Origin of the sequence: Streptomyces sp. NPDC014676, assembly GCF_043084105.1 — a bacterium.
In the GTDB taxonomy this organism is placed as follows: Bacteria; Actinomycetota; Actinomycetes; order Streptomycetales; family Streptomycetaceae; genus Streptomyces.
This window is the reverse complement of the sequence record NZ_JBIBZI010000009.1, coordinates 168,742-217,351: the sequence shown is the minus strand read 5'-3', so window position 1 is coordinate 217,351 and position 48,610 is coordinate 168,742. Positions and strand designations below refer to the sequence as shown.

Below are 48,610 nucleotides of genomic sequence, written 5' to 3'. Positions count from 1 at the left end.
ACCGTCCCGTCCGGACCCACCACCACCGAACTCCCGTCCGGGAACTGCGCCGTCAGACCACCATCCGCACCCGGCACGACCGTGCTCCCGTCGGAGCCGGTCAGCTGCACCTGCCCGTCCGGACCCACCACCTCCGTCACACCGTTGGGGAACTGCGTCACCGACGAACCGTCCGGCTGCGTCGTCGTCACACTCCCGTCCGGATTCGACGTGAACGACGAACCGTCCGGCAGATGCGACGTCACACCACCGACCCCGTCCAACCCGATCGTCGAACCGTCCGGATTCGTCACCACCTCCCCCGGACCCAGCACACCCGTCGTCGTCTGCCCGTCCGGCGACGTCGTCGTCACCGTCCCGTCCGGACCCACCACCACCGAACTCCCGTCCGGGAACTGCGCCGTCAGACCACCATCCGCACCCGGCACGACCGTGCTCCCGTCGGAGTTCGTCTTGCCGGGTCCGCCGGTGGTGAGCCCCTGGGCGGAGGCGGACGTGTAGGGCAGCAGCGGCACCGCGCCCAGACCCGTGGCCGTGGTGGTCGCGTCCGCTCCGGTCACCGTTGCGGTGTCGGTCGCGAACGGGTTCGAGGCGCTCAGGGCGGTGCCGGTGGGCAGGGTGGTCGCGTCGAAGGTGGTGTCACCGGCAAGAGGGGTGCCGGCCAGGGTGGTGGGCGTCTGGACCGTGCTCGCGTCCAGGGTGCTGGGGGTGGGGACGGCCGAGGTCAGCGAGTCGCCGCTGGTGAGGCCGGAGAGACCGCCGGGCAGCCCCCCTGTGACCCCGTCCGCGCCGATGCCGGTCGTGCCGACGCCGGTCGTGCCGATGCCGTTCTCGGTGAGTGCGGACGGCGTACTGACCGTGGTCAAGCCGCTTCCGTCCGGGCCGGCGACCATGGGCACACCGCCGGCCGCGGCCGGGTCGGTCACCGCGAGCGATTCCGGGGCGCTGCTCACGAGAGTGGACGGGTCGGGTGCGGCAACGTCCGTGATGCCCTGGCCGATGTTCTGGCCGAGACCGTCGACACTGTCGCCGAAGCCGTCGAGCCCGTTGCCCAGGTCCTGGATGTTGTTTCCCAGGGAGTTCACGCCCTGCTGGAAATCGGTGGACTGCTGGGCGAACTCCTTCTGCGCCTCCTGCTGCTGCTGGAGCGCCTCCTCCTGCTGGTGCAGGGCCTCCTGCTGCTGTTGCTCCGCGATGTCCTGCTGAAGCGTTTCGGCGAGGCTGATCGAGGGGATGTCCTCGAAGGCGAAACGGGTGTTCCACGTCGGGTCGAGGACGCGGCTCCAGCCCTGGCTCAGCTCGGTGACGATGGGGAGCGCCGGCTCGTCGAGGTTGGCCCTGAGGTTGTTCGTCCACCGGTCGACCGCCTCCTGCGCGATGCCCGACCAGGTGCTGGTGTCCCTCAGATCGCCCCAGTGCGGCTGCGTGGAGAACCCCGCCATCGCCCGCCAGGTGATGACGTCCGGGTCGTCGACCCGCTGCACCGTCCGCTTGATCGCCTGGATGCGCGAGGTGTTGTACTGCCTGATGAACCAGTCCACATCCCACATCAGTTCGTTCAGGATGCTCTTCGGATCCGCGGGCGGGACGCGGGAGATCGACTGCCCGTCCGCCTCGTTGACGGTGATGGGCCGGCCGCGGCGCCAGTAGAAGTCGCTGAACTGCTGCAACAGCTTGGTATGGGCCTGATGCAGCATGTTCTCCGCGCCGATGATCTGGTCACCGTGGAGCGTGGTCGACGCGAAGCCCGGGGTGGCGGCCGACTGGTACTGCGGCTGGAAGCCGGGCGGACGCAGCTGGGCCAGGAAGTGGTCGTACTTGTCGTGCAGGTCCTTGACCAGGTTGTAGAAGACACCCGCCGCGGTGCCCTTCCAGGCGGCGTTCTCGTCGCCGAGGTGATCGAGCCAGTGCTTGAGGACGGCCTCGTGGTGGTAGAAGAACTGGCCGGCCACGTCGAAGGACCGGGCCGCCTTGGCGAACGAGTGCAGGTCCACGCCGTCCGCGCCCGTGGGTTCACCACCGGAGGAGGACTGGACACCGGTCGTCTGGAACTGGTTGACCAGACGCGACAGGGCCTCCTGGCTGCGCTGTGCGTAGGTGTCGCCCAAGGAGAGGTCCGCGTAGTTGATGTTCGCCTGGTACATGTCCACGTCCTTGCCCTTGAGGACGTAGAACTGGAACGAGGCCCCCGTGTCCCGCAGTTCGGTGCGGGGCTGCAGGGTCTTGGCCACCTTCTTGACGTCGACGTTGATCCAGGGAATGCCGCTGTCACCCTTGACGCCGGTCACTTCGGAGCGCTCGGGCAGCGACCAGCCCGTGAGCAGCTTGACGATGTGTTCCCAGTTGTCGACAGCCATGCGAGGACTCCAGCGGACGGGGGGTGGGCGGCGGCGCGAGTCGCGTCCGGGGCACCGCCGCGGCGGCGCCCCGGGGACGGGGGGGATGGCGCCCCGAAGGCGGGCGACGCGGCGGCGCCAGGTTGATCGACGTCAGGCCGTCGTCGTGGGCGAGGAGGACACTCCGGCGCTCTGCTCCCCGGTCATGGCTCCGTCGTACTCGCGGATGGCCGTGAGGAACTTCTGCCCCTCCACCTGCTGGAGGGTCTCGCCCTGCGTCTTGAGCATGCTGTCGATCACTTCCAGGAGGTTGCCCTTCAGCTGATCGAAAGCGGTCGAGTGCCGGTTGAGCACCGTGTCGATCGCCGACGCGGCCTGGGTGGTGTGGGCGACCAGGTTCTTTCCCGCGGTGTCGGAGTCGCTCCCCATCGGTCCGATGGCGAAGGGACCCGCCGACGCGTTGGACATGTCGTACAGGGACTGGCCCTGCTCCGGGCTGGAGCCGCGCAGCCTGACAATGTCGTCCTTGAACGGCTGGACTTCCTCGTCGATGAACGAACGGAGGGCGGGAGCGTCCAGTTTGGTCAGATCAGCCATTGCATCCCCTTGTGACGGTGCCGGAGCGACGGTGTGCGACGGGCCGTCAGAACTTGATCTCCTCGAATCCCTGGGCATTGTGGTTGACCGTCTTGCGGTACATGTCGCGGACGTTGTCCAGCGTCTGCGCGTGCGTCTGCAGAATGGTCGACAGGGCCGTGACCTCGGCCTCCCAGGTGGGCTGGACCTTGTTGATGTACACGTCGCGGTCGGGGCCGAGCCACTGGCCGACGATGGGGGCGATCTCTCCCTCCAGCGTGGTCACCACCGTCCTGATCGCCTGGGTCTGGTGGAACATCTCCTCGGCGAAGGTCATGGCCTGGCCGTGGTCGATGTAGATGCCGTCTTCTGCGGCGCCCATGAGGGTCTCCTTCGTTGGTGGGGCGGGGTGCGGGGGGGGCGGGTCAGACGCCGCTCATGGCGTTGTAGGCGTCGTTCTGGACGTCATTGCCGAACGCCGTGAGCTTGCCGCCGGCGACCACCTCTTCCATCGCGCCGGCCTGCGCGTTGTTCGACGCCTGCATGCTGAAACCGAGCTGGTTCTCCATGGCTTCGCAGGTCCGCTTGATGCGGTCCACCTCGCTCAGCCAGGTCTCCATGACCCGTGCGTACGCGTGACCGTCCGGGCCCTGGTAGTTGGTCTGCAGGGTGGCCTTCGCCGTCTCCACCTGACCCTGGATTTTGGTCATGTTCGACCTGGCGGTTTCCAGACTCCTGATGGCCATGTCATATGTGGCACTGGATGACTGCTGCTGCGTTCCGCTGGGAGTGCTCATCGTGCCGTTGCCTTCCGCTGGGGGGCGAATCATGTGGGAGCACGCCACGTTCTGTCGTGGGGCCCACCGGGGTGCCTGCAACATACGTGTGCGTTGCCGGAACGTGCCGGGCGCCAAGAGCTGAGCAGGCATCAGTTGATCGAGGTATCCAGATGCTAATCATGTTTGCACCTCAATCACAAGCTTGGCCGGGACATGTGTGCAATGCATCGGGCAATGCGTTGCACACATGTGTGTGGACCTCAACTGGTGACGTGTGACTGGGTGTACGGCGTTCGAGAAACCGTCGGCCCGCCGGTGCCGGATGTTTCACTACCGGTCATCGCATCGCGAGGTACCGGTGACCTCCTCGCGCCCGGACTGCGCCGATCCGGGGGACAGGTCGGGGCCCGTCGGCAGCATGTCGAGCAGGGGTGAGGGCAGTTTCTGGGCCCGGGTCAGGTCGTAGCCGAGCGCCTCGGCGGCCGTCCCGGACGGCACCCGGTACTTCCGTCCGGTGTCGGTGACCAGGTACGTGCTATCACCCAAGTCGGAGCCCGAGCTGCCCAGCGCCCGGACCAGGCTGCCGCCCGACGGCGGCACCGACACCGCGTCCACCGCCAGACAGGCCGCGGCGAGGGCCCTGCCGGGCGGCGCGGACCGGGCGTCGACGGCCGAGGAGAGCGCGGTCACCAGGCCGACGTCGGTGCCCGTGTCGTCGCGCGGCGCCAGGCGCACGCACAGATCCTGGTCACCGCCGGTGCGCAGGGTGCCGGGTGGCGCGGGAGGCAGGGCCGCGCCGACCTGCTCGACCCGTCCCGGCTCGCCGGAGGAACTCTTCGGCGCCAAGGCGCCGTCGAGGGCGTTGGAGGACAGGGGGATCGCCTGGGGGGCTTTCCCTCCGTAGGCCCGCTCACGTGTCGCGGTCGCGCCGAGGACCAAGGCCGCCTGCGTGATGGTGACGGGGGTCAGACCCGAGCGCAACAGCAGGTAGTACTGCTGGTCGGAGCCGGGTGTCACCACGGTGAAGACCTGGCCGACTCGGGTGTCGGCACCGTCCAGACCGGGGCCGGCCGCACCCTGTCCCACGACCTTCGGCGGCGCCAGGTCCGGGCCGGCCGGCAGGGCGTCCAGGAAGGCCGCGGAGACCCGCAGGGGGTCCACGGCGCCGTAGCCGAGGGCGGTGGCGGTGGCCTGGCCGCCCGGCAGGCGGAAGCGGTTGCCGCGCCAGAGCAGGAACAGTCCCGCGTCCTCGTCGCGCACCAGCGCACCGTCGCCGTCCGCCACGGTGGCGCCGGCCAGGTCGGAGTCGACCAGGAGTGTGGTGGTGGTCCTGCTGCCGCCGGAGTCGTCGGACCGGATACCCGCGCACACCTGCCAGGGGCCGGCGTCGAGGGCCTTGCCGGACGGAAGGTAGTCGGGGGCGCCCGCGATCCCCACGGGGTCGCCGTGCGGGGTGCCGCGCAGCGAGGCGGTGGAGACCGTGTCGGTCTTCAGGTCCGCCCCGACCAGCAGGCGCGCGGAAGCGTAGTTGCGCACCGGCCGCAGCCGCTCGCCGTCGAACAGGTAGCGCGTGCCGGTGTCCTTCTCCACCACCAGGGTGTGGCCGTCGCGCCAGCCGGTGGCGCCCCCGGGGCTGATGAGCCCGAACACCAGGGCGCCCACGCACAGGACGGCCGCGAAGGCGGCGCCGACCGCGACCGCCTTGTAGGTGCGGCGGGTGGGTGGCTCGGGGGTGTCGGGGTCCTCCCGCAGCAGTCCGGTGGTCAGCCGGGAGACGACGAAGCGATGGGCCTGGACCTGGTCCCGCCGGTTCTGCATGAGGTGCTCTCTCCTAAGCGGTTCAGCCGTTGGCCGAGCGCAGTATCTGGTAGACGCCGAAGGTCCACAGCACGACGGGCAGCAGGGCGAAGGCCGTCACGGACTGCAGCAGGTCCCCGGCCCTCCCCCAGTGGGGCAGCAGGCGGCGGCCGGGGGCCGTCCAGGAGATGACCGCCAGCGCGGCGGCGGACAGCAGCAGAGCGGCCGCCACCACCAGCCGGCCGGTCCCGTCCCAGCGGGCGGCGAGTCCCGTGGCCGCCAGCAGCGGGCCCAGCAGGGCGGGGACCGCCAGGGCCAGCCGCTGCCAGGCGGTGCCCAGGCTGCGCCCGTGCAGGAAGAGCAGCAGCGCCAGCAGGGCGCAGGTGGCCAGCTCCGGTGGCTCCGGGTGCCGGGCCAGGCCGGCCAGGCAGCCCGCGCACACGGCGCCCACGCCCAGGTACAGGGCGCTCATCCAGTGGTCGGTGGCCGCGGCGCGGGCGGCGACGTCCTGCCCGGCGTGCGGTTCGATGCCCTCCTGGAGCTGATCGGGAGTGGTGGGCAGCGGTGGCAGGCGCAGTCCCGCCAGCGAGAAGGAGAGCCGGGGGACGAAGGCGCCGAAGACGACCGCGGCCACCGCGACGCCTCCGGCCGCGCTCGAGAAGGGCACCTCCACGGTGACCATCAGCACCCCGCCGACGACGCCGGCCACGCACACCACGGCCGCGGCGGCGAAGGCGACGGCGAAGACGGACACCACCGTCAGCGCCAGGGCCGTGCCCGCGCCGGCGGCCATGGAACCGGCCAGCAGCTGCGCTCCGGTGCGGACGTGAGAGTGCGGCGCGGACCACGGGTCGCCGACGGCCAGGACCCCGGCCAGCCCCAGAAAGGCGCAGGACACCAGCCCGAGCAGCACGCCGCCGGGCGGGTCGTCCAGCAGCCTGGCCGCCGCACCGGCGCCGGCCATGGCCAGCAGGGCGGCGCCGGCCGTCAGCGCGGCCCGTGACGCGGTGTCACCGGGCAGGGCCAGTACCGCCAGGCAGCCCAGCAGCGTCACGGTCGTCATCAGGCGGAGGGTCCAGCGGCTGACCGCGGGGCTCCAGGCGTGCGGCAGGTCACGCACCGTGCCGGAGACGGCGTCCACCAGACTGTCGAAGCGCACCGGCGGGAGTGCCTCCGCCTCGGGACGCAGCAGCAGCACCTCCCCATCGCGCAGGTCGAGGGAGTCGGGCGTGCCCTCGGGGTCCAGTGGTTCGCCACCGATGCGCTGGAGGACCCAGCCGCCGTGCTCGAGTCCGGCTTCCTCCAGTTGTTCACCCGCGTGGCCGACGACGACCGGCAGCAGGTCGGCGAGCGGGATGTCGGACGGGACGGCCAGGTCGATGGTCTTCTCGGGGGCCCGTATCGTCACGCGACACAGACCTGCGACAGAGCCTTCGCTCATATGTGTCTCACACCTCTCGGGCGGCTCGCGCCATGGGTCGGCAGGGGGCGGACGTGGTCCCCGCCCTCCGGGCCGGCACTGCCACCGACCGGTCACTCGGCTGGTGACGGTGGTTCCCGGGGGCCCACGCCTCGTGGGGAGGGCCGTCGCGCCGCACCGTCGCGGCCGGGACGGCCGGGTTCGGCGCACATCCTGGTCCGGACGCGGACACGTGTGCGGCGAACCGCTGTTGGACACCTCGGTGGTGCCCGATAGTCTCACAGGTACCGCCTCGCGGCGCCAGGGCCTCATGCAGCCCCGGATCGCCGGTCCGCGCGCCCCGGCACACCGCCTCTTCTCGTGGACCGTCACTCACACGTGTGCGGACACCGGACACACCCGGTCGGTCCGGTGTCCGGCCTCAGAAGCTTCCGACCTCAAGACCCGCCAAGGCGCCGACAGCCGGCCGACCGCAGTCCGCAGTCCCGCCGCAGGCGGCCGCCAGCAGCCCAAGGAGACGTTTCAGTGAGCGTGGTGTTCTTCCGCAGGCCCGCCCGGCGCCGGGGGCCCGACATGCCCGAGGGCGACCTGCTGCTCCAGGAACCCCCGGTGCTGTCGGAGCAGGTGCCCGACAGCGGGTCCGGGATGATGACGTATCTGCCGATGGCCATGATGTCGGGTGCCATGGTGCTGCTCTACGTGCGGCCCGGCCAGGCGTCGAACCCGATGACCTTCGTGGTGGTCGGGGTGATGGCAGTGGCCATGGTCCTCATGCTGGCCGGCCAGATGATGCGCGGTGGCGCGGAGCGCAGACAGAAGCTGCGGGACGCCCGCCGTGACTACCTGCGCTACCTCGGCGGAATGCGGCGCAGGGTCAGAGCGGCGGCGGCCGAACAGCAGCATGCCCTCGCCTGGCGCCATCCCCGGCCCGCCAATCTGTGGTCCCAGGCCCGCACCTCCCGGCTGTGGGAACGCCGCCCCGCCGACCCGGACTTCGGCGAGGTCCGGGTGGCCGTCGGCGAGCAGCGCCTCGGCCTGCGTCTGACCACCAGGGCGACCAAACCCGTGGAGGACCTGGATCCGCTGACCGCGCACGCCCTGCGTGCCTTCGTCAACGCCTACTCCACCGTCCCCGACCAGCCCATCGCCCTCTTCCTGCCGGCGTGGTCGAGGGTGCTGCTGCGGGGTGAGCGCGAGGAGATCACGGACGTCGCACGGGCCGTGCTCGCGCAGTTGGCCGTGGCGCACTCCCCGCAGGAACTGATGATCGCCTTCTGTGTGTCCGCCGAGCAGGCGGCCGGGTGGGACTGGGCGAAGTGGCTGCCGCACACCCACCACCCCTCCGAGACCGACGGGGCGGGCCCGGTGCGGCTGTTCGCCACCTCCGCCGCCGAGCTGGAGGCCCTGCTGGGCGAGGAGTTCGCCGACCGGCCGGCCTTCGAGACGGACGCCACCGCCGGCACGGACGAGCCGTACACGGTGATCGTCGTCGACGGCGGGCAGGTGCCCTCCGGCCACCGGCTGGGCCGGCACGGGTTCCGCAACGCCGTGGTGCTGGACCTCTCGGGTGAGTTGCCCTGGCGGCCCGGTCGTACGACGCTGCGGCTCCAGGCCGAGTCCGGCGAGGTGCGGCTGGCCCGTACCGACCGCAACCGCAAGGAGTCGTTCACCTCGCTGGGCCGGGCCGACCGGCTCGGCCCAGCGGCCGCGCGGGCGCTGGCGGCGGTGCTGGCCCCGATGCGCACCGGGGCCGCCGTCGAGACGGCCCAGCCGCTCTCCACCGACGTGCAGCTCACCACGCTGCTGGGCATCACCGACCTGTACCGGTACGACCCGACGGCCTACTGGGAGGCGCGGGGAACCTCGGCGGCGCGCCGGCTGCGCGTCCCCCTGGCGGTAGGCGCCGACGGACGCCCGGTGGAGCTGGACATCAAGGAGTCGGCGGAGGGCGGCATGGGGCCGCACGGCATGCTCATCGGCGCCACCGGCTCCGGCAAGAGCGAACTGCTGCGCACCCTGGTGCTGGCCCTGGCGCTCAGCCACTCCTCCGAGTCCCTCAACTTCGTGCTGGTGGACTTCAAGGGCGGTGCCACCTTCCTCGGGCTGGACCAGCTGCCGCACACCTCGGCGGTGATCACCAACCTGGCGGAGGAGGCCGCGATGGTCTCCCGCATGCAGGACGCCCTGCACGGAGAGCTGATCCGGCGCCAGGAACTGCTGCGCGCCGCGGGCAACTACACGTCCGCGCTGGACTACGAGAAGGCACGCGCCGCGGGTACGCCGCTGGCACCGCTGCCGAGCCTGTTCGTGGTGGTCGACGAGTTCAGCGAGCTGCTCTCGGCGCACCGCGAGTTCATGGAGTTGTTCGTGATGATCGGCCGGCTGGGCCGTTCGCTGGGCGTGCACCTGCTGCTGGCCTCGCAGCGCCTGGACGAGGGCCGCATGCACCAACTGGAGAGCCACCTGTCGTACCGGATCGGGCTGCGCACCTTCTCCGCGATGGAGAGCCGGGGCGTGCTCGGCGTGCCGGACGCCTACGAACTGCCCTCCCAGCCCGGCGCGGGCTTCCTCAAGAGCGGCGTCGAGCCGCTGACCCGGTTCCGCGGCGCCTACGTGTCGGGGGCCTACCGCCAGCGTTCCGGAGCCCTGGCCCAGGCCCAGGTCGCCAGCCAGGTGGTGTCCTGGAGCGGGGAACGGGTGGCCGAGCGAAGCGCTCCGCCGACCGCCGGGGAACTCGCCGCGGCGGCCGGCGGCGAGGAGGAAGAGGAGGAGGTCCCCTCGCTGCTGTCCATCGCGATCGAACGGCTGCAGGAGTCGGGCCCGCCGGCCCACCAGGTGTGGCTGCCTCCGCTGTCCCAGTCACCCACGCTGGACCGGCTGCTGCCGCCGCTCTCCCCCGACCCCGTCCTCGGGCTGACCACGGCGGACTGGGCGGGACGCGGTGGTCTGACGGTCCCCGTCGGCATCGTCGACCGGCCCTTCGAACAGAGGCGTGACCTGCTCACGGTCGATCTGTCCGCCGCGGGTGGTCACGTCGGCATCGCGGGCGGCCCGCAGAGCGGCAAGTCCACGCTGGTGCGCAACCTCATCGCCGCCCTGGCCCTCACCCACACGCCGCGCGAGGTGCAGTTCTACTGCCTCGACTTCGGCGGCGGCACCCTGACGGCCCTGGCCGGGCTGCCGCATGTCGGCTCGGTCGCGGCCCGGCTGGACAATGAACGGGTGGCCCGCACCCTCGCCGAGGTCGCCTCGCTGCTCGCCCGGCGTGAGCGGATGTTCCTGGAGCACGGCATCGACTCGATGGCCACGCTGCGCCGCCGCAGGGCGGCCGGTGAGTTCCCCGACGAGGCACACGGCGACGTGTTCCTGGTGATCGACGGGTGGTCGACGGTTCGGCAGGACTTCCAGGACGACGTCCCGGCGCTGAGTCAGCTCGCGACGCGGGGCCTCAACTACGGCATCCACCTGATCACCACCGTCTCGCGCTGGGTGGAACTGCCCGCCGCTGTGCGCGACCAGGCCGGCACCAAACTGGAGCTGCGCATGGGGGACGCCATGGACTCCGTGGTCGACATCCGGCGTGCCGCCGCCGTGCCCCGGTCACCGGGACGCGGCCTGACCGTGGAGACGAAGCTGCACTATCTGACGGCGCTGCCCCGGATCGACGGGGTGGAGGCCGCCGACGACCTCGCCGACGGCGTGACCGACATGGTCTCCGCGGTCGCCGAGAGCTGGCCGGGGCCGAGCGCCCCAGCGGTGCGCATGCTGCCGACCCGGCTGCCCGCCCACGAGCTGCCCCCCGTCGCGGCGGACCGCCGGTTCAGGTTCCCGCTGGGTGTGGAGGAGACCGAACTGGGCACCGCGTGGCAGGACTTCTCCGAGACGCCGCACCTGGTGCTGTTCGGGGACAGCGAGACCGGAAAGACCAACCTGCTGCGCCTGATGGCGAAGTCCATCGTGCAGGCGTTCACGCCGGCCGAGGCGCGGATCCTGGTCGTGGACTACCGGCGCCAGCTGGTGGAGGCCGTGCCGGAGGAGTACCGGCTCGGCCACGCGGTCTCGGTGGACCAGCTGCGCAACCAGCTCGCCGGTGTGGGCAAGGCTCTGCGGGAGCGGGTGCCGGGGCCCGACATCTCCCCGAGCCGGATGCGTCTGGCGGACTGGTGGAAGGGGCCGCGGCTGTTCGTCCTGGTGGACGACTACGACCTGGTCGCGCAGCCGATGCAGACCCCGTTCGACGTGTTGCTGGAACATCTGCCGCTGGGTTACGAGGTGGGTGTGCACATGATCGTCGCCAGATCGGCCGCGGGCTCCATGCGGGGCCTCAACGACCCGCTGGTGCGCCGTCTGCTGGAGGTCAACACCCCGGGGCTGCTGTTGTCCTGCCCGCCGTCCGAGGGCGCTGTCTTCGGCGTCAAGCCCCGCCAGCTGCCGCCGGGACGCGGTCAGTACGTGACGCGCAGGTCGACGACGAAGATCCAGACGGCGCTGATGGACACCGACGACGAGCCCGCCCCGACGACGACCTGACCCGTGCCCGTCCCGCCGTCCCGGCTGGAGGACGCTCCCGAGGGGGCGCCGCGACGGCCGGGACGTCGGGGACCGCCAGGACCGCCGGTGGTCTCACGCGTGCCCGGCAGGTGCGTGTGACACGTGGTCCGTCACCGCCACGCCGGGCCGCGACCCTTCACTGCCGGGTCGGCGGGTGTCGCGGAGTATCACGGGGTGCCGCGGCCCGCACAGGGTCTCAGCCCTGTGCCCCGCGACCCGCACGTGGTCTCAACCCCTGTGCCCCGCGGTTCGATGGGACCTGTCCGCCGGGCCGCGCCGGGCACCCGCCCGGCGCCGCAGCGCCGACGTCGCCCACAGCCCCATGCCCAACGCACCGCAGGCGCCGGCCAGTACGCCGGCCCTGAGCACCGCGCCGTCGTCGTCCGGGACGTCGAGCACCCGGATGCCCTGGGCGGGCGCGGGCTGTGCGGCGGCATGAGCGGGCAGCACACCGGTGAGTGCTCCGTTCACGTCGAGGCGCGGCACGTCGGCCGGGTATCCGGTGCTCGCCATGCGTGCGGCGGTCTGCCGGGCGGTCAGTTCCGGGTGGTAGGCCCGGACCAGGGCGGCGGCGCCGGCCACGTACGCGGCGGCGAAGGAGGAACCGCTGCCCACGAAGTGACCGCTGCCCGCGACCCCGATGCCGGTCACCTGGTCGCCGGGCGCCGCCAGATCCACCGCGGCCGGCTCGAGCGAGCCGTCGGGGCGTGTCCCGTCCACCCCGAAGTCCACCACTGACAGCACGTCCGGCGCGGCGGCCGGCCAGAACGACGCGGTGGACGCCTGCTCGTCCCGCGCGGTGTCCGCGTCGTCGGGGACGGCGGGGGCGACCAGCAGCACGTCGCGTGCCGTGGCGTGGCGTACGGCGGCGGCGAGCCCGGCGGTGTCCTCGGGCAGCGCGGCGGAGACCGCCACCACCTCGCACCCCGCGTCCACCGCCGCGCGGATCCCGAGGGCCACCAGCGAGGCGGACGGCGTCCCGGTGGCATCGGTGCCCCGGGCCGAGAAGATCCGCGCGCCCGGTGCCACACCGGCCAGACCGACGCCCGTACGGGGAGCGGCACCGATGATCCCGGCGACGAAGGTGCCGTGCCCCACGCAGTCCGAGTCCGCGCCGGAACGGCCCGTGAGCCGTCCGGACAGCGCGCCCGCCTTGGCCGAGACACCCGTGTCGACGACCCCGACCGTGACCCCTGTGCCGTCGCTGAACAGACCGGCCCTGCCGAGCCCGAGCAGGCGCTGCGCCCACGGCACCTGTCGCATCACGGTGGCGGACGCCTTCGCACACCCCTCGGACGAGGAGTCGATCCGGTCCGCGACGACCGGCAGCCGAAGCCGGCTCGGCGACGGGGACGGCTCCGGACCGGCCGCGGCGGCCGGTCCGGCGGCGGCGCACAGCAGCACCGTCAGAGCGAGGGCGTGTACGCCCCGGCCGCGGCCCGCCCGTGGGGGCCGGAGAGGGGTGGGGGGCACTGTTCCTCCGTCGCCTGTCGCCGTCGTTCCGGAGTGGAAGTCCCGGGCGGCGGGAGGCCCGGCCGGCTCCGCGCGGGCACCGGCCGTCGGCACGGATGCCGCCGCGGGTGCGCACATCGTATCCGTTCACCGCCCCCTCCTCACCAGGCACCGTCCTCAGGTGTCCTCCCCACATGTGTTGGACTGGGTATGTGCCCTGCCGCTATGCGCGTGTGATGCGCGTGACACACCGACACATGGCACACCGACACACCTGAGCGAGAAGACATACTTCGGGTTTCGGTTCGGCAAATCCGCTGTCGGGCCGCGCACTTCGGTTCGAACGCCTGTTACGTTTCTCCATGTACACATGTCACGAGAGCGCCGTCCGCGTGCCCCGTGTCGGCACGTTCTTCGGACCTCCGGCACGGAGAACGCGGGACGCGTCTCGTGGATCGGTTCGGACCAGGACGCGGCGTCATGTGCCCCTTCCCGCTCCAGCGGAGCCGGGAGTTCGGGGTGAGCGTTGCGTCGCAGGACGACGCATGACCCGCGTACCGGGCGTACCCCAGATGAAGGCGAGTGGAGCCGACCATGATCGTTTCACCGGACCCCGTCCCCCGGACGGGGCCACGAAGCACGCGGCCGCGCGTCACGCCCGTCACCGACCGCTCGCCCCGGACCCTCCGATGAACCGCAGGGCCAACAGGAACACCCGCCGGCCCCAGCAGCCCGCCGACCACGGAACAGCCACCCCTTCCCCGTTCACCGTGACCCCGGTAGAGGGCGCCTACGTCGTCCACCGCGAGGCACGGTTTCCCGAGCATCTCGCCGATGTCGCCACCGCTCTGCGGGACGACTCCGAGGGACGGGCGACCCTGCTGGTGGGGACCGTGCCGGCCGACGACGAACTCGACGAGTTCGCACGGCGGCTCGCCCCCGTGGTGGGGGAGCTGAGCCTGCGGGACGTACGGCTGCTGGTGCTGGTGATGTCGCAGGGTGCCGTGGACCGCGCGGCGGCGCCCTCACCCGCCCGCCGGCTGTGCGAGGACTGGGGGCTGGAGGTGGTCGCCCCGAGCGGCCGCGCCGTCGTCGTACCGGGTGGCACCCTCTTCTCCCCCGACGGCGCCACCACTCCGGGGGGCTGGTGGCAGTTCTCCCCGGGACTGGTGCCGCGGCGGCTGGGGGCCCGGTTCCCCGTCCCCGACTGGGAGGCGCAGCTCGCCCGGGTGGACGCCGAGGTCGCCGACGGCCACCTGGTCACGCCGGTGCCCGCCGGACTGCTCGTGCGGCCCGCCGGCGTCCCGGCCGGGGGTACGGACGGGATCGAGTACGCGGTTCCGGTCGACCTGAGGCGGCCGCAACTGCTGGTGGGCGTCGCCGACGCGCCCCCGGTGAGCGCCGACGCCCTGGCCGGCGTCCTGGCCGCGCTGCCGGGCCGCATCCGCGGTGCCGTACGGCTGTTGCCGGCCGACGGGCGGGACCTGCTGGCGGTGGGTCAGGAGACCGCGGACGCCCTGGGGCTGGAGGTGGAGGTCGCCAGCGGGCTCCCGGTGCTGCTGGAGGACGACTCCGTGCACGCGGCCGCACGGACCGTGCTCATCGGCCCCGACGGCGACCCGGCCTGGGAACCGTACGTGGAGAGCGTCCTGTGCGCGCCGACGGAGAGCGACGGCACTCCGGAGCCGCGCGTCGGCTCCTGGCGGGCGCCGGCCACAGGGCTGGAGGAGGGCCCGGAGCCGGGCGTTTTCCTGCTGGACGACCGGTGGCGGACCTCACTGACCCGGGCCGGGTTGTGGGTGGGCCGGCACGGCGACCGGCCACCGCTCACCGCCCGCCCGGCCGACAGCGACGTGATGGCGATCGACCTCGGGGTGCCGGGCCGGGCCCTGGACGACACCCTGTGGCCCGCCCTGGACCTTCTGTTCGCCGCCCTGGAGGGCGAGGCGCGCGAGCGTGCCATGATCCAGGTGCACGGCCACACCAGCGCGGACGGGATGCGTGCGCTGCGCCGGCTCGCGGTGCGGCACGGCATGGTGCTCGCGCCCAAGGGCTGGCGATCCGGTGCGGCGCAGGAGGAGAGCGCCCATGTCCTGGCGACCCCCCTGCCCGGCGTCGCCGCCCCGCGGACCGAGCCGCCGGCCGCGCGGGCGCCGTCGACGCAGGTGCCGGCCGCCCCACCGGTGCAGTACGTCACCACCACGGGCGGAACCGCCCCGACCGACCACTCCCTGGGCACCGTTCCCGTACCCGCCGCGGACCCCGGCCGTGGTCCGGACACCGGTCACCTCCCGTACACAACCGCCGCGGCCGAACTCCCCCGCTCTCCCGCCCCGGCTGCCGGGGCGGGAGCGAGCGCGGGGGCGCACCCGGCGCCCGGGACGGCCGAGGCCGTCGCGGCACAGGCAGCTGTGCCGCTTCCGGCCGTCACCCCCGCCCCCGTGGCACCCGTTCCGCCCGAGCTCACGGCACCACCAGCACCTCCCCGGCCCCCCACCGCCGTACCGCCGGCCCAGGAACCGGGTCAGGAACCGGACCAGGACCAGGCCGACGCCGACGCCGACGAATCCTACGTACCGGACTGGCCGCCGCCCGTCGCCGCACGGCCCGCGACGACGGAGCCCGTCGCCGAACCCGAGCCGTTCACCCCGCTGTTCACCTCCTCGGACGCCGGCCTCAGCGGCCCGGGCGCCACCGCTTCGTGGAGCGCGTGGACCGAGAGCCGGGGCACCGGGCAGGCAGGGCATGAAGAGGGCGTTGAGCACGCGGACGGCGGACGGCACGAAGAAGGCCGAGAGGGCGGAGACTTCACCTACGAGGAGCACCGCGGCGGCACGTCGGCGGAGCCCGAGGCGGGCACGTCCGACGACGGCGAGATCGGCGAGGACGGCGAGGTAGGCGTCCACCAGGGCCTCGTACAGGGCACGCCCGAGGAAGACGGGCAGAGTGCCGCGCGGACCGTCCCGCCGGAGCCCGCCGGGGCCGTTCTGCGCGAACTCTTTTACGTGCCCGTCGCCCCCTCCCATCGCAGCAGCCCCTCGGAGCGGCAGGCGCTCCGCTCCCACCTGGGCGCGGACTGGGAGCGGCACGCCGGTGCCGTCCAGCGCGCCCTGACCCGGCTGCCCGGCCTCCGCTCGGCCGGCCGGGAGGACGACGAACTCACCGCCGACCTCACCGCTCTGTACGCCTACCTCAGCGCCGGGGAGGGCAGGCTGGACGAGCGGGGCCTGTCGGCCGGTCTCGACCGCCGGGACCCCGGCGCACTGGCTTACCTCGGCTGTCTGGCCTCCGCGCTGCGCAGGCTGCCGTCTTTCCGCGGGCCGGCCGCCAGGACCGCGGGCGTCTTCGACGAGGCGACGCGACTGCTGCTGCCCGGTGAGGAACTGGGCGCCGCGGTCCCGGTCAGTGCGAGCGGCCTGGACGACGGGTACCCGTCGCTGCCCGACGATCACTACCTGATCTGGTCGGCGACCGGACGCAGGATCGGGTCCCTGGGCGACAGCGACAGCCCGTTCGGCCAGGAGGAAGTGGTGTTCGGTCCGGGCACCCGGTTCCGGGTGCTGGGCGTGCGCGAACGGGCCGGTGCCCGCGTGGTGCTGCTGCGCGAGCTGGCCGGCGCCGTGCCCCCGGCCGTCCCCGGCCACCTCGACGCCTCCGACGCCCCGGTCCTCGACCGGCTGGTCGCCCTGGCCGACCGGCCGGCCGTCCCGCGAGGCGAACGGGAGTGGCCCGCCCGGTGCGACGGCCTGCTCGGCCTGCTGCCCGAAGTCCCGCACACCGGCGCCCCGCCCGGGTGACCCGGACCCCACGAGCCCCGTCCGCCCGCGCCGGTGGCGCGGGCGGACGGTTCCCCCTGATCAGTCCTGATCAGCCCTCATCTGACCAGCCCCGTTCGATCAGGCCCCGTCTGATCGACCCACAGCTGATCAGCTCACGTTAAGGAGCACCGATGTCATCGACGTACTCGGCGTCCTCCGGTGGACCACCGACCGCGGCGGCCGAGCCGCGCAGGATCCGTCGTGCCGTGGCTCTGCCCTCCGCGGATGATCCCGTGGCCGGCCCGACGACCGCGCGGTCCTCGCGCGACACCATCACCGGTCTGGCCGCCCCGGCCGCCGCCGGGGTCGCCCCCGCCGCCCAGCGGACCGGACACGGTCCCTCCGCCCGCCGTCGTCCGCACCTGGCCCACCCCGAGCGGTCTTCCGCCTCCGAGCCGGAGGTCACCGCGGCCGACGGCATCCCGGGCGTGGTGGCGGCCGGGCGCCGCGCCGGTGCGCCGCCCGCGAGCCGGGCGGCGGGCGGACGTCGCACCGGCGGCAAGCCGCTACTGGTCGCCGCCGCCGTGGCCGGAGCCGTACTGGCCACGGTCCCGTTCGTGTCCCACTCCGGCGGCCGGACCAACTACGAGGGGCTCGGCCAGCAGGTCCCCGTCGCCTCCGAGTCCCCGGGGGCGGACGGCGACAACGCCTCCAGCCCCGACCAGCAGGCGGGCCTGCCCTTGCAGGACCCCGTCGACGGCGGCGCGGCACCCGTCGTCCCTCAGCCGCGGGCGACCGAGGGCAAGGAGCACGGCTCCGAGGGGACGGCCCCGGCCTCCCCCTCGGGAACCGGTGAAGAAGCGGGACCGCGGCGGAGCGACGGTCCGCTGTACGGCCCGCCCGTGCCCTCCGCTTCCGGCAAGAACGGTCCGAACCGGGGCAGCGTCCTCGGCATCGGGGTGGCCGGCCCGTCGGCCGGGGACCGGTCGCGCCCTGCGGACCCCGCCGTGAAGCACGACAGCGCCTCCGGGGCGTCGTCGCACACCACGGCGGGGCCGGTGGCGCGGGCCACGAAGCCCGGAACGGTCGTCAAGGCGTCGGCCCTGTCCGCCCCGACGAAGACGTCCACGTCCACCTCCCAGAGGGTCCGCTCCTCCGGGACGGCGTCCGGCGACTCGACCAAGGCCGCGACGGCCACGACCGCCGCCCCTGTGAAGGCCACCGCCACCCCCGTGAAGGCCACAGCCGACCCCGTGCAGGCCACAGCCGACCCCGTGCAGGCCACAGCCCCCACCGAGACGGTTGCCGCCAAGCAGGACTGGAGCACCCGTGTCATCACCGCCACCACGGTGATCGGCCCGGGTGAGAGCGTGGCGTCCGACCGCATGAGCATCACCATGCGCACGGACGGCAACCTCGTCATCACCGACGAGAACGGCACGGTCCGCTGGTCCTCGAACACGCAGGGCACCGGATACAAGGCGGTCTTCCAGGACGACGGGCACTTCGTCGTCTACACCAATGACGACCGGACGGTGTGGTCCTCCGGGACCGCCGGCAACCCCGGCGCCCGGCTGGTCATCCAGGCCGACGGCAACGTCACCGTCTTGTCGGCCGGCGGAGCCGTTCTCTGGACGGCGAACACCCAGCACTGACCGTACGATCGCCGCGGCGGCCACCGCAGGCGGCGCGGCCCTCGCGGACGCCCGGCCGGAACTCCCGGCCGGGCGTCCGTCGTCTCGGGAGCCCCTCATGCCGGGCGGCGCCACTCACCCCGCTCAAGAAGAACACCACAAAGATTCCACTCCCTGCGGCGAGTCTGGTCCGGTGGACGCGCGGTCCGCCGCGTGGGTCGCCGACGCGGTGCCGAGCGACGCCCCCGGCGCCGCTTTGGGCACGCCGGCAACGGCCCGGGCGCCGGCGGCCTGCCTTCGAGAGGGAAGAGGACGAGCGATGAGTGACACGACGATGCGTGCCGTCGCCTACCGCAAGAGCCTGCCGGCGAGCGACGAGGAGAGCCCGATCGATGTGGAACTGCCCGTCCCCGTGCCCGGCCCGCGTGATCTGCTGGTACGCGTGGAGGCCATCGCCCTGAACCCGGTGGACCACAACGCCCGCCAGACCACCGCCCCGGGCGCGCCGGGCCGAAGGTGCTGGGCTGGGACGCCGCGGGCACGGTCTTCGCGGTCGGCGAGGAGGTGTGGCTGTTCCAGGTCGGCGACGATGTCTGCTACGCCGACGCGATCGACCGCCCCGCCACCAACGCCCAGTTCCGCGCGGTCGACGAACGCATCGCCGCCACCATCGGCTTCGCCCGCGGCCATGGGCGCCGACCACGTCATCGACCACCACAAGCCCCTGGGTCCGCAGCTCGCCGAGGTCGCCCCGCGGGGCCTCGACTTCGTCCTCAGCACCACCGGCACGCACCGCAACCTCGCGGCCTACGCCGAGGCGCTCAGTCCCTTCGGGTGGATCGTCGCCATCGACGACTTCGACTCCCTGCCGATCGGTTCCGGGCCCCCGACCAGGGCGGCCGGCACCACATCCTCGGCCAGATAGCTCGCCTGGTCGGCGCCGGTCTCCTCGACACCACCGCCAACCGGGATCTGGGCCCGTCAACGCCGCCAACCTCCGCGAGGCCCACCGCCTCCTCGAGTCCGGCACCACCACCGTCGGCAAGAACACCCTCACCGGGTTCTGAGTCCCCGCCACGACCCCGCCACAGCCTCCGCGCACGGCGGTGCCACGGGATACTCCCCCATGACTGGCGGGGCCACCCGACCGGTCACACGTGTTCGGGGCTCCGCGGATCACCCCATGACACATCATCACAGGCATCCGACTCGTTGGGACATGTGTTCCTTGAGTACTCTCAGAAACACATCGCCCGCGCGACGGCACGTTTCCCCGTGGTTGCCTCGCACGCACGGCTCACCGTGGGTGCTTCGCACATCCCGGCCGCGCGGGCGGCCGTCGGCGGTGCGGAGGGTTCCGGGCCGGACGGCACCCGGTGAGCGGCGGGGCGGGCGGACCGCCCCGCCACGACGCGGGTGCCGTCCCGCCCGGACTCCGAACCGGGGCGGACCGGGCAGCACACTGAGGAGGATCGGCCGTGGCACGCACGACACTGACCGTTGACCGGGACGGCAGCGGTGAGTACCCGACGATCGCGTCGGCCCTGGCGCGGGCCCGCGCGGGATCGGTGATCAGGGTGCGGCCGGGTGTGTATCCCGAGAACCTGTCCATCCGCGCCCAGGTCACCATCGTCGCTGACGGGCCGCGTGGCTCGGTGGAGATAGCCCCGCGCACGGGCACCGCCATCACGCTCGCCGCGGATGCCGTGCTCCTGACCGACCTGGTGCTGACCGGCGGTGAGGACGACCTCCCGGTGGTCGACGCGGTACGCGGGCAGGTGGCCCTGGACGGCTGCCGGATCGTCGGCACCGGGTGGACGGCGCTGCTCAGCCGGAACACGGGATCACTGGCCATGAGGGGCTGCCAGGTGACCAACCCGGCCGGTGCGGGGGTGGTGGAGACCGGCTCGGCCGGCAGTGTGCTGGAAGACTGCGTCATCGAGCACCTGGCCACCTCCGCCGTCGTCATCAGCGAGGACGGCCGTGCCGACGTCCGCTCGAGCGTCCTGCGCGACGCCCGCGGCAACGGCGTACTGGCCAACGGCCGGTCCGCCGGATCGGTCGAGGACTGCGAGATCTCGGACACCGACAAGCCCGCCGTGGCGCTGGAGGGCTCCACCACCGTCGCCGTGCGGCGCACCACTGTGCACAGCTGTGCCCTCGGCGTCTACGTGGCCAGCTCCGCCGCCACGTCATTGACGGACGTGCGGGTGCGCGACACCACCGGGCACGGCTTCGCGGTCACGGACCGCTCCGACCCCCAGCTGACGGGTTGCGCCACGGAACGCACCGGCGGCAGCGGCCTGTTGGTCACCGACCGGGCCCGGGGGCGCTACGCGGACTGTGTCTTCACCGACGCCGCCCTGCCGGCCGTACAGGTCGGGCAGTCCTGCGCCCCGGCACTGACCGGGGTCCGGATCTCCGGCGGCCGGGACATCGGCGTCCTGCTGACCGAGGAGTCGACCGCCGAGATCGACGGGCTGGACGTCTCGGGCACCGGCGGTCCGGGCATCGCGGTGCGGTCGGGCGCGCACCCGGTGCTGCGCCGCGGGCGCGTCCGGGACGTCCGCGGCACCGGCATCCTGGTCAGGGAGAAGGGCAAGGGGCGGTTCGAGGACTGCGAGGTCCGCGGCACCACCGGCCCCGCACTGCGCGTGGAGCACGCCGGCCGTCCGCAGTTCGCGGCCTGCGCCTTCCACTCCGCCGGCAAGGCGGGGGTGTCCGTGGCCGACGGTGGCGCCGTCGCGCTGCGCGACTGCGAGGTGAGCGCGAGCGCGGGCTCGGGTGTCGCGGTGGACAGCGGAGGCGAGGCCTCCCTGGTCCGGGTGCGGGTCACCGGTTCGAAGGCGCACGGGATCCTCGTCTCGGCAGGCGGCCGGGGCACCCTGGACGGCTGCGTGTGCACCGGCAACACCGGCGACGGCATCCGCCTGGACGGCACCGGCCCCATCAGCGTCAGCGGCTGCGCGGTCCACTCCAACCAGGGCGCCGGACTGCGCCACACCCGGCCCGGCCCCGCCCTGAAGGTCGACCGGCTGGACAGCTCGGACAACGGGCTCCCCGACTCCTGGCAGCCCGCCGCCCCCGCCACCGGGCCGTCGCGGCCGGGCGGCGCCGCCACCGAAGGCGGCACCGCGGAGCAGGCCCCGGCACTCGAGGGCCCGTTCGCGGACCTGGACGCGCTGGTCGGCCTGGGCGGTGTCAAACGGCAGGTCAGTACGCTCGTCAGCCTCGGGCGTCTGGCCCAGCGGCGCGTCCAGCTGGGCATACCGGCACCACCGATGAGCCGTCACCTCGTCTTCGCCGGCCCTCCCGGTACGGGCAAGACCACCGTGGCCCGGCTGTACGGCTCCATCCTCGCCAGTCTCGACATGCTGCCCTCCGGGCATCTCGTCGAGGTCTCCCGCTCGGACCTGGTCGCCCAGGTCATCGGCGGTACCGCGATCAAGACGACGGAGGCGTTCCGCAAGGCGCTCGGCGGGGTGCTGTTCATCGACGAGGCCTACACCCTGCTCTCCGACAGCAAGGGCTCGGGCGCCGACTTCGGCCAGGAGGCCATCGACACCCTCGTCAAGCTGATCGAGGACCACCGCGACGAGGCCGTGGTCATCGTCGCCGGCTACTCCAAGGAGATGGACGACTTCCTCTCCGCCAACCCGGGCCTGGCCTCCCGCTTCACCCGCACCATCGAGTTCGACAACTACTCGGTGGACGAACTCGTCACCATCACCGAGAACATGTGCGCCGACCACAGCTACGTACTCGCCCCCCTGACCCGCGAGGCGCTGCGCGTGCACTTCTCCCGGATGCGCCGGGACGCGACCTTCGGCAACGGACGTGCCGCGCGGCGGGTGTTCGAGGAGATGGTCGACCGGCAGTCGTTCCGGCTGGCGTCCCTGCCCGACGCGGGCGAGACCGACCTGACCCTGATGCTGCCGGAGGACGTCGGCGAGGACGAGGCCGCCCAGGCCCGGTCCGGGACCGAGGAGGCCGCCGAGAACTCCGACGCGCTCGCCCGGATCCGCGCCATGACCGGACTCGAGTCCGTCAAGCGGGAGGTCGGGGGCATCGTGGACCTGTTGTCCACCTACCGGCAGCGGGCCGCCGTCGGGCTGCCCACCCCGAGGGTCAGCCACCATCTGGTCTTCTCCGGACCGCCCGGCACCGGCAAGACCACGGTGGCCCGGCTCTACGCCGACCTCCTGCGCTCCTTCGGCATCCTGCCGCGCGGGCAGCTCGTCGAGGTGGCCCGCGCCGACCTGGTCGGACGCTACATAGGGCACACCGCGCAACTCACCACCGAGGCCTTCCAGAAGGCCATGGGCGGGGTTCTCTTCATCGACGAGGCGTACACCCTGACACCGGAGAACTCGCCGCAGGACTTCGGCCGCGAGGCCGTGGACACGCTGCTGAAGCTCATGGAGGACCACCGTGACGAGGCGGTCGTGATCGTCGCCGGCTACCCGGACGAGATGGGCCGCTTCCTCGACTCCAATCCGGGCCTGGCATCCCGCTTCACCCGCCGCATCGAATTCGAGAACTACTCGACGGACGAGCTGCTGACCATCATCGCGCAGCAGACGAGCACCGCGGGCTACGAATGCGCCCCGGAGACACTCGACGCGCTGCGCGTCCATCTCGACTCGCTGCCGCGCTCCCGCACGTTCGGCAACGCGCGGCTGGCCAGACAGCTGGTGGAGCTGATGATGACCCGCCAGGCCGGCCGACTGAGCGGGCTCACCAGCCCGGACCTCAAGACCCTGACGATGCTGCTGCCGGAGGACCTGCCGATCGGCGCCGCGCCGGTCACCGGGAGAGGCTGACCGGCCGGCCCGCCGGGGATGCCGGTTCGGCATCGGGTCATGACGAACGGGTCTTGGACACCAGGTGCCGACGGCTGATCGAATCACCCACACGTTGTTCGGAAATGAGGAAACCCGTGACTTCTCCCTCTGGTGCCATCACCACGCCCGTCCTGACAGACGCTGACACGCAGGACGCGGTCCTCTTCCTCGGGGGTCTGGTCCGCATGCGCGCGCGGGCCGGCGACACCGGCGGTACGTTCGCCCTGCTGGAACACTCCGGTGAGCGCGGCTACATGTCGCCGCTGCACCTGCACGAGTCCGACGAGGAAACCTTCCTCGTCCTCGACGGCACCCTGCGCGTCGAAGTGGGCGACGAGACCCGCAGCGTCGGTTCCGGCGGTCTGGCGCTCCTGCCCAGGGGGCTCGCCCACGGCTTCGTCGTCACCTCCCCCACCGCGCGGTTCCTCACCCTGCACACTCCCGGCGGCGGCTTCGACGCGTTCGTCGCCGACATCGGGACCCCCTTCGACGAGAGCCGGTCGGCCGACCCCGTCGCCGGCCCCGACCCGGCCGAACTCACCCGCCTCGCCGCCACCTACGGCATCCAGATCGTCGGCCCGCCGCTGCTGCCCTGACAGCGCTGCTCGCACAGAGCAGGGCAGCCGGGACCCAACCGGTCAGTTCACCGTGAACGTGGCGGTGATGACCGTGCGGGCGAGGGTGTGCGTCGACAGGTTGAACCCCAGGAACGCCGGCGAGGCGCTCTGGTCCCGGCCAAGGGTCTCCACGTCCACCGCGTGTACGGCGGAGAAAACACTGAGCCGGTGGTGGCCCCTGCCCTCACCGGCTCAGTCATGCGTACACCGCTCGGGAAACGCGGCGACGCGTCAGCATCCCGCCCATCGTCGGGCAATGTCCGCGAGGCTCGCCCAGTCACGGTCCGACCAGCCTGCCGCGTGTGCTTCCAGGAGGGCGTTCCGCACGACGCTGCCGGTGGGGCGCGAGTGCGGCGAGGCCGGTTCGCTGTCGAAGGGGTCTCCGGGAAGATCTCGACTCAGTGAAGCTCAGGTCGCCCGGCTGGAGCGTGAGTTGGAACGCGGTCCACTCGCTCACGGGTGGGCGGACCAACGGTGGACGCTGGCGCGGATCAAGACCATGATCGGTCGGCTGTTCCACGTCTCCTACACGGTCGAGGGCACCTGGCAGTTGCTGAAGCGGCACCGCTGGAGCTGGCAGCAGCCTGCCCGGCGGGCGATCGAGCGCGATGACGACGCGATTGAGGTCTGGAAGAAGGAGCTGGTTGCGGGTAAGAGCACCGCGGCGGAGTGCGGGGCCTGGATCGTCTTCGAGGACGAGGCCGGCAGTCGATGACTCCGTCGCGCGCCAGGACCTGGGGCCGGATCGGCCAGACGTCCGTCGTGCGGGTCAGGGGGCGGGGCTCGGGGCGGGTTTCAATGGCGGGCATGGCCTGCTGCAAACCAGGTCAGCGGTCCCGGCTCATCTACGCGATCCGTGAGTGCCGGGGCCGCAAGGACGAGCCGAAGGGCTTCGGCTGACAAGATTTCCGCAACCTGGTCATCCGCGCCCGCATCCAGCTCGGCGGACCGATCGTGTTGGTCTGGGACAACGTCCGCCTCCACCTGACCGCCGGCATGAGGGAGTTCATCGAAGCGAGCGCCGAGTGACTCACCGTGTTCCAGTTGCCTACCTACGCTCCCGATCTAAGCTTGTTCTTTATCGAGGCACGTATGCGGCTGGAGCCGACGCGGGCGCTGCGGGATTCGCGCGTTGCCGGACAGGCGCGGCAGTAATCCTGTCCTGTTGGCGTACGGCGCGCCATATCCGCAGGTCAGCGCGCCCTTCGTCGCGGCTTCAAGGGTGCGTTCGGCAGTTCCGGCGCGGGCAGTGGAGCCCCGTCGTAACCGTGCACCTCGCCGAAGCGGTCGCCCTTCATCCAGTCCTCGCGCGCCTGCACGATGTCATCGTGCGACCGTCCGATGAAGTTCCACCACATGACGATCTCCTCCTCGAAGGGCGGTCCGCCCAGGAGCAGCAGGCGGGCCGGGCCGGACGCCCGGTTGGTCAGGGTGAGGGCGGTGCGGCCGGGGGGTGCGTAGCCGAGTTCGGCCGGCTTCAGTGCCGTACCGGCGAGGAGGATGTCGCCGCTGTCGACGAGGACCCCGTGTTCGAAGCCGGGGTCCACGTCGAGGGTCACGCGGGCGCCCGGGTCCAGGGTGATCTCGGCGCCGAGCAGCGGGGTGAAGGTGCGCACCGGTGAGGTGTCACCGGCGAGCGTGCCCAGGAAGACGCGGGCCTCGCCGCCGTCCAGCGCGACCGGGGCGGGGACGTGGTGCTGGAAGTCGCGGGCCGTGTCGCGGTGTTCCGCGGGCAGTGCCACCCACAGCTGCGCGCCGTGCAGGATCCGGGTGTTCCGGGTGGAGACCTCGGAGTGGCTGATGCCGTGGCCGCCCGTCATGAGGTTCAGCTCGCCGGGCCGGACGAAGGCGTGGCTGCCGAGGCTGTCGCGGTGTTCGATCTCGCCGCTGAACAGCCAGCTCACCGTCTGCAGGCCGGTGTGCGGGTGCGGGGGTACGCGCATGCCGCCGGACTCGGTGATGTCGTCGGGGCCGTAGTGGTCGGCGAAGCACCAGGCTCCGATGAGGGTGCGTGCCCGCTGGGGCAGGGTCCGCCGTACCCGCATGGCACGGGGGCCGCCGAGGGGTACGTCCCTCGGGGTGAGGATCTCGATGCCCGGCGGGGGCGGTCCGTCGGCGTCCGCGCCGCAGACCGTCTCCGTCGGGTGGGTTTCCGTGTTGCTCATGCGCCGGCCCTCCACCACAGAAAAGTTCGGAATTCAACTTTAATGGGTCGATCATAGGACGGCTGTGCCAGGATCGCGCGCCGGACGCCGTGAGTCGTCGGCGGCGCGCCGCGGGGCGGCGGGCACCATCAGGGGGGTGCCGGTCTCCGGGTCGTCGATGATGCGGCAGGGCAGGCCGAACACGTCCTCCACCAGTTCGGCGGTCAGCACGGCCGACGGGTCCCCCACGACCGCGACGGTGCCGCCGGCCCGCATCACCACGAGGTGGGTGGCGTAGCGGCAGGCCTGGTTGAGGTCGTGCAGGACCGCGACGACGGTGTGCCCCTGGACCGCGTGCAGCTCGGCGCAGAGGTCGAGCACCTCGATCTGGTGCGCGATGTCCAGGAAGGTGGTGGGTTCGTCGAGCAGCAGGACGGGGGTCTGCTGGGCGAGCACCATGGCCAGCCAGACCCGCTGGCGCTGCCCGCCGGACAGGTCGTCGACGGGCCGGCCGGCGAGGTCGAGGACTCCGGTGCGGCGCATCGCCCCGGTCACGGCGGTCTCGTCCTCGGCGGACCACTGCCGCAGCAGCCGCTGGTGCGGGTAGCGGCCGCGGGCCACCAGGTCGCCCACCGTGATGCCGCCGGGCGCGGTCGACGACTGCGGCAGCAGCCCGAGCCGGCGGGCGACCTCGCGGGTGCGGTAGGAGGCGATGGCGGAGCCGTCCAGGTAGACCTCGCCCGCCTTGGGCCTGAGCATCCGGGCCAGTGCCTTGAGCAGGGTGGACTTGCCGCAGGCGTTCGGTCCGACGATCACCGTGAAGGAGTGGTCGGGGATGTCGACGCCGAGGCCGGTGGCCACGGTCCGCCGGTCGTAGGAGAGGGTCAGGTTCTCGGCCCGGAGCCGGGGCTCCGGCGGGTGCGTTCCTGTCATGCGCGGCTCTTTCGCGACTCGGTGACCAGCAGCCGGATGAGGTACAGCCCGCCGATGGTGCCGGTGGCCGCGCCCACCGGCAGGAGGGTGTCGGTGAACAGGCGCTGCACGGCGAGATCGCTCGCGGTGAGCAGGACGGCGCCCATGAGGGCGGTGGGCACCAGGGCGGGGGCGGAGGACCGGGTCAGGCGCCGGGCCACCTGGGGGGCTGCCAGGGCGACGAACCAGATGGGTCCGGCGACCGCGGTGGCGAACGCGGCCAGGGCGACGCAGACGACGAGCAGGACGGTGCGGGTGCGGGCCACGTCGACGCCGAGCGCCGTCGCCGTCACGTCGCCCATCTCCACCATCGACAGCCGGCGGGCGTACACGAAGGCGACCGGGAGGAGCACGAGGACCGCGAGTCCGATGGCGCCGGCCTGGGTCCAGCCGCGGTTGTTGAGGCTGCCGAGGAGCCACGCCTGCGCCTCCAGCGCCTCCTGGAAGGTGGCCCTGGTGATCAGGTACGAGTTGACGGCCAGCAGCAGCGCGCTCACCCCGATGCCGATGACGACGAGCCGGAACCCCTGAAGCCCCCGGCCGGCGAGGAGGAGGGTGACGGCGGCGGCGGTCGCGAGGCCGCCGAGCAGCGCGCCGAGTGCGATCTGGGTCATGCCGCCGTGCAGCACGATGATGACGGTCAGGGCGCCGACGGCCGCCCCGTTGGTGAAGCCGATGACGTCGGGGCTGCCGAGCGCGTTGCCGGTGAGGCTCTGCAGGATGCCGCCGCTCACGGCGAGGGCGGCGCCGACGCACACCGCGGTGAGCAGGCGGGGCAGGCGCAGGGTGTTGACGATGAAGTCGGCGCCCGGCGATCCGTTGCCGGTCAGGGCCTTGACGACCTCGGTGACGGAGAGTTCGAAGTCCCCGGTGGTCAGGCTGACGCCCATGACCACGACGAGCACGGCGAGCAGTACGGCGCCCACGGCCACGGACCGGCCCGGGATCCGCAGCGAGACCCCGCCTCCCCGGGCGCGCACGACCGTCCCGCTGATCACGGGCGCGGCGTCGGCGGGGGCTTCCGCCGGGTGGACGGGGTTCACAGCATGACCAGCTTCCGGCGACGGCACAGCGCGAGGAACAGCGGGGCGCCGAGGAACGCGGTGACGATGCCGACCTGGACCTCGCCCGGCGCGCCGATCACCCGGCCCAGTACGTCGGCGCCGATCAGCAGGACGGGGGCGAGCAGCATCGAGTACGCCATCACCCACCGCTGGTCGGGGCCGGCGACGAACCGGGCCACGTGCGGGACGGCGAGGCCGACGAAGCCGATCGGTCCGGCGGCGGCGGTCGCGGCACCGCACAGCAGCATCACCGCGACGGCCGCCAGCACCCGCGTGCGGACCACGTGGACGCCGAGGGCCCGCCCCAACTGGTCACCCATGGCGAGGGCGTTGAGCGCGGGGGCGAGCAGCAGTGCGAGCGCCGTGCCGACGGTGACGAACGGCAGGACGGCCTGGAGGACGTCGTAGGTACGTCCGGCGAGCGAGCCGGCGGTCCAGAAGCGGAACTGGTCGAAGGCGCGCGGACGCAGCAGCAGCACCGTCGAGTTGAAGGCGTACAGCACCGCCGTGACGGCCGCGCCGGCGACGACGAGGCGGTCGGGTGTGGCGACCGTCCGTCCGGCGGAGCCGAGCAGGTGGACCACCAGGGTCGCCACGACCGCGCCGAGGAGCGCGAACCACACCTGGCCCAGGACGGATCCCACCCCGAGGAACGCGATGCACACGACCACCCCGGTGGAGGCGCCCAGGTTCACGCCGAGCAGTCCCGGGTCGGCGAGCGGGTTGCGTGTCATCGCCTGCATCAGCGCGCCGGACAGCCCGAGGGCCGTGCCGACGGCGAGTCCGAGGAGCGTACGGGGGATGCGGTAGTCGTGGATGATGACCGCGGCCTCGGAACCGTCGGGCCGCCACAGCAGTGTCCAGGTCGAGGTGAACGGGATGCCCCGGGTTCCCACCCACACGCTGAGGAGTCCGACGAGGACGAGGGCGCCGAGCGCGAGGAGGAGACCGGACGCGCGGAGTGCGGTGGTCCCGCGCCGCGCTCCGGGCACGGCCGGGGCGGAGGTCTCCTCGGTGGACACCGCCCGGGTTTCGACCGTCAACGACAACTCCCCCTGGCGGTGGTTCGCGGGGCTCGCACGGGTGCGGGAAGGCAGGACACCGTGGCGAGTTCAGCTTAGGCGAGGCTAACCGAAGACGAAGCGGGTGGTCAACGACGGCTCCCACGAGGGGCGTTGGGCCTGGAGCACCGCACGTCGGCGCGCTCGGCGCACGCTGTCCGGACCGTCGCGTTCAGGGTAGCCTTGCCTAACTGTCCGATCATCGCGGAGGTACGGCACATGCCGGCTGGAGGACCGACCGGGGGGCACGTCCTCCGGGAAGCGATCAGGGGCCGGCGCCGCGGTGTCGTCGCGGCATCGCTCCTCGGCATGGGCCATCAGACGTGCGAGGCCCTGGTCCCGGTGATCGTGGGCGTCGTCATCGACGAGGCGGTGGCCAAGGGCTCGTCCGGCACGCTGCTGCGGCTGCTGGCACTGCTCGCCGTCGTCTTCGCCGCCTTGTCGACGTGTTACCGCGTGGGCGCCCGCATCACGGAGGCCGCGGGTGAACGGGCCACGCACCGGCTGCGCCTCGACCTCGCCGCCCGGGTGCTCGACCCGCGCGGCGGCGCCGACGCCGACCGGCTCCCGGGCGCGCTGACCAGCATCGCCACCAACGACGCCCGGCGCGTGGGCGCGGCGGTGACCGCCTTGTCGTACGGCGCCTCGGCGCTCGCCGCCCTCGCGGTCAGCGCGGTGGCCCTGCTGCGGATCTCGGTGCCGCTCGGCCTGCTCGTCCTGCTCGGCATCCCGCCCCTGTTGTGGCTGGGCCATCGCATCAGCGGGCCGCTGGAGCGGCGCAGCGAGACCGAGCAGGAACGCGCCGCCCACGCTTCGGGGGTCGCCGCCGACCTGGTCATGGGCCTGCGGGTGCTCAAGGGGATGGGGGCCGAGCCGGCGGCCGTGGCCCGCTACCGGCGGACCAGTCAGGACTCGCTGGCCGCCGCGCTGCGTGCCGCCCGCAGCCGGGCCGGGCACGAAGGGGCGGTGCTCGCGCTGACCGGCGTCTTCATCGCGGTCATCGCCCTGGTGGGCGCGTACCTGGCGATGCGCGGCAGCATCAGCGTCGGTGAACTCGTGGCGGCGGTGGGGCTGGCGCAGTTCCTGCTCGGGCCGTTCCAGCTGCTCACCTTCGTCAACGCCGAGTTCGCGCAGGGGCGCGCCTCGGCCCGCAGGATCGCCGAGGTGCTGGCGGCGCCCGCCGCGGTGGAACCGGGCGGGGCCGCGCTGCCCGGGGCCGTCGCCGGGCGGATCCGGCTGCGCGGTGTCACGCTCGGCGCGCTGCGGGGCGTCGACCTCGACCTCGGTCCGGGTCTCACCGGTGTGGTGACCGGGGATCCGGCGGCGGCGCGGGACCTGCTGCGCTGTCTGGCCCGGGAGTCGGACCCCGTCGGGGGTGTGGTCGAGCTCGACGGCGTGCCGCTGACCGGCCTGGATCCCGACGACGTACGCCGGGCCGTGCTGGTGGCGCCCCGTGACGCGGATCTGTTCGAGACGAGTCTGCTGGACAACGTGCGCGGCGGGGCGGACGCGGACACGGCCGCGGTGGAGGCGGCGCTCGCCGCCTCGGCGGCCGACGACGTCGCCCGGCTGCTGCCCGACGGCGCGGACACCGTCCTCGCCGAGCGCGGCCGTTCCCTCTCCGGCGGTCAGCGCCAGCGGGTCGCGCTGGCCCGGGCGCTGGCCGCCGGCCGGCCGGTGCTGGTCCTGCACGACCCGACCACCGCGGTGGACACGGTCACCGAGTCGCGGATCGCCGCCCGGCTGCGGGAGACGAGAGGGGACCGCACCACGGTCCTGGTCACCACCAGCCCCGCGCTGCTGGCGGTCACCGACCGGGTGGTGGTGCTCGACGGCGGCACGGTGACCGCCGACGGGCGGCACGCCGAACTCGTCGCCGCCGACGCCGCCTACCGTGCGGCGGTCCTGGCATGACCGACGCGAGCGGCACGGACCCGCGCACCGACGACGGACGGACCGAGGAGACGACGATCCGCACCGGCCCCGTGGACCGCGCCCTGCTGCCAACCGCGTCCGGCGCCGAGACCCTGGCCGCCCTCCGCTCCCTGCTGCGCGGCCACCGTGCGCTGACGGCGGCCGCGGTGGGCGTCCTGGTCGCCGGAACGGCCGTCGGCCTGCTGACGGCCCCCCTGCTCGGACACGTCGTCGACCTGGTGGTGGAACGGCGCGGCACGGACGCGCTGACCGTGCCCATGATCCTGCTCGTCACGGTGGCCGTGACGCGCGGCGCCGCCACCGCCCTCGGCAGCGCCCTCGTCGCCCGGCTGGGCGAAACCCTGCTCGCCGCCCTGCGCGAGCAATTCGTCGAGCGGGCGCTCGGGCTGCCGCTGGAGCGGGTCGAGGAGGCCGGCTCGGGCGACCTGGTCTCCCGGGTGACGGACGACGTCACCATGGTCGCCAAGTCGGTACGGCAGGCCCTGCCGGAGTTCTCCCGCTCCGCCTTCACCATCGTGCTGACCCTGGCCGGACTCGCCGTGCTGGACTGGCGGTTCCTGCTCGCCGCGCTGTGCGCCGTGCCCGTGCAGGTGCTGTCGGTGCGCTGGTATCTGCGCCGGGCCGCTCCCGTCTACGCCGGGCACCGGGTGGCCACCGGCGCGCTCCAGCACCAGCTGCTCGACAGCGTCGGGGGCGTCCGCACCGTACGGGCGTTCCGGCTGAACGGGCCGCATCTGGACCTCGTGGAGCGGCGGTCGCGTGCGGCCCTCGATCTGGCGCTGCGCGGCATCCACGTCGTGACCGGTTTCTTCTCCCGGCTCAACCTGGCCGAGTTCATCGGTCTGGCCTCGGTCCTGGTCACCGGCTTCGTGCTGGTGGACGACGGGTCGGTGAGCATCGGCACGGCGACCGCGGCCGCGCTGTACTTCCACAGCCTGTTCAACCCGGTCAACGCCGCGCTGTTCCTGCTGGACGACGTGCAGTCGGCGGGCGCGAGCCTCGCCCGTCTGGTCGGGGTGTCCGGCCTGGCCGCCGCGCCGGAGCCGGAACCGGACCGGCGGGCCGTTCCGGTGGACGGCTCGGTCAAGGTCTCCTCCCTCGATCACGCCTACGTGCCGGGCCACCCGGTGCTCCGGGACGTCGATCTGGAGGTGAGCGGCGGGGAGCGGGTCGCACTGGTCGGTTCGAGCGGGGCCGGCAAGACGACGCTGGCCAAGCTGATCGCGGGCGTGCACCGGCCGGAGCGGGGGTCGGTCGCGCTGGGCGGGGCCGACGCGGACGAGCTGGGTCCCGCGGGGGTCCGCCGGGCGGTGACGCTCATCAGCCAGGAGGTGCACGTCTTCGCCGGTCCGCTCGCCGAGGACCTGCGGCTGGCCCGGCCGGACGCCGACGACGACGACCTGCGGGCGGCCCTGGCGGCGGTGGGTGCCCTGGAGTGGGCCGAGGCGCTGCCCGACGGGCTGGACACGGTGGTCGGGGAGGGCGGGCACCGGCTGACGGTGACCCAGGCCCAGCATCTGGCGCTGGCCCGGCTGGTCCTCGCCGACCCGCCGATCGCCATCCTGGACGAGGCGACCGCCGACGCGGGCAGCGCGGGGGCGCGCGTCCTGGAGGCGGCCGCGCTGAAGGCCCTGGAGGGGCGTACGGGCCTGATGGTGGCGCACCGCCTGCCGCAGGCCGCGACCGCCGACCGGATCGTCGTCCTCGACGAGGGCCGGATCGTCGAGACCGGCACCCACGAGGAACTCCTCGCGGCCGGCGGCCGGTACGCCGAACTGTGGGCCGCCTGGTCCGACAGCCGCCCGGGGACGACCCGGCCGGCGGAGGAGGCCGGGGCCCAGCCGCACCGCCCCACCGAAGGGTGAACCTTACGGCGCCCCTTCGAGAAGACCCGGGACGCCGCCGGGGACCGCCCCCAGCGGGGAGCCCCGGCGGCGCTCGGCGACGGTAGGCGGCGCCCGGCGGCGGCGCGGGTCCGTGGCGGTGGCAGGTGACCGCGGGAAACCGGGCCGCCCCCTGGCGGCGTCGCCCGTGGGGTCCCGCGACGCCTCGTCCGTGCGTCGGTGTGGCCGGCGTGGCGGCCGGGTGGGTGGGGCGGGTCAGTGGTCGTGTGCGGCCAGGCTCGCGGGGCGCAGGTCGGTCCAGTGGGTCTCCACGTAGGCCAGGCAGGCTTCGCGGGTGTCCTCGCCGAAGGCGGTCCGCCAGCCGGCCGGCACCTGGGCGAAGGACGGCCACAGGGAGTGCTGGTTCTCGTCGTTGACCAGGACCAGGAAGCGGCCCTGCGGGTCCTCGAACGGGTTGGTCGTCATGCGTGGTCACTCCTTGTGGAGGGGGTGGTGATCAGTTCGGAGAGGGGTCGTCGCGGGTCGGCCGCCGCGTCGCGCAGCAGGGCGGTCAGGTCGTCGGCGAGCCGGTGTGCCGCGGCGGTGCCGAGGACGCCGGCCGCGTGGGTCAGCGCGCAGTGCACCGGGCCGGCGCCGCGCGGTTCGTGGAAGCCCAGGGTCAGCCCGGCCCGCACCGCGCCGGTGGGGGCGGCCCGCAGTGAGCCCAGGCCCCCTTCCAGCCGTGCCAGGTCGGCCTGTTCGTGGTGGACCACCATGACCCGGGGCCCCTCGGGGGGCAGTCCGGTCGCGCGGGCCACCTCGTCGTACGGCACGTCCTGCCGGTCCAGGGCGCCGAGCGTCGTCTCCCGCACCCGCGCCAGCAGGTCCGCGAAGGCGGGGTCGCCCGCCGTGTCGGTGCGCAGGACGAGCGTGTTGAGGAAGCAGCCGACGAGGTCGGCGAGCCGGTCGTCGGTACGGCCCGCGGTCATCGTGCCGATGGGCAGGTCGGTGCCCGCGCCGTGCGCGGTGAGCAGGGCCGCCAGGGCCGCGTGCAGCACCATGAACATGCTGGTGCCGGTGGTCCGGGCCAGCCGGTCCACGTCGGCGTGCAGCCGCTCGTCCAGCACGAAGGCGACCCGGCCGGGCGCGGCGGACCGCGACCGGTCCGCCGGCAGCGCGAGGGCGGGCGGTACGTCCTTCAGCGTCCGCCGCCAGTAGGCGAGCCGGCGCCCGCCCCGGCTGTCCGGGTCGGTGAGGTCGCCGAGCGCCTCCTGGGACCAGCGGGTGTGGTCGGCGTACGTCACCGGCAGCGGCCGCCAGCCGGGTTCCCGGCCCCGGGACCGGGCGGCGTACGCGGTGGTGAGGTCGCGGAGCAGGGGGACCACCGACCACTCGTCCACGGCGAGGTAGTGCGCGGTCAGCGAGACCGCCTGGCGGCCGTCGGGGGCGGTGAGCAGCCGCGCCCGCAGCGGCGCCTCCACCGTCAGGTCCGTCACCTGTCCGGCGAGTTCGGCCAGGCGCCCGTCGAGGTCGGCGCACTCCTCGACGGCCAGGGCGGGAGGCTCGACCGGGCGCGGGAACACCGTGCCGTCGCGTTCGGTGAACGCCGTGCGCAGCGGCTGGTGGCGGGCCGTCACGTCGGCCAGCGCGGCGGTGAGCGCGCCGGCGTCCAGTCCGCCCGGCGAGCGCAGTTCCAGGGCGTGGTCGAACCGGGGGTCGCGCCGGTGGGCGTGCCACTGGGCGCGCTGGACCGGCGCGACCGGCCGGCCGGGGTCCACCGCCGCGCCGTCCCCGGCCGGGCGCGGCGCGGGGCGGGCGGTGGCCGCCCCGTCGAGCAGGGCGGCGAGGCCGGTGACGGTCAGCGCGTCGAAGACGTCCCGGATGCCCAGTTCCGCGCCGAACTCGGTGCGGATCCGGCCCAGCAGCCGCATCGCGGCCATCGAGTGGCCGCCCAGCGCGAAGAAGTCGTCGTGGACGCCGACGCCGTCCAGCCGGAGGACCTCGCGGAACAGTCCGGCCAGCCGGGCCTGCGTCCGGGTGGCGGGGTGGGCGTCGCCGGTCATGGAGGACCAGTCCGGCGCGGGCAGCGCCCTGCGGTCCAGCTTGCCGTTGGGGGTCAGCGGCAGCGGACCGTCCAGCGGTACGACGAGGGCCGGGACCATGTACTCGGGCAGCAGCCCGGCGACATGGGCGCGCAGCGCCCGCGGGTCGAGGTCCGCGCCGCCGTCGGGCACGGCGTAACCGACGAGGCGCACGATGTCGCCGTCGCGGTCGGCGGTCACGGCCGCCTGGGCGACCGCCGGGTGGCCGGTGAGGGCCGCCTCGATCTCCCCGAGTTCGACGCGGAACCCGCGGATCTTCACCTGGGTGTCCACCCGGCCGAGGAAGTCGAGGTTGCCGTCCGTCCGCCAGCGGGCGCGGTCGCCCGTGCGGTACATGCGGCCGCCGGGCGGTCCGAACGGGTCGGCGACGAACCGTTCGGAGGTGAGCGCGGGCCTGCCGAGGTAGCCGCGGGCGAGACCGCGCCCGGCGACGTACAGTTCCCCCGCCACGCCGGGCGGGACCGGGCGGAGGTGTTCGTCCAGGACGTAGCAGCGGGTGTTGGGGTCGGGGCGGCCGATGGGGACCCGGCCGGGTGTGCGCGATCCGTGGGCGCGGGAGGGCCACAGGGTGGAGTTGACGGTCGCCTCGGTGAGCCCGTAGGCGCAGATCAGGTGGGCGGTGGTGCCGAAGCGTTCGAACAGGTCCGGCGGGACCGTCTCGGTGCCGACCAGGACGGTCGACCCCTCGGGCAGGGCGCAGCCGGGCGGCAGGGCGGAGACCAGGGACGGCGGCAGGATCATGTGGGTGACGTGCTGTTCGGCGAGGAAGTCGGTGAGCGCCTCCCCGGCGACCCGTGCCTCGTCGGGGATCAGGACGAGCCGGCCGCCGTGGCACAGGGCCATGGCCAGTTCGAAGACGAACACGTCGAAGCCGATGGAGGCGAACTGGAGCACCCTGCTGTCGGGGTGCAGGTCCATGCGGTCGACGGCGGTGGCGACCAGGCTGGAGACGCCCTCGTGGGAGACGACGACGCCCTTGGGCCGGCCCGTCGAACCGGAGGTGTAGATCACGTACGCGGCCCGGGCCGGCGGGACCGGGCGGGTGTCCAGGGGGGTGTCCGGCAGGCGGTCCAGGGCGGTGACGGTCGCGGGGGCGTCGAGCAGCACCACGGGGACGCCCGGCACCTCGGGGATCTTGCCGGCCACCGGTTCGCCGGCGACGACGAGGGCGGCGCCCGAGTCCTCGATCATGTAGGTGAGGCGGTCGCCCGGGTGTGCCAGGTCCAGCGGCAGGAAGGCGGCGCCCAGCTTCAGCGCGGCGAGCACGGTCGCGATCATGTCTGCCGAGCGGGGCACGGCCACCCCGACCACGCTCTCGGCGCCCACGCCGTGCGCGGCGAGGAGCCGTGCGATGCGGTCGGCCCGTGCGTCGAGCTGTGCGTACGTCACCGGGCGGGAGCGTTCGACGACGGCGACCGCGTCGGGCCGCTCGGCGAGCCGCCGGGCGAAGAGGGCGGGCAGGGACGCCTCCTCGACGTCCCGTCCGGTGTCGTTGAAGCGCTCCAGGACCTGGTGGCGCTCCTCGGCGGAGAGGATCTCCGCCCGGGAGACGGGCTGTCCTGGTGCGGCGACGACGGCGGCGGTGAGCCTGCGCAGCCGTTCGCCGATCCGCTCGGCGCTCTCGTGGTCGAACAGCTCGGTGGCGTACTCCAGACGGCAGCAAAGCGATCCCGGGTCGTGGTCGGTCCGTTGCCGCTCGGTGAAGCTGAACACGAGGTCGAACTTGGCCGATTCGGCCGGGAACGGCAGGTACTCGGCGGTCAGGCCGGGCAGTTCGAGCGCGTCGTCGGTACGGATGTGGTGGCCGACCATGACCTGGAACAGCGGGTTGCGGGCGAGCGACCGGGCCGGGTTGACCGCCTCCACCACCGCCTCGAACGGCACGTCCGCGTGGGAGAACGCGGCCAGGTCGGTCGCGCGGATCCGGGCGAGCAGCTCGGTGAAGCCGGGGTCGCCACCGAGGTCGGTCCGCAGGACGAGGGTGTTGACGAAGAAGCCGACGAGGTCGTCCAGTGCCTGGTCGCCGCGGCCCGCGATGGGCGCGCCGAGCGGGATGTCCGTTCCGGCGCCCATGCGGTGGAGCAGGGTGGCGACGGCCGCGTGGACGACCATGAACATGCTGGTGCCGGTGGACCGGGCGAGCCGTGCGAGCCCTTCGTGGACGGCGGTGTCGAACTCGATGTCGAGCGCGGCCCCGGAGAACGCGGGACGCGCGGGCCGGGGCCGGTCGGCGGGCAGGTCGAGTTCCTCGGGGGCTCCCGCCAGCGCCGTCCGCCAGTAGGCCAGTTGACGGGCGGCCGGGCTGCCGGGGTCGGACGGGTCGCCGAGCAGCCGCTGCTGCCAGAGGGCGTAGTCGGCGTACTGGACGGGCAGCGGCCGCCACGCGGGGGCGGTGCCCGCGAGGCGGGCGCGGTAGGCGGTGGCCAGGTCGCGCAGGAAGGGGCGGTCCGACCATTCGTCGGTGGTGATGTGGTGCAGCAGCAGTACGACGACGTGGTCCTCGGGGGTGATCTCCACGAGGGTGGCGCGCAGGGGCAGTTCGCGGGCGAGGTCGAACGGCCGGCGCACCGCGCCGGCCACGACGGCGGGCACCTCGGCCTCGGCGGCCCGGATGTGCTCCACCTGCGGGCGGGCCTCGTCGGCGGGCAGCACGTGCTGGAACACCCGGCCGTCCCGTTCGGTGAAGAGGGTGCGCAGCGCCTCGTGGCGGGCCGTCACATCGGCGAGGGCCGCGCTCCACGCCGTACGGTCGAGCGGTCCGCGCACCCGCAGCACCAGCGGGAAGTTGTACGCGGCGGAGGCGCACTCGATCTGCTGGACGACCCACAGCCGCTGCTGGGCGTGGGACAGCGGCAGCTCGGCGGGGCGCTCCCCGGCCGTGAGCGCGGGCCGGGCGGCGGCGTCGGAGCGGGCCGTGCGCCGCGCCAGTTCGGCGACGGTGGGCGCCTCGAACAGGTCGCGGATGGCGAGTTCGACGCCGAGGGCGGCGCGGGCCCGGCCGACCAGCCGGGTGGCGAGCAGGGAGTGCCCGCCCAGGTCGAAGAAGTCGCCGTCGACCCCGACACCGTCCTCGGGCAGGCCGAGCACATCGGCGAAGAGCGCGCACAGCGCCTCCTCGTGCGGGGTGCGGGGCGGCCGGCCGGTGCCCGCAGCCGTGAGGTCGGGGGCGGGCAGTGCCTTGACGTCGAGCTTGCCGTTGACGGTCAGCGGGAGGGTGTCCACGGGGACGAGGGCGGCCGGGACCATGTGGTCCGGCAGGCCGGCCCGCAGGTGGTCGCGGAGCCGCTTGGGCAGGTCCTCCCCCGGCTGCCCGCCCTCCTCCGGCACCACGTAGCCGACCAGGCGCTTCGTCCCGGCGGACGGCACCGCGACGACCGCCGCGCGGGCGACCTCGGGATGCGCGGACAAGGCGGCGGCGATCTCCGCCGGTTCGACGCGGTAGCCGCGGATCTTCACCTGGTCGTCGGTGCGGCCGAGGAAGTCGAGCAGGCCGTCCGGGCGCCGCCGGACCAGGTCGCCGGTGCGGTACATGCGCTCGCCCGGCTCCCCGAACGGGTCGGCGACGAAGCGTTCCGCGGTGAGTCCCGGCCGTTCGTGGTAACCGCGGGCGAGCCCGGTGCCGGCGATGTACAGCTCGCCGGGGCAGCCGGGCGGGACCGGGCGGAGCATGCTGTCGAGGACGTGGGCGCGGGTGCTCCGGATGGGCAGGCCGACGGTCGGGGTGGCGCTGTCCGTGGTGGAGCCGCCGAGGGTGTTGATCGTGTACTCGGTGGGCCCGTACAGGTTGTAGCCGTAGGTGCCCTCCGTGCGGCGCAGCCGGGTCCACACGGTGTCGGGGACGGCCTCGCCGCCGAGCAGGACCAGGGCGGGCCGGTGCCGGCCCGCGGCCGGGTCCTGTTCGAGCAGGCCCTCCTCGATCAGCACCTGGGCGTAGGTCGGGGTGACGTTGACGACGTCTACGGCGTGCCGGTCGCAGTAGGCCACCAGCGCCTCGGCGTCGCGGCGCAGTTCCTCGTCGCAGACGTGCACCTCGTGGCCCTCGACGAGCCACAGCAGTTCCTCCCAGGACATGTCGAACGCGAAGGAGACGGTGTGCGCGATCCGCAGCCGTCGTCCCCCGGCGGAGGCGACGGCCGGGCCGAAGATCTCCCGCTGGTGGTTGAGCTGCATGTTCGTCAGCCCCCGGTAGGGGGTGACGACACCTTTGGGGCGTCCGGTGGAGCCGGAGGTGTAGATGATGTACGCCGGGTGCTCCAGCCGGTCCGGCACACCGCGGGCGAACGCCGGCCGTTCGGCGTCGGTGATGCCGTCGTGCGGGAGTGCGGAGAGTTCGGCGGCCACGGACGGGGTGTCCAGGAGCAGTTCGGGCGCGAGGGGTCCCTCCTCACCCCGCAGGGCGGGGGCCACGGCCGTGGTGGAGACCAGGCACAGCGGGCCGGTGTCCGCCACCATCAGGCGCAGCCGGTCGGCGGGGTGGTCGAGGTCGAGCGGCAGATAGGCGGCCCCGGTGCGCAGGACGGCGAACAGCGCCGCGACCATGTCGAGGGAGCGGGGCAGGGCGAGCGCGACGGCCTTCTCCGGTCCCGCGCCCCGGGCCAGCAGCAGCCGGGCGAGACGGTTGATCCGGGCGTCCAGTTCGGCATAGGTCAGGGACTGTTCGCCGAAGACCAGGGCCACCGCGTCGGGGGTGCGGGCGGCCTGGTCGGCGAGCAGGTCGGCGACGGTGTCGTCGGGCACCGGTTCGCGGGACGCGGCCGGGGCGGTCCGCTCCCCGGGCAGCAGCAGGTCGAGGCCGGCGGTCCGGGCGCTGTCCGCCTCCGGTCCGGTGAGGACGTCGGCCAGTCGTTCCAGCACGGTCGTGAACCGGGTGAGGATCGCCGTGGCCGTGTCCGCGTCGAACAGGTCGGGCCGGGCGGCGAGGGTCACCCGCAGCCGGGTCTGTGGCGTGACGATCAGGGTGAGCGGGAAGTGGGTGCCGTCCACGTTGGAGATGCCGGTGATGCCGTGCCGCCGTCGGAGCGTGGCGGCCCGCTCCTCGCCGTCGGCCGAGCGCAGCACGAACAGGGTGTCGAACAGCCGCCGGTGGCCGGTCTCCCGCTGCAGCGTGCCGAGACCCACGTACTCGTACGGCATGACCGCCGCGCGCTCGGACTGCGTCCTGCGCACCAGGTCGAGCAGGGGTTCGCCGGGGTCGAGGGCGATGCGGGCCGGGACCGTGTTGAGGAACATGCCGATGATGCCGGCGGCGCCGGGGACGTCGGCGGGCCGTCCGGCCACCGCCGTGCCGAAGGCGACGTCCGTGCGGCCGGTCAGTGCCGAGAGCACCAGGGCCCAGGCCGTGTTCAGCAGGGTGTTCGGGGTGAGTCCGTGGCGCCGGGCGGCGGCGCGCAGCCGGTCGCCGGCCTCGCGGGTGAGCGTCGCGTCGAAGTCCACCGGTATCACCGGGCCGCCGTCGCGGCCGGCCGGGGCGACCAGGGTCGGCTCGTCGAACCCGGCGAGCGCCCGGCGCCACGCGGCCAGCGCGGTGGCGGTGTCCTGCCGGTCCAGCCAGGTCAGGTAGTCCCGGTAGGAGCCGGGGGCCGGCAGTCCGGTGGCGTCGCCGGCGCGCTCGTACAGGGCGAGGAGTTCCTCCAGGAACAGCCAGGCGGACCAGCCGTCCCAGAGGATCAGGTGGTGGGTGACGACCAGCCGGTCCCGGCCGTCGCCGAGGTGGAGCAGCAGCAGGCGGGCGAGGGGCGGGGCGGTCAGGTCGAAGCGGCGGCGGCGGTCGGCCGCGAGGAGTCCGTCCGCGCGGGCCCGCTGCTCGTCGGGCGGCAGTGCGGAGAGGTCGTGCTCGACGAGGGGGAACTCGGCGTGCTCCGCGATGAACTGCACCGGGCGGGGCAGACCGTCGCTGACGAACCCGGCGCGCAGGCCGGTGTTGCGTTCCAGGAGCGTGCGGCACGCGGCGCGCAGCCGGGTGGCGTCCAGGCGGTGGCCGAAGTCCAGTGTCTCCTGGGAGAGATAGACGTCGAGTGCGTCACCGGCGTCGTAGGTGGCGTGGAAGTACATGCCTTCCTGGAGCGGGGACAGGGGCCAGACGTCCGCGACCCGTGACGCGCCGGCGGCGGCCTCGACGCGGGCGGTCTCCTCGGCGGTGAGCAGGGGGGTCTCGGGTGTGTCGGCTGCCGTGGTGAGCCGGTCCAGCAGCGCCCGCAGGGCGGGATCGACCGCCGCGCCGGACTGCTCCTGCCCGGCCAGTACGGCCTTCAGGGCGGCGGCTGCCCGCCCTGCCTCGGTCACCGGGACCGTCACGTCGGAGGCGGTCGGATTCCGGGGGGTGTGCTCGCCGGCCGCGGCGGCGAGGGCGGCCGGGGTGCGGTGCTCGAAGACGTCGCGCGGGCCGATGGACAGTCCGTGCTCCCTGGCCCGGGTGGCGACGGTGATGGAGGTGAGGCTGTCGCCGCCGAGGGTGAAGAAGTCGTCGTCGGCGCCGATGCCGGGCACGCCGAGCACGGCGGTGAAGATGTCGCACAGGGTGCGCTCCCGCTCGTCGGCGGGTGCGCGGCCGCCGGCCCGGGGGGCGGCGGACGGCGCGGGCAGCGCGTTGACGTCGAGTTTGCCGTTCGGGGTCAGCGGCAGTTCGCCGATCAGCAGGACGGCACCCGGCACCAGGGGCGCGGGCAGCGCGTCCGCGAGCGCCGCGCGCAGGCTCCCGGCGTCCACCGGGCCGGCGTCGGGCGCGGGCACGGCGTACGCGGTCAGGGCGCCGTCGCGGGCGATCACGGCCGCCCGGTCCACGCCCGGCAGACCGCTCAGCACCGCTTCGATCTCGCCGGGTTCGACACGGTTGCCGCGGATCTTGACCTGCCGGTCGGTGCGCCCGAGGTACTCGACGACGCCGTCGGCGCGGCGCCGGACCAGGTCCCCGGTGCGGTACATGCGGGTGCCGGGCGCGCCGAACGGGTCGGCGACGAACCGCTCGGCGGTCTGTCCCGGCCGGCCGTGGTAGGCGCGCGCCAGCTGGACTCCGCTGAGGTAGAGCTCGCCGGGGACGCCGTCGGGCACCGGGCGCAGGAAGGCGTCCAGCACGTGCAGCCGGGTGTTCCACACCGGCCGGCCGATCGGCACGGTGGCCTGGTCGCCGCCGTCGTAGGGGAAGTACGTCACGTCCACGGCGGCCTCGGTGGGGCCGTAGAGGTTGTGCAGGGGGACGGGGCCGTGCCCGGAGCGGGCGGTGAGGTCCCGCCAGCGTGCGGCGTCCGCGCCGGGGAGCGCCTCGCCGCTGCAGAAGACCCGGCGCAGGCTCGCCGCCCACGGCCGGTCCCGCTCCGTCTCCGCGAACCGCAGGAAGGCGGCCAGCATCGACGGCACGAAGTGCAGGGTGGTGATCCGTTCGGTGCGGATCAGGCCGGCCAGGTAGGCGGGGTCGCGGTGGCCGCCGGGGCGGGCGAGGACGACGGTGGCGCCCTCCAGCAGGGGCCAGAAGAACTCCCACACGGACACGTCGAAACCGGACGGTGTCTTCTGGAGCACCCGGTCGTCGGCGGCGAGCCGGTACTCGGCCTGCATCCAGGCGAGCCGGTTGACGATCGCCCGGTGGGTGACCACGACGCCCTTGGGGCGCCCGGTGGAGCCGGAGGTGTGGATCAGGTAGGCGGGATGGTCCGGGGCGGCCGGCACCGGCCGGGTGCCGGGGACGTCCTCGTCGTCCTCGGCCATCAGGAGCCGCAGGCCGGGCACCTCGGGCAGCCCCGCGGCGGCCTCGGCGGTGGTCACGACGGTCCGTGCCCCGGAGTCGCCGAGCAGGTACGCGACCCGGTCCGCGGGGTGGTCGAGGTCGACGGGCAGGTAGGCGGCGCCCGCCTTGAGGACAGCCAGCAGCGCGACCACGAGCTCCGCCGACCGGGGCACGGCGACCGCGACGAACCGCTCGGGGCCCGCGCCGCGTGCCCGCAGGCGGCGCGCCAGGGCCTCGGCGCGCCGGTCGAGTTCCGCGTAGGTGAGGGTGGTGTCCTCGAAGACGAGCGCGGTGGCGTGCGGCGTGCGTGCCACCCGCTGTGCGAACAGCGACGCCAGGGTGGCGTCGGGCACCGGGTGCGCGGTGCCGTCGGGCCCGGCCGGGCGCCGCCGCTCCCGGGGGGTCAGCAGGCCGGTGCGGGCGACCGGGCGGCCGGGGTCGGACGTCAGGGTGCGCAGCAGGGTCACGAACCGGTCGGCGAGGCCGGCCACGGCCGGCCGGTCCAGCCGTGCGGCGTCGTATGTGAACCGCAGCCGCAGCCGGCCGTCCTCCGGCTCGACGATCAGCGCGAGGGGGTAGTGCACGGTGTCGAACACCTCGGAGCCGGTGACGCGGAGGGTGTCCGCGGCGTCGTCGGAGGCGGTCGGGTGGTTCTCGAACACGACGAGGGTGTCGAAGAGTTCGCCGCCGCCCGCGGTCCGCTGGATGTCGGCGAGGCCGAGGTGCTGGTGGTCCAGCAGGGCCGCGTGCTCGTCCTGGACGCGCCGCAGCAGACCGGTGAGGGACTCGTCGGGCATCAGGCGTACGCGGGCCGGGACGGTGTTGATGAAGAGGCCGACGGCACGCTCCAGGTCGCCGGTCCCGTGGCCCCGGCCGGACACCGTGGTGCCGAACACCACGTCCTGGGTGCCGGTCAGGCCGCCGAGGAGCAGGCCCCAGAGGCCGTGGACGACGGTGCTCAGGGTGATTCCGTGGGTGCGGGCGTACGCGGTGAGGCCGTCGTCGGGCAGCGGGACGTCCAGGCGGTCCGGCCGGGCGGGCGCCCGGTGCCCGTCCGCCGTCGTGAGGGATCCGGTGAGCAGGGTGGGCCCGGGAAGCCCCGACAGCGCCCGCCGCCACGCCTCGCGCGCCGCGTCGCGGTCCCGGCCGGCCAGCCAGGCCAGGTGGCGGTGCGGGTCGAAGGGCTCCGGCAGGTCCTCGCCCCGGTGGGCGGCGAGCAGTTCGCGCCGGAGGACGGCGAGCGACCAGCCGTCGGCGACGATGTGGTGCAGGGTGAGCAGCAGGCGGTGGTGCCGGCCGTCGCGGATCAGGGTGGCCCGCAGCAGCGGGGGCCGGGCGAGGTCGAAGCCTTCGGCCCGGTCCGCCTCCAGCAGGGCGTCCAGTCCGCCGCTCGCGTGGGTGCCGGTCTCCCGCCACGGCAGGACGGCGTGTTCCGCGAGCCGCTGGACGACGCGGCCGTCGGGCAGTTGGCGGAACGAGGCGCGCAGCAGCGGATGCCGGTCGAGGAGACGCTGCAGCGTCCGGCGCAGCCGGCCGGGGTCCACCGGGCCCGCGAGGTCGAGGAGTTGCTGCACGAGGTACGGGTCGGCGGCGCCGGTGTCGTACCGGGCGTGGAAGAAGAAGCCCTCCTGGAGCGGGGAGACCGGCAGGGCGTCCTCGTCCAGGTGCGCCGGGGTGTCGGGCTGTGCGGCGGGGCCTGCCTCGTCGGCGGCCCGCGCGAGCGCCGCCACGGTCCGCCGGCGGAACACGTCGCGGGGGGTGATCGCGAGCCCGGCCGCGCGGGCGAGGTTGACCAGCCGGATCGCGACGATGCTGTCACCGCCCAGTTCGAAGAAGCTGTCGTGGACGCCGGCCGACGGCATGCCGAGCACGTCGGCGAACAGGCCGGCGAGCGTGGTCTCGGCGGGGGTGGTGGGTGCGTCCGTCCCGCTCAGGGAGGTCCAGTGGGGAGCGGGGAGGGCGTGCCTGTCGAGCTTGCCGTTGGGGGTCAGCGGCAGGGGGCCGTCGATGACGACGACGGCGGACGGCACCATGAAGTCGGGCAGGACGTCGGCCACTTGTGCCCGTGCGGCCGTCACGGCGGCGTCGGTCTCCGCCACGAGGTAGGCGACCAGGCGGGTGACGCCCCGGTGGTCGTCCCGTGGCAGGACCGCGGCCTGGGAGATGCCGGGGCAGGCCATGAAGGCGCTCTCGATCTCGCCCGGCTCGATCCGGTGGCCGCGGATCTTGAGCTGGCCGTCGGCTCGGCCGAGGAACTCCAGGTTGCCGTCGGGGGCCCAGCGCACCCGGTCGCCGGTGCGGTACATGCGGGTGCCGGGCGCGCCGAACGGGTCGGCGACGAACCGCTCGGCGGTGAGCCCCGGCCGGCCGAGGTAGCCGCGGGCCAGGCCGCGGCCGGCGACGTACAGCTCTCCCTCGGCGCCCACCGGGACCGGGCGCAGCGCGGAGTCGAGCACGTAGGCGCGGGTGTTGGGGTCGGGCCGGCCGATGGGTGCGGGGCCCGGCCGGGCGGGGTCGGCGGGCCACAGGGTGGAGTTGACGCTCGCCTCGGTGAGCCCGTAGGCGACGACGACCTTCAGCCGTCCGGCCCAGCGGGCGATCAGCTCGCCCGGCACGGCTTCGGTGCCGACGACGAGGACGGCGCCGTCGGGCAGTTCGCAGTCCCGGGGCAGCGCGGAGACCAGCGACGGCGGCAGGATCATGTGGGTGGCGCGGTGCCCGGCGATGTACTCGGTGAGGGCGGGTCCGGCGACGCGGCGCCCGTCGGGGACGACGATGATCCGTCCGCCCACGCACAGCGACATGACCAGGTCCCAGACCGTGACGTCGAAGCCGACGGAGGCGAACTGCACGACCCGGCTGTCCGGGCCGACGCCGATGCGGTCGGTGGCGGTGGCGATGAGGCTGCCGACGCCGTCGTGGGTGACGACGACGCCCTTGGGGCGGCCGGTGGAGCCCGAGGTGTAGATGACGTACGCGGCCCGGTCGAGCGGGATCGGCAGGGAGAGGTCGGACGGGTCCTGTGCGGCGTACGCGGCGGCCGTGTCCGGGTCGTCGAGCAGGAGGTGGCCGGCGCCGGGTACGGCGGGGAGTTCCCCGGTCAGGTCGCGCACGGTGACGACGGTGCGGGCCCCCGCGTCGGACAGCATGTGGGCGATGCGGTCCTTCGGGTGGTCGGCGTCCAGCGGAAGGTAGGCGGCGCCGGTCTTCAGCACCGCGAGCAGGCAGATCACCAGCTCGGGCGAGCGGGGCAGGGCCACGGCGACGACGTCCTCGGCCCGTACGCCCCGGGAGGCCAGGAGCCGGGCGAGCCGGTTGGCGTGGGCGTTCAGTTCGCCGTACGTCAGTTCCCGGTCCTCGCAGACCAGGGCCACGGCGTCGGGCACCCTGCGGACCTGGTGTTCGAAGGCCGCGGGCCAGGTCAGCTCGGGCACCTCGCGCGGGGAGACGCCCAGTTCGCCGAGGAGCCGGCCGCGTTCCGCGCCGTCGGTGAGGTCGATGTGTCCGAGGGGCCGGTCCGGGTCGTCGGCCAGGGAGTCCAGCAGGGCGAGGAAGCGGCGTTCGTGGTCGCCCAGGGCGGCTTCGTCGCAGACGTCGGCGTCCGCGTCGAGGTGGAGGCGGACGCCCTGTCCGTCCCGTGCCCGGGAGAAGGTGAAGGCCAGGTCGTTCACCGGGCCGAGCCAGGCCGGGTGGAGTTCGGCCGGGTGGTCGCCGAAGGGCAGGCCGGCGGTGCCGGGGAGGATGTTGACCGTCGGTCCGACCAGTTCGGCCAGCCCGTCGGCGAGTTTCAGGTCCCGGGCCAGGTCCTCGGCCCGGTAGCGCCCGTGCTCGACGGCCTCGGCGACGATGTGCCCGATCTCCACTGCCAGTTCGGTTCCGGTGGTGCCCGGGCGGACCGGCACCCGCAGGGGGACGACGTTGGACACCATGCCGGGCACGGCCGCCGTCCCGTCGTCCCGGCGGGCGGTGACCGGCAGGCCGAGGACCAGGTCCTGTGCGCCGCCGGCCCGGTGCAGGTAGGCGGCCACGGCGGTGATCAGGAACCGGGAGAGCCGGACACCGGCGCCGCGGGCCGCGGCCTCCAGCCGGGCGGTGTCCCGCGCGCCGAGCAGCGTGGAGCGCCGTATCCGCCGCGTCATCGGCGCCGGTGCGCGCTCGACGAGGCGTACGGGTTCCGGGCGGCCGGACATCCGGTCGAGCCAGTAGGCGCGGTCGGCGCGGTGTCGTGCGGACGCGCGGTACTCGCGGTCGGCGGTGACCAGACGGGAGAGCGTCCCGTCGGTGGCGGCGGGTGCCCGCTCGCCCGCGGTGTAGAGCTCACCGGCCCTGCGGGTGATCAGGGCGGCGCCCATGCCGTCGACGACGATGTGGTGGTAGCGCTGGTACCAGAGCACATGGTCGTCGGTGAGCCGGAGCACCGCCTGGGCGAACAGCGGGCCGCCTGCGAGGTCGGCGGGCCGGTCGCGGTCGGCGTCCATCCAGGCGGCGGCCGCCCTGTCCGGGTCGCTCTCGCCCCGGAGGTCGAGGACGGGCACGTCGACGGGGGTCCGTACGACCGTCTGCCGCGGTTCGTCCCGGCCGGCGGTGACGCGGACGTGCAGGGCCTCGGCCTCCTCGACGGCCCGGCGGGCGGAGGCGGCGAGGCGGCCGGGGTCGACGGCGCCGCGCAGTTCGAGGACGAAGGCGAGGGTGTGGACCGAACTGTCCGGCTCGATCTGCTGGGCGAGCCAGATACCGGACTGCGCTCCGGTCAGGGGCCACAGGCCGGACCCGGTGGTCCGGTCCGACTCGGCGTCAGGCATCGTGAGAAGAACCCTTCCTTGATGTGCGTCGGTGAGCGGCCGTGAGGGTGTCGGACCGGTGCGGCGGGCGGCGGGCCCGTCGGCGCCCGCCGCCCGCCGGTCTCATGTGACGGCCGTGATCAGCGGGGTGATCTCCTCGATCGCGTACGGGATCGACAGGACCGTGTTGAAGGAGAACGCCGCGCCGATGTCCGGGTCCTGGTAGGGCACGAACAGGTCGCGCCCGTCCTGGCTGACCTTCAGCTTCCGGTACAGCGGCTCCGCCTTGATGCGGTCGTTGGCGTCGGTGCTGGAAGTGACCCAGACCAGGCGGTCGACGTCGAGGACGTTCAGCTTCTCGGCGCTGAGTTCGGCCACGTTCCAGCCCGGCTTGGCCAGCTTGTCGATCTCCGGCTTCAGCCGGAAGCCCAGTTCCCCGAAGAAGATGGCCTTGGGGTCGGTCTTGGTGAACGCCGAGTACTTGCCGGCCTCGAAGCTGTCGGCGACGGCCAGGGTCAGGTCCCCGAACTCCGGGTGTTCGTCACGGACTTGCTTGAACCGCGCGTCGATGTCCGAGATCAGCTTCTCGGCCCGGTCGTCCTTGCCGAGCGCCTTGCCGATCCGGCGGGTCATCTCCTGCCAGGGGGCTCCGTAGTCCGGGTGGTCCTCGGGCTGGGCGACGACCTTGGTGAACTTCGAGAGCGTGTCGTACTGCTCCTTCTTCATGCCCGAGTACTGGGCGATGACCAGGTCCGGCCGCAGCGCGGCGATCTTCTCCATGTTGTACTCGTCGCGCTCGCCGACGATCTCGGGGGTGTCGGAGCCCCAGAGTTCCTTGGTCCAGGGCCACTTGCCGTACGGCTTCTCCTTGAACCAGTCGACGGCGCCGACCGGTTTGACACCGAGCGCCAGCACCGCGTCCTGGTCCGACAGTCCGAGCGTGACGACCTTCTTCGGTTCCTCCTCGATGGTCGTACTGCCGTACTTGTGCTCGACCGTGACCGGGAACGCCGCGGACTGCGCGCCCGCACCGGCCGAGGACGAGGAGTCCTCGCCGGACGAGGAGTCGTCGGTCCCGCCCCCACAGGCGGTCAGGGCGAGCGCGGCGACGGCGGCCACGACCACCCTGGGGAGGAGTCCGGCGATCCGCGCCGGCGCGGGGCGTGTTCCAGTGGACACGTTGGTTCCTTTCACGGGGTTTCACAGGGGTGCCGCGCCTGCCGGGTACGACGACCGGGCAGTGC

The 48,610-nt window shown here is 73.7% G+C and carries 23 protein-coding genes; 9 read left to right on the top strand and 14 right to left on the bottom strand.

Translation table 11 applies throughout. The annotated features are described in order from the left end of the window. The 6 genes from ACF1DX_RS25290 to eccD all read right to left on the bottom strand — a co-directional run. Positions 1 to 2,357: AAWKG family protein (locus ACF1DX_RS25290; RefSeq protein ID WP_391793409.1), on the bottom strand; the 2,357-nt coding region annotated here is incomplete at its 3' end. Between the two features lie 132 nt (positions 2,358 to 2,489). Further along, the gene (locus tag ACF1DX_RS25285) at positions 2,490 to 2,933 is read right to left on the bottom strand and encodes a type VII secretion system-associated protein (RefSeq protein ID WP_391793408.1); all 444 of its coding nucleotides are present in this window, start codon (positions 2,931 to 2,933) and stop codon (positions 2,490 to 2,492) included. 46 nt (positions 2,934 to 2,979) lie between these two features. Beyond that, positions 2,980 to 3,294, bottom strand: a complete 315-nt coding sequence (locus ACF1DX_RS25280; protein ID WP_391793407.1) for a WXG100 family type VII secretion target — start codon at positions 3,292 to 3,294, stop codon at positions 2,980 to 2,982. 43 nt (positions 3,295 to 3,337) lie between these two features. After that, positions 3,338 to 3,622: a hypothetical protein gene (locus ACF1DX_RS25275; RefSeq protein WP_391793406.1), complete on the bottom strand. Its 285-nt coding sequence runs from the start codon at positions 3,620 to 3,622 to the stop codon at positions 3,338 to 3,340. A gap of 399 nt (positions 3,623 to 4,021) precedes the next feature. After that, positions 4,022 to 5,509: a type VII secretion protein EccB gene (eccB, locus tag ACF1DX_RS25270; protein WP_391793405.1), complete on the bottom strand. Its 1,488-nt coding sequence runs from the start codon at positions 5,507 to 5,509 to the stop codon at positions 4,022 to 4,024. A 22-nt stretch (positions 5,510 to 5,531) separates the two neighbouring features. Further along, a complete protein-coding gene (gene eccD / locus ACF1DX_RS25265; protein ID WP_391793404.1) occupies positions 5,532 to 6,896 on the bottom strand; it encodes a type VII secretion integral membrane protein EccD in 1,365 nt (454 codons plus the stop codon). A 543-nt stretch (positions 6,897 to 7,439) separates the two neighbouring features. Here eccD and eccCa point away from each other — a divergent pair. Further along, positions 7,440 to 11,438: a type VII secretion protein EccCa gene (eccCa, locus tag ACF1DX_RS25260; protein WP_391793525.1), complete on the top strand. Its 3,999-nt coding sequence runs from the start codon at positions 7,440 to 7,442 to the stop codon at positions 11,436 to 11,438. 249 nt (positions 11,439 to 11,687) lie between these two features. Here the strand turns inward: eccCa and ACF1DX_RS25255 are convergent, their stop codons facing one another. Continuing rightward, positions 11,688 to 12,932, bottom strand: coding sequence for a S8 family serine peptidase (locus ACF1DX_RS25255; RefSeq protein WP_391793403.1), 1,245 nt, complete (start codon positions 12,930 to 12,932; stop codon positions 11,688 to 11,690). 668 nt (positions 12,933 to 13,600) lie between these two features. Between ACF1DX_RS25255 and ACF1DX_RS25250 the strand changes: the two genes are divergently transcribed. The 6 genes from ACF1DX_RS25250 to ACF1DX_RS25225 all read left to right on the top strand — a co-directional run bounded on the left by ACF1DX_RS25250 (position 13,601) and on the right by ACF1DX_RS25225 (position 24,479). Continuing rightward, positions 13,601 to 16,708 carry a hypothetical protein gene (locus tag ACF1DX_RS25250; RefSeq protein WP_391793402.1) on the top strand — a complete coding sequence of 1,036 codons (3,108 nt, stop codon included), beginning with the start codon at positions 13,601 to 13,603 and terminating at the stop codon, positions 16,706 to 16,708. A gap of 152 nt (positions 16,709 to 16,860) precedes the next feature. Then, on the top strand, positions 16,861 to 18,324 hold the full coding sequence (locus ACF1DX_RS25245) for a hypothetical protein (protein WP_391793401.1): 1,464 nt from the start codon (positions 16,861 to 16,863) through the stop codon (positions 18,322 to 18,324). 667 nt (positions 18,325 to 18,991) lie between these two features. Further along, positions 18,992 to 19,228 carry a hypothetical protein gene (locus tag ACF1DX_RS25240; RefSeq protein ID WP_391793530.1) on the top strand — a complete coding sequence of 79 codons (237 nt, stop codon included), beginning with the start codon at positions 18,992 to 18,994 and terminating at the stop codon, positions 19,226 to 19,228. A gap of 553 nt (positions 19,229 to 19,781) precedes the next feature. Further along, positions 19,782 to 23,126: a right-handed parallel beta-helix repeat-containing protein gene (locus tag ACF1DX_RS25235; protein WP_391793400.1), complete on the top strand. Its 3,345-nt coding sequence runs from the start codon at positions 19,782 to 19,784 to the stop codon at positions 23,124 to 23,126. Between the two features lie 116 nt (positions 23,127 to 23,242). Continuing rightward, positions 23,243 to 23,743, top strand: coding sequence for a cupin domain-containing protein (locus tag ACF1DX_RS25230; protein ID WP_391793399.1), 501 nt, complete (start codon positions 23,243 to 23,245; stop codon positions 23,741 to 23,743). 454 nt (positions 23,744 to 24,197) lie between these two features. Next, positions 24,198 to 24,479: a winged helix-turn-helix domain-containing protein gene (locus tag ACF1DX_RS25225; protein WP_391793398.1), complete on the top strand. Its 282-nt coding sequence runs from the start codon at positions 24,198 to 24,200 to the stop codon at positions 24,477 to 24,479. 478 nt (positions 24,480 to 24,957) lie between these two features. Here the strand turns inward: ACF1DX_RS25225 and ACF1DX_RS25220 are convergent, their stop codons facing one another. Genes ACF1DX_RS25220 through ACF1DX_RS25205 form a run of 4 tightly spaced genes read right to left on the bottom strand, consistent with a single transcriptional unit; the run spans position 24,958 to position 28,987 of the window. Then, on the bottom strand, positions 24,958 to 25,929 hold the full coding sequence (locus ACF1DX_RS25220; protein WP_391793397.1) for a pirin family protein: 972 nt from the start codon (positions 25,927 to 25,929) through the stop codon (positions 24,958 to 24,960). Between the two features lie 51 nt (positions 25,930 to 25,980). After that, positions 25,981 to 26,841, bottom strand: a complete 861-nt coding sequence (locus ACF1DX_RS25215; RefSeq protein WP_391793396.1) for an ABC transporter ATP-binding protein — start codon at positions 26,839 to 26,841, stop codon at positions 25,981 to 25,983. Further along, entirely contained in the window at positions 26,838 to 27,923 is a 1,086-nt protein-coding gene (locus tag ACF1DX_RS25210; RefSeq protein WP_391793395.1) for a FecCD family ABC transporter permease, read from the bottom strand. The genes ACF1DX_RS25215 and ACF1DX_RS25210 overlap by 4 nt, the downstream gene beginning before the upstream one ends. Beyond that, positions 27,920 to 28,987, bottom strand: a complete 1,068-nt coding sequence (locus ACF1DX_RS25205) for a FecCD family ABC transporter permease (protein WP_391793394.1) — start codon at positions 28,985 to 28,987, stop codon at positions 27,920 to 27,922. Before ACF1DX_RS25205 ends, ACF1DX_RS25210 begins: the two co-directional genes overlap by 4 nt. Before the next feature lie 237 nt (positions 28,988 to 29,224). Here ACF1DX_RS25205 and ACF1DX_RS25200 point away from each other — a divergent pair, with 237 nt between their 5' ends. Beyond that, positions 29,225 to 30,919: an ABC transporter transmembrane domain-containing protein gene (locus tag ACF1DX_RS25200; RefSeq protein ID WP_391793393.1), complete on the top strand. Its 1,695-nt coding sequence runs from the start codon at positions 29,225 to 29,227 to the stop codon at positions 30,917 to 30,919. Next, positions 30,916 to 32,805: an ABC transporter ATP-binding protein gene (locus ACF1DX_RS25195; RefSeq protein ID WP_391793392.1), complete on the top strand. Its 1,890-nt coding sequence runs from the start codon at positions 30,916 to 30,918 to the stop codon at positions 32,803 to 32,805. The genes ACF1DX_RS25200 and ACF1DX_RS25195 overlap by 4 nt, the downstream gene beginning before the upstream one ends. 234 nt (positions 32,806 to 33,039) lie before the next feature. On the opposite strand, the gene ACF1DX_RS25190 is transcribed toward ACF1DX_RS25195, so the two are convergent. The 3 genes from ACF1DX_RS25190 to ACF1DX_RS25180 all read right to left on the bottom strand — a co-directional run bounded on the left by ACF1DX_RS25190 (position 33,040) and on the right by ACF1DX_RS25180 (position 48,545). Then, positions 33,040 to 33,249, bottom strand: a complete 210-nt coding sequence (locus tag ACF1DX_RS25190) for an MbtH family protein (RefSeq protein WP_073935816.1) — start codon at positions 33,247 to 33,249, stop codon at positions 33,040 to 33,042. Further along, a complete protein-coding gene (locus ACF1DX_RS25185) occupies positions 33,246 to 47,387 on the bottom strand; it encodes an amino acid adenylation domain-containing protein (protein WP_391793391.1) in 14,142 nt (4,713 codons plus the stop codon). The genes ACF1DX_RS25190 and ACF1DX_RS25185 overlap by 4 nt, the downstream gene beginning before the upstream one ends. A gap of 102 nt (positions 47,388 to 47,489) precedes the next feature. Further along, positions 47,490 to 48,545 carry an iron-siderophore ABC transporter substrate-binding protein gene (locus ACF1DX_RS25180; protein ID WP_391793390.1) on the bottom strand — a complete coding sequence of 352 codons (1,056 nt, stop codon included), beginning with the start codon at positions 48,543 to 48,545 and terminating at the stop codon, positions 47,490 to 47,492. Positions 48,546 to 48,610 lie beyond the last annotated feature (65 nt).

What these genes read in the sequence shown, in the direction of transcription:
- ACF1DX_RS25285 (WP_391793408.1), bottom strand. Translation starts at nt 2,933, where the DNA reads ATGGCTGATCTGACCAAACTGGACGCTCCCGCCCTCCGTTCGTTCATC.
- ACF1DX_RS25280 (WP_391793407.1), bottom strand. Translation starts at nt 3,294, where the DNA reads ATGGGCGCCGCAGAAGACGGCATCTACATCGACCACGGCCAGGCCATG.
- ACF1DX_RS25275 (WP_391793406.1), bottom strand. Translation starts at nt 3,622, where the DNA reads ATGACCAAAATCCAGGGTCAGGTGGAGACGGCGAAGGCCACCCTGCAG.
- eccB (WP_391793405.1), bottom strand. Translation starts at nt 5,509, where the DNA reads ATGCAGAACCGGCGGGACCAGGTCCAGGCCCATCGCTTCGTCGTCTCC.
- ACF1DX_RS25250 (WP_391793402.1), top strand. Translation starts at nt 13,601, where the DNA reads ATGAACCGCAGGGCCAACAGGAACACCCGCCGGCCCCAGCAGCCCGCC.
- ACF1DX_RS25245 (WP_391793401.1), top strand. Translation starts at nt 16,861, where the DNA reads ATGTCATCGACGTACTCGGCGTCCTCCGGTGGACCACCGACCGCGGCG.
- ACF1DX_RS25240 (WP_391793530.1), top strand. Translation starts at nt 18,992, where the DNA reads ATGGGCGCCGACCACGTCATCGACCACCACAAGCCCCTGGGTCCGCAG.
- ACF1DX_RS25220 (WP_391793397.1), bottom strand. Translation starts at nt 25,929, where the DNA reads ATGAGCAACACGGAAACCCACCCGACGGAGACGGTCTGCGGCGCGGAC.
- ACF1DX_RS25215 (WP_391793396.1), bottom strand. Translation starts at nt 26,841, where the DNA reads ATGACAGGAACGCACCCGCCGGAGCCCCGGCTCCGGGCCGAGAACCTG.
- ACF1DX_RS25200 (WP_391793393.1), top strand. Translation starts at nt 29,225, where the DNA reads ATGCCGGCTGGAGGACCGACCGGGGGGCACGTCCTCCGGGAAGCGATC.
- ACF1DX_RS25195 (WP_391793392.1), top strand. Translation starts at nt 30,916, where the DNA reads ATGACCGACGCGAGCGGCACGGACCCGCGCACCGACGACGGACGGACC.
- ACF1DX_RS25190 (WP_073935816.1), bottom strand. Translation starts at nt 33,249, where the DNA reads ATGACGACCAACCCGTTCGAGGACCCGCAGGGCCGCTTCCTGGTCCTG.
- ACF1DX_RS25185 (WP_391793391.1), bottom strand. Translation starts at nt 47,387, where the DNA reads ATGCCTGACGCCGAGTCGGACCGGACCACCGGGTCCGGCCTGTGGCCC.